We start from the raw sequence: 56,843 nt of genomic DNA on the forward strand, positions 1-56,843 counted from the left end.
GCAGGGTCAGGTATCGATCGGCACCGTAGCCGGGCCGATCGGCGAAGCGCTGGTGGCCACTGCGGCGGGCCTGGCTGCAGCCATTCCTGCGGTACTGGCTTACAACACCTTTACCCGCCTGAACCGCCTGATCAACCAGGACATGGATCACTTTACCCACGACCTGCACGCACACCTGCTGACACTGGGAGGCAAAGATGGCATTCGGTAGTTTCGACAAGGGCGCCGATGCGCCGATGTCCGAGATCAACACCACACCGCTGGTGGACGTGATGCTGGTGCTGCTGGTGGTGTTCATCATTACCGCCCCGCTGCTGACCAATGCCGTGAAGGTAGACTTGCCGCAAGCCAGCGCGGCCGCGCATCAGGAAAAGCAGGAAGCGATCCGCCTGAGCATCGACGCCAGCGGCAAGATCTACTGGAACGATGTGCCGATGGAAGAAGGCCGGCTGAAAAGCCGCTTTGCCGAAGCCGCTGCGGCCAACCCTCAGGTGGAGCTGCACCTGCGCGCCGATAAGGCCGTGCGCTACGAAGTGGTGGCCGAAGCGCTGGCCGATGCCCAGAACGCAGGCGTCAGCCGTATCGGGTTTGTGACCGAAGCCCAGCAGTAAACCTCGAGCGGCCTGCCTGACAGCAGGCCGTTTTGCCTATCGCGGCAGGCCGATAGGCAAAACGCTGGCCCGGCGCCCCACCCGTCCACGCCGTTTGTCTACCCTGCCTTACAGGAATCATCATGCTGTTGCACATTCCCGCCGTGCTCACCCCCGAAGAACTCGCCCACGCCCGCAAGCTGCTGCTGGCCGCCCCCTGGCAAGATGGCCGCACCACCGCAGGCCAGCAGGCCGTGCAGGTGAAAAACAATCTGCAGCTGCCACCAGAGAGCGATACCGCGCGCGAGTTGGCCGCATTGGTGCGTAGCGCACTGTTCCGCCACCCTCTATATATGTCGGCCGCGCTGCCGCACACGCTGATGACGCCCATGTTCAACTGCTATCAGGGCGGCATGACCTACGGCAACCACGTGGACAACGCCATCCGCCGCGACCCGCTCAGCGGGCAAAATGTACGGACAGACGTATCGTGCACCCTGTTTTTCAGCGATCCGGAAGAATACGAAGGGGGCGAGCTGATCGTAGAGGACACCTACGGGACGCATAGCGTGAGGTTGCCGGCCGGCGATGCCATCCTGTACCCGTCCACCAGCCTGCACCGTGTAGAACCGGTCAGCGCCGGCGCGCGGCTGGCTTCGTTTATGTGGACACAGAGTATGGTGCGCAGCGACACCCGCCGCGCCATGCTGTTCGATATTGATATGGCTATCCTGCAGCTGCGGCAGAAGGTAGGGGACTGCGAGGAAGTGATGTCGCTGACCGCCACCTATCACAACCTGCTGCGGGAGTGGGCGGAAGTATAAGGTTGGCCGCACGGACAAAAAAAAACCCGCCGGACGAATCCGGCGGGACACCGTGGGACAGAGCAAAACCCTGATAAATCAGGATTTGACAGCACGCGGCACGCCGCATGCTGCTCGGACAAGCACAGTATCCGACGGGTAGACCATACCCGTGACAGTCAGATACCTGCAGGCCCTACCACAGCCCGTTTCCGGGCGGGTTTGGTACTGGTGCTACGGCAAACCGTTGCACCGGAATTCATTGGCCTTGCTACCGCATTACAGTGTAGCAAGCCCTGCGTGTCATACCCAGCAAATAAACACTGCGACACCAGCATGATGATAGCGCAGGCAATGCCAGTGTTGCAGACTAAAACAGTGTTTTATTGCCACATTTTAAGCCATGCATTAAATGCATTGCTCCAAAACATTACTCTACGCAACAAATCACAACAAAAACAGTAGCAATGAAAGCTAAGCCTCTATTCTTGCACACTGTTTTACTCACACCAGCAATCAAGCTTACCCATATCAGCTTGCATTGACAAAGCATGAATGCGCATGTTTACCATGCGTAAAATTCATGGAGCAATAATAATGAAACTGCCCCCGCTCAATGCCCTGCGTGTCTTCCTGGTGGCTGCCGAACACCATTCATTTACCAAGGCAGGCGAAACCCTGCACCTGACCCAAGGGGCGGTGAGCCGCCATATCCAGACGCTGGAAGCCCACTACGGCCTGCCCTTGTTTGTACGCCAGGCCAGGGGGCTGACACTCACACCCGAAGGTGTCGCCTTGTTCCCTGCCGTGCGCGACGCCTTCTCGCGTATCGAAGCCGCCAGTGAAGCCATTTCCCGCCGCTCGCGCGAGCTGCGGGTCAAGGCCAGCCCGTCGATTGCCTCGCGCTGGGTACTGCCGCGTTTTACGCAGTTTCGTAACCGCTACCCGGACCTGATGGTCAGCCTGGTCACCGTGACCGGCTTTGACCCCAACTTCAAAAGCCGCGAATACGATATTTCCTTTCAGGCGTGCGAAACCCAGGAGCCGGGGCTGATTTACCACCGCCTGCGCGGCGCCCGCTTTGTCCCGGTGGCTTCCCCGGCACTGTTCAAAGACAAGCCGCGGCCAAGCATGGAACAGTTTCTGGACTACCCCTTGCTGCACCCGTCCCATGAAGACCAGTTCTGGTCGCAATGGTTCGCGCTGTCGGGCATGAACCCAGGTAGCAGTATCGAAGCCTACGCCTTCGATACGCTGGATCTGGCCATTACCGCCGCCTCGCGCGGCATGGGGATTACGCTGGCCGAGGAGAGCATGATTGCCGACGATCTGGCCAATGGCACCCTGGTGCAGCTGTCCGATGTCGCCCTGGTCACCAGCTGGGCTTACTACCTGATCTACCCGCAAGAGCTGGCCACCCTGCCCAGCGTGATTGCCTTCCGCGACTGGGCGCTGAGCGAATTCAGCGATACGCCGCCGCCGCAAGACACCCTATAGCGGCCGCACCCGTGCCAGGCTGCTGCCGGTAATGGTACCCGTGCCGCCGCTACCGCTGCCGCCAGCCTGGCCGCCCTGCCCGCTACTGCTACCGCTGCCGGGTGCCGTGCCATCACCACCATTGTCGATATAGCTTTGGTCCGGCGCCAGCGTACTGACATCGATCTCCAGCCCGTCATGGGTGATCTCGCTGATATCGCCATCGGCCAGCGTCTGGCCATCGCCCACCCATACCGCACCGAGTATGGTGACCCGCTGGCCGCTCACCAGAATCAGTTTGCTGATCACCACATTGCCCGCTACCGACCAGCCATTGGGGGCAAACGAGCCATTCACCACCACCGCCATATTGCCTACCGGTATGCCCTGATGCTCGCCCTGGCTATCGGTCCAGGTTTTCAGGTGGCCCGCGCCATCACATAGCTGGCTGGGGTAGGCCAGCTGGCTGCACGCGGCTGCCGTACGCGGCGTGGCACTGCCGCTGGCTGAAAAATTCGGCGCCACCAGCGAACGCAAACCGCTATTGGCCAGTGTCAGCGTGCCACCCGAGAGCAGGGTGTTATAAAGCACGCTGTTACCGGCGCTGATTTCCACACTGCCCGCGTTGGCCGCCGTGGTTTTGAACAAGACCACGCCCGGCGGCATCTCCAGGCCAGCCAGCTTACCCCAGCCCGTGGCAGCAGTTTTTTCCCACAGCCGGCAGCTGCCGCCGTTACAGCGCAGCAGCGGGATGGTGGGGGCGGCCGGGAAACTGGTCATGGCCAGCGTCGTCTGGCTCAAGTCATAGGTGCCCGACAGGTCTACCCCGCTGCTGCTACGCATATGCTGGATCTTCAGCGTAGGGCGGCCCTGATGCTGCTCGTCGAAATAGAACACGTAATTGGCCAGTGCTTCCAGCCGGTTGGCGTCCTGGTTCACCAGTGCCGTCTGGCACTGCACCGGCGGGATGGTTTGCGGAACGCGCGTGGACAGCCTGGGTATCACGTATTCGCTCCCCTCTACTACCGGCTCGGTACAGGCAAAGCGGCCATCTGCCAGGCGGCAGGTGGCCAGCTGCGCCGCCGTGTTGTAGCCGGGGATACCATACGCCTGGCCGCCGATGCTGCCGCTTTCCAGCGTGGGCAACAGCCAGGGCGACGGCGCATACAGATTGCCGCCGCCCTGCAGGCTGCGAATCTCCAGCGGGCCGGTAGCCAGAAACTGCTGGTAGCTGATGCGCTGGTAGCGCGAGGCACCACCCGGGCGCAGGCGGCCGTCTTCGGCGTTGCCACCTATCACCACGCTGCGCGCCTGCAGCGACACATCCTGTGCCGTGGCGCCGCCAAATACCCAGATATCGCCCTGCGCCAGATAGCTGCCGGTGTACGCGCCATTGCCACCGATCTTGATATTGCCGGTAGCGCAGGTGGGCGATGAGGCCGAGGTGCTGATCTTGTCGATATTGATGTCCCCATCTACCGAGACACCCCCCATCCCGCTGGCACCATTGCGCACCTGAAACAGGTTGCCACTCACATTCAGGCCGCCGTTCACCGCCAGGCCGGTTTGCAGCCGCGGGTAGGACGGGCTGGCGCTGCTCAAGCGCAGCCCTGCCGCCAGCGTCGCCGTGCTGTTAGCGCTGCGGCCAACGACGTGAAAGCAGTATTCCCCCGCCGTTACATTCGAACAGCTGGCCTGGTAATGCACCGTCGCCAGCGTCTGGCCGGCTGCATTACGTATCGCCACCTCCTGCAGCGAAGGCAGGTCGCTGGCCTGCTTGCCCTGCACATACTGGCGCAACGCTTCCACCCCGGCCCAGGCATTGATTTCGGCCTGGGTTCGCGCATGCAGGGCGTGGTTACTGTCCTGCGCCCCCTTGGTGTAATGCATCACCCCCAGGGTCAACGCAGACAGCGACATACCGGTGAGCAGCACCACCAGCAGCGCCGCCATGCCGCGCTGGGCGTGGCGACGGGCAGGGAGATGACGGCGCACAGGCCGGGCAACAGCGGGTTTGGTCATTGAAAATTCATCAGGCAAGTATGGCTATCTACGCGCTGGCCAGCGCTGTAGGCCAATGCAGAAATACGTACGGTGTATACGCCGCCACTGGCGCTACTGCCCACGCCGAATGGCTGGCAGCCACCCGCGGCACGCGATACGGCAAAGCTGGCCACCCCGGCGCTAGCTAGGCTGTCGTGCCCGCGCGGCGGTGCGCCCAGCAGCTGTTCGGCCTGCGCCCAGCCGGCCCAATCCATACTGCTGCCGTGGATGCGCCACAAACCGCCACTGGCCGGAGCGTACAGGCCGTCGTAGCGGAACACGCCGGACGCATCGCGGCTACGCCAGAGCAGCGCCTGCCCCTGCCCCGCCTGCGCCACCAGCGTGCCACTGGCCGGCGCCAGCAACAGCGCCTGGGCACTGCCGCCCAGCGTGGCGTTTTGCAGCAGCCGTAAATCGTCGGGGTAGCGTGGCACCGGTACGCTACCCGAAGCCGTCACGGCAAAATAACCCGCCTGCGCCAATAGCTTGTCTGCGGCCAACAGGCCGGTAGCCAGCTGAGCGTCCGTCTGCACACCCAGCCGGCTTAGCGCGGTGACGCGGCTGGTGGTACGCGACAGCGACAACATGGCCATGACGGCAAACATGGCCAGCAGCATGCCTATCAGCAGCTCCAGCATCGATATGCCAGCCTGATGGCGGCGGCTCATGAGCCCTGGGGGTCGATACGCACCTCCCCTTCCAGCAAGCTGCCACTGGCACGGATAGCAGGCATGGCCACCGACACCGTCTGGCTGGCCATACCGCCGGACAGCGGTACCACGCTCAGCGTGGTCACCACACTCTGGCAGCTGGCCTGCACGCTACCGCCCCCCAGGGGCAGCTCGCTACTGCGCGGCGTGGTGCTACGGCACTCGCCACGGCTCAGCGCCTCGCGCAGCTGGCTCACCGTCAGGTGCAAGCTGCTGCTGTGGCGCTGTGCCACGGCTGCCTTGGCCGCGATATAGGCCGTACCGATGCCGATAATGGACATCAGCAACAGCGTGATCAGCGCCTCGAGCAGGCTGATGCCGCGCTGCTGGCGGCTGGGTTTAGCGTAGCGTGGCAACAAGGCGATCCCCCCCTGCGGCGCTCACCGCGTAATGACGACACGCGCCTAATGGCAGGCCGTTATTGTCCAGCCGCAGCACATTGCCACAGCCTAGCGCGGCGGCTGCCGCGTCCTCTGCCAGGAAAAATGCCACCCCGTCTGCCGCTGTCACCGACCACGCCAGCGTACCGCTACTGCCTTCCCGCACCTGCACACGCTGGTTATCCAGAATCAGCAACGTCGCCGCCGGCGTGTTGCCGATACTGGCCAAGGGGTTGCGCAGCGCCAGGGCGCGGGTTTTGGCATAGGCCTGCAGCAGCTGGCTATCGGCCTGGCTGATGCGGGCATTGGCAACCCAGCTGCGTGTCAACGGCACGCTGGCTAGCAGCAACAGCAAGCCGATACTGAGCACCACCATGGTTTCCACCAGGCTAAAGCCCGCGGCGCGGCCTACCATACCGAGATCCCGCCGCAGGCCGCGCCGCCGTTTACCGCACGGATATTGCTGCTGGACAGCGTCAGCTCGCAGCCCTCGTTCACACCACCTGCCAGCCCGGTCGCCTTCAGGGTGTAACTGCTGGCGCTGGCCTGCACCACATAACGGAAACGGTCGCCCCGCGCCGGTGCCCATGGCGAAGCGCTGGTGCCGGAGGCCAGGTAGGCCAGCGTGCTGCTGGTATCTGCCGTCGGGTTACTGGCCGGCTGCGGGTACACCAGCTGGCGCTGGTACAGGTTTTCCATGGCCAGGCTCAAGGCCACCAGATCGGCCGCCGCTGTTTGCGCCCCGCTGCGCCGCACGTAGCTCTGGTAGGACGGCAAGGCCACCGATAGCAAAATGCCGAGCAGGGCCACCACGACAACCAGCTCAAGCAGCGTAAAGCCACGCAGTGCCCGTCTGGCAGGGATAGAAGAAACTGGATGCAAAACTGGAGCCTTATTGGTATTAATTTAGAAACATTGCTCTAAATGCTTGTTTTTAAATATTAAAATAGAAAACACATAGTAACTCAGCCAGGAAATATTGCCAATGTGCCTTTTTAAGCACAATTTATTACGCAATATGCAGACATATCTAGCCATTTTTCATGCCTGCATGTCGGGCAAATGCGCTTAATTGGTAGTTTTGTGGTATTACCTACACAACCTTTCATCGCACCATGGCAAAAAAACCACACTACGCCATACGCATGAAAAAGCCCGCCGGCTGCCAGGCAGCGGGCGGGTCGATAACATAAAACAGGCGGCGGTTTAGCCAGCCGCTACCTTGCGGCCAACCCTAGCGGCCAAGCCGTCAAACCACAGGTAGAGCACCGGGGTGATGTACAGCGTCACCAGCTGCGAGAACAGCAGGCCGCCCACTACCGCCACACCCAGCGGCTGGCGCAGCTCGGCGCCGGCACCCAGCGCCAGCGCAATCGGCAGCGCGCCCATCATGGCGGCCAGCGTGGTCATCAGGATGGGGCGCAAGCGTAGCAGGCAGGCGGTACGGATGGCCTGTTGCGGGCTCATGCCCTGCTCGCGCTGCGCTACCAGCGCAAAGTCGATCATCATGATGGCGTTTTTCTTCACGATACCGATCAGCATCAGGATGCCGATGCTGGCGATGATGGTCAGCTCCTGATTCAGCAGCATCAACGCGCCCAAAGCACCCATGGCCGCCGACGGCAGGCCGGCCAGGATGGTGAGCGGGTGGATGTAGCTTTCGTACAGCACGCCCAGCAACACGTAGATCACCAGCAAGGCCACCAGCAGCAGCGTGGTCTGGCTGCTTTGCGACTCGGCAAACGCCGCGGCGTCGCCGGCGTAGCTGGTAAACACGCTGGCCGGCAGGCCGATTTCCTGCTGCATGGCTTTCAGGCGCGCGTCCACCTCGCCCAGCGCCACGCCCGGCGGCAGGTTGAACGACAGCGTCACCGCCGGCAGCTGGCCCTGATGGCTGATCGATACCGGCCCCACGGTACGCTGGATGCTGGCCACGCTGGTCAGCGGCACCAGCTCGCTACCGCTGCCGCGCACGTACAGGCGGGTGAGGTCGTACTCGTTCACACGCTGGCTATCGTCCAGCTGCAGCAGCACCGAGTAGTTGTCGTTGTCGGTGTAGATGGTGGCTACCTGGCGCTGGCCAAAGGCGGTGTACAGCGCGGTGCGGATGGCCTGCATGCCCACCCCCAGCTGCGCCGCCTTGTCGCGGTCGATACGCAGCTCGGCCTGCAAGCCCTTGCGCTGCGCGTCGCTGTTCACGTCCTGGAACAGGCTGTCCTTGCGCATGGCGCGCTCCAGCTTCTCGCCCCAGTCGTACAGGCTGCTGCTGTCCACGCTCTGCAGCACGTACTGGTAGCGGCTCTTGCTGCTGCGGCCGCCCAGGCGCAGGTTCTGCACCGGGTTGATCGCCGCGCTCAGGCCGTTCACCTTGCGCAGGTCCTTGCGCAGGTCGTCCACCACCTGGTCGATCTTGCCGCGCTGGCCGCGTGGCTTCAGCGTGACGAACATGCGCCCGCCGCTGCCGCTCACCGACGACGTCACCGCTGCCACGTGCGGGCTTTGCTGCACGATGGTGGCCGCGCGCGCCTGCAGTGCGGCCAACCTGTCGTAGGACACATCCTGCGGCACCTCGGTATTGATGCTGACCTGCCCGGTGTCCTCTACCGGGAAAAAGCCCTTGGGAATGGCGTGGAACATCCACGCCGAACCGGCCACGGTGCCCAGCGCCACCAGCAATGTCAGCCGGCTGTGGCGCAGCGCGGCGTCCAGCGTGCGCTCGTAGGCCGCCAGCAGCGCATCGAAACCGCGCTCAAACGCACGGGCAATGGCGTGACCCTGGCCGGCGTCGGCGTGGTGCGGCATGTGGTCGCGGCGCAAAAAGCGCGAGGCCAGCAGCGGAATCAGCGTGAGCGACGCCACCGCCGACACCAGAATGGCCAGCGACACCACCACGGCAAATTCGTGGAACAGCAGGCCGATCACGCCATCCATGTAAAAGATGGGGATGAAGATAGCCACCAGCGACAGCGAAATGCTGACGATGGTGAACGCGATCTCGCGCGAGCCTTTCAGCGCCGCCGTCATCGCGTCGTCGCCCTCCTCCATGTAGCGCACGATGTTTTCCAGCACCACGATGGCGTCGTCCACCACCAAGCCCACCGCCAGCGTCAGGCCCAGCAGCGAGATGTTATCGATGGAATAACCCATCAGGTACATCAGGCCCAGCGTACCGATCAGCGAAATCGGCAGCGTCAGCGCCGGTATCAGCGTGGCGGCCATACGCTGCAGGAACATGAAGATCACCATGATCACCAGTGCTACCGTCAGCAGCATGGTGAGGTTCACGTCGTGCACTGCCTCGCGGATAGCATCGGAGCGGTCGGACAGTGGTGTCATACGCACCGAGCCTGGCAGCTGGCTTTCCAGCTTGGGCAGCATGGCGCGGATGGCGTCCACCACCGCCACGGTGTTGGCGTCGGACTGGCGGAACACCGCCAGCACGATGGAGCGTTCGCCGTTCACCCAGCTGCCGGTCTTCAGGTTCTCGATGCTGTCTTCCACCGTGGCCACGTCGGCCAGGCGCACCACGCTGCCATTACGATTACCCACCGCCATGGCGGCAAACTCGGCGGCGCTCTTGAGCTGGCTGTCGGACTGGATGGTGAGCACCTGCGACGGGCCTTCCAGCGTGCCCAGCGGCGTATTGCCGTTGGCCGCACGCAGGGCGGTGGCCACCTCGTCCAGCGTCAGGTTACGCGCGGCCAACCTTTGCGGGTCGGCCTTTACCCGCACCGCGTAGCGCTTCTGGCCAAAGATCTGCACCTGGGCCACGCCGTTGATGGTAGACAGCGTGGGCGACACCAGGCTGTCCACATAGTCGTTTAGCTGGGTGAGCGACAGCGCCGGCGAATTCAGCGCCAGCAGCAAAATAGGCGCGTCGGCAGGGTTCACCTTGCGGTAGGACGGCAGGCTGGTCATCTCGTCCGGCAGGCTGCGCTGCGCGCGCAGCAAGGCGGCCTGCACGTCCAGCGCGGCACCGTCCAGATTACGCCCGGGCTCGAACTCCAGCGTCACCGAGGTGCTGCCCTGGCTACTGCTGGAGCTGATTACCGCGACACCGGGAATGGTGGCGAACTGTTTTTCCAGCGGCGTCGCCACCGAGCTGGCCATGGTCTGCGGGCTGGCACCCGGCAGGCTGGCCGACACGTTGATGGTGGGCGTCTCGTAGCTGGGCAGCGCGGCGATGGGGATGCGCTGCAGCGCCAACAAACCGCCGATAATCAGCGACAGGCACAGCAGCACCGTCATCACCGGGCGGCGGATACAGAGCTCGGAAATATTCATCATTGCGCTCCGCTGGCTGCACGCTGGCGTTTGCCACCCTCGGCCCGTGGCGCGCTGGCGTCGGCACCTGCGGCCCGGGCGCCTTTATCGCCACCGGCTGCAGGACTGCACTCGGCCAGGTTCTGGCTACCCTTGCCGCCAGCGCGGCCGCCACGGCTAGCTTCTGCAGCCGCGCTGCTGGCTTCGCTGCGGCCAACCTTGGCCGCCGCCGGGGCACTGGCATCCTGCTTGCGCGGCGGCGCCAGCGTCACCAGCTCCCCTGGGCGCACGTTCTGGCCGCCATTGACCACTACCTTCAGGCCGGGGGCAATACCGCGCACAATGGCGCGCTCGTTCTGGATGGCCAGCAGCGTCAGCGGCACGCGCTGCGCTTTTTTGTCTTCGCCCACGGTGTAGGCAAACTGGCCGTCGGGGCCGGTAAGCAAAGCCGCTACCGGCAGGTTGGCCGCGCCTTCATAGCGCCCGGCCTGCAGCGCCACATTAACGAACTGGCCCGGCCACAAGGCCGTGCCGGCATTGTCGAAACGGGCTTTGAGCAGCACGTTGCCGCTGCTGCTGTCCACGGCGCTATCGATAAATGTCAGCTCGCCGCTGTGGCACTGGCCCGCGCCGTTACCGCTGCGCGCCACCACCTTCAGCGGGCCGGCCTGCTGCGCCTGGCGCACCGCCTGCAGCTGCTGCTCCGGCAGGGTAAAGCTCACCGCGACCGGCGACATGCGCGTCAGCGTGAGCATAGCCGTGGCCATGCCTGGCTGCACCAGCGTACCGGGCGACAGGCTGATGGCGCCGACACGGCCGTCTACCTGCGCGTAGATGGCCTTCTGGCGCAGGCTGACACGGGCCGATTCCACCGCTGCGCGGTCTGCGGCCAACGTAGCCTGCAGGCTGTCTACCTTGCCCTGCAGGGCGTCCAGCGCGCTTTGCGAAATGAATTGCTGGCGGAACAGGTCGCGCCCGCGTGCCAGGTCGCGCTCGGCAATCTTCAGCTGCGCCGCGTCGCTGGCCTGCTGCGCCTGCACCCGTGCCAGCGCGGCGCGCTCGGCGGCGTCATCCAGCTGCACCAGCAGCGTACCGGCCTTGACCATGCTGCCTTCCTGCACCAGCACGCGCCCCACTACGCCGGACACCTGCGGCTTTACCTCCACACGGTCCAGCGCGGTGACCGTGCCATTGGCGGTGAGTACCACCGGCAGCCGGTTGGGCTGCGCCGGTGCCAGCGCCACCACCGGCGGGCGTTTGGCCCGCGCGTTTTTATCTACCGCAGGCTGCTTGCCTGCCTGCCACCACACCGCTCCACCGGCTACCGCCAGCACCACGGTCCCTGTCAGCCATTTATTCATTGTCGCTATCGTCCAGTCTTGCCATGGCCACCAGCATAAACAATTTGTGCGACAGGCTTATGTGTTACTTCATTAATGAATATGAACACACTGTGCATAGCAAATGCTTACACCACATTCGCGACACACCCAGCGCTAAAACGCAGGCCCAACAAGCAAAACACCCCCAGGCGCAGTGCGCGTGGGGGTGTCAGCCATACCACCTGCCCGTGCGGGCAGCGTGGCGCTTACTTCTTGTCGTCGGGCACGTGGCTTTTCAGCAGTTTGCCCAGCAGCGGGTTGTCCAGTTTTTTGTCGTTCTTGGCATTGGATTCTTTGCCGAAACGGTCTGGCGAGCCGGCTTTGCGAATGCTCTCGCGTACCTTGATCGCTTCAAAACGCTGCAAGTCGAAGTGGTTGATAGGCATGGCCTGCTCCTGAATGGCAAAACACGGCAGTATGCGGCAGCACGGCGCGAAAGTCCATGCCGCGCTTGCAAAATCGTGTAGTGAAAACAAGCAGTTAAAACGACAAGCCTGGTGCTCGCACCCGCCATCGATTTATAGAAACATTTATCTGTAACAAGAAAGGGTTTAAGTTGGACACTCTTTTACCACCATACGAAAGGCACACCATGAGCATCCTCGACCAACTGGGCAGCCTGCTTGGCAATAGCGAACAAGGTGGCCTGCTGCAGGCTGCCAACACCCTGCTGAACGACAACGGCGGCGTGGCAGGCCTGGTAGAAAAATTCCAGAACGGCGGCCTGGGCGAGATCGTCTCGTCCTGGGTAGGCACCGGTGCCAACCTGTCCATCACCCCGGAACAGATCCAGAGCGTGCTGGGTAACGAGCAGATCGCCGGCCTGGCCGAAAAACTGGGCATCGACCCGGCCGTGGCCTCGCAACAGATCGCCGAGCACCTGCCCACCGTGATCGACAAGCTCACCCCCAACGGCCAGGTAGAAGGCGACAACCTGCTGGCCCAGGGCGCCAGCCTGCTGGGTGGCCTGTTCAACCGCGGCTAAGCCCGCATCCCGCACCAAAGGTTGGCCGCGTGCGGCCAACCTGCAGCAGCACCAGGCGCCAAGCCGGGCATGGCCGGCTGCAACCATCCTCCTCCACAGCTTGTCACCACGGCCTTGCTATTGCCAGGGCAATGGTTGCTTGCCTGCAAAACCACATCGTCATAATATCGACGTGCCCATTTGTCGGCCTGTCCCCCCCCACCCAAGGTCAACAGCATGAACCTGCAAACCATCCTGCAAGGGGCCAACACCGGCCTGCTGATCTTTGCCCTCACCGTGATTACCCAGCGCTTGTCCACCCCGGCCAGCCTGCTGGAGCCTGCCAGCTACGTGCTGATCGGCATCATCGTACAGCTGGCCTTTAGCCGGATCAGCCAGCGGCGAGCCCGCTAAACCAGTAGCAAGGGCATCCGGATACACATCATGCTTTTCCCCCTCATCCATAGTTTGAGAAGGTACCTTGCTGGCCGAGGGGTCTGCTTTTTCGTCTTGATGCTGTTCTTATCCAAAGCCGTCCTTGCCACGGTTTTTGCCTTTTTCTCTATCAGCAGCAGCGAGCAGTCATTAGCATTCACACCGTTCTTCTGGATCAAGATCGTCTTCATCAAACCCCTGCTGGAAACTTACTTCCTGCAAAAGCTGCCACTGGATTTCTTTTCCCGTCATCACACCAGTACCACGGCGATCATGATTTCAGCCACGCTTTTTGCCTTCATGCACTATGACGGCATGGCCGATGTGATAGTGGTCTTTCCCTGCGGAATATTGCTTGCCATCGCGTACCTCGATAGCCCAAATCGCCGCCGCGGCTTTTTATTCACCTTTACCATCCACGCGCTTCATAACGCTGCGGTAATGGCGTTGACGCTGCTTGGCCGGGTTTGGTGACATAAGGCATGTGCCGTAAACACAAGCGAATACGTTGCAAAGCTTGGACTTTTTAATAACACCATAGCGCGTACCGCAACACACTGCCCCACACTGCCGTCAGCGGCACCGTTCAGACACACCATTACGTTGCGGCCAACCTTACGGCAAGACAAAGCCCCGGCGTACCGGGGCTGTTGCTGTACCACCTCCACTGCGTACCAATCAGGGCGCGATGCGGATCTGCTCCACGATGCTATCCAGCACCCAGCGGCGGTCTGGCGCGTCGGCTGGCGGGTTGGCCACCTTGATCTCGCGGATGCGCAGGCGGTAGGCAGTGCCGGCTTCGGCGGTGAAGCCTTCGATCTCGCCATAATGGTGTTGCCACGGCTGTTGCTGGCTCTCGCGTACCTGCAGGCACTGCATCGGGGCCACGCCCACGCAGGTGCGGCGCTCGGGGGCCACGTAGATCAGGCGTGTGGTGCTTGGCTCGGCTGCCGCCGCAGGTTTGGCCGGTTTGGCAGGCGCTGCCGGCTGGGCTGCTGCGGCCACCGGCTGCCATACCTGCTGCTGGGCCACTTCGCCGATCAGCAGTTTGTCGCCGTCCAGGCGTACTTGCGGGCGGCTGCGCAGCAGGGCGGCCAGGGCTTGCTCGCGCTGCATGGCTTCCGGCGCGCAGGCCATCAAGGTACTGGCCAGCGTACCCACCACCAGGCGGCCTTGTTCGATGCGGGCGGGGCCGAACATCTGGTTGCAGCCGGCGTTGGCCGATAGCTGGCCGTCTGTCAGCTGCAGGGTTTGCAGTGGCTTGCCATCGGGTCCGCTTTGCTGCCATTTGCCTTGCTGCGGCACGGTGCTGCTGGCGCAAGCCCCCAATAGCAGCGACATCATGGCGATAGTGACGCCTTTCATGTGCATCTCGTGCTCCTTTATTCAGTCAGTTGGGCAGCTTATGCCACGGCCTGGCACGGGTCAATGCCAACGCCTTAACAAATGTAAACGCGGTCACACACGGTCACACCCGCACAGCAAAAAGCCCGTTACCGGCAAAGCGGTAGCGGGCTTTCTCGCCGCCAGGCCTGGCGGTACGGCTTATTGTTTTTCCAGCTGCAGGATGGCGTCCAGCTCTTTGTCCACTTCGCGCATGCGGGCGTACAGGCTCTCGGTCTGCGCCAGCATGCTGTCTACGCGCTGTTTACTGTCCTGCGAGGTGCTGGCCAGCTGGTGCAGCTTGCCCACGACCTGCGCCATCTCGCCGGCAAAGCCGCTGACCTGGCTGCCCATGCCGCGCACATCGCCGCCCACGTCGCGTACGCCGTTCATCACGTTGTCCACCGCACCGCCGGTGGCGTCCAGATTGGATTGCGTGGTGTTGGCCAGCTTGCGTACTTCGTCGGCGACCACGGCAAAGCCGCGCCCGGCCTCGCCTGCTCGTGCGGCTTCGATGGCGGCGTTCAGTGCCAGCAGGTTGGTTTGCTCGGCGATCTTCTTGATCATCTGCATCACGTCGCCGATCTGCTGCGCGTCTTTTTCCAGCGCGCCGATGCGGCCGGTTACGTTGCTGGCGGTTTGCGCGCCTTGGTCTACTTCCTTACCGAAGCGGCTGATGTCCTGTTCGATGCTGCCCAGGTGTTCTACCAGCTGGGCGGTGGTATCGCGGAACAGCGGCAGGCTTTCCATCAGCTGGCCCGCAAAGGCTTTGTAGCCGTTGAGTTCTTCGATGACGCGGCTCTTCATCTGCCCGGTCATGCGCGCGCGTTGCAGCTCGCGGCGGTAGAAGTAGTTCTTGAAGTTGGCGTAGTGCACCGGGAAGCGGTCGACAAAGTCGTCGCGGAAGGTGTCACTGGCCGGGTAGAAGAAGATGGCCGTCAGCGTCTGGTTGATGTTCACACCCAGCAGCTCGCCAAAGGTAGAAAAGCCGGCGGTGGGAATATCGCCGTACACATTGGCGCGGGCCAGCGCGCTGGCGTTATTGAGGCGGCGCAGGATGCAGTCGTTAAGGATACCTCCCACCGGCTGCGGCTTGCTACGGCTGAACTGCTCAAAATCGCGCGCGGTACGCTCGGCCAGGTCGACACTGCGCAGCAGGAACAGCTGCTCGCCAAACGCGAGGTCGCAGGCAAACTGCAGATAGCCTTCCTGCTCGTTGATAGCCAGTACCGAGCGCACAAACAGTTCGTCCTGGATCTTGATGCCAAAGCTGTGGCTTTGCAGCTTGGCGCCCAGCTCGCTGCGCTGGCAGCGGAAATGCTGGCACAGCGCGTCCAGCACGTTGCGGATCTCGCCGCTCTTGCTATCGATCACCGAATGCACGCGGCGCAGCTCGGTATTGGCCTGGGCAATGGTGAAGCTGGTACCGGTGTCTTCAAAGTTCTGGCTCTTGAAGATGCCGTAGCGGTAGGCGGGCGCCAGCTTGATGAAGGCGAACACGGCGTGGCCGTCGCGCACCTGCTGGCCGTCGTAGATCCGCGTCATGCTGAAATCCAGCGGGCCGCCGGCCGAGCCGCCCACAAACAGATAGGGCAGCTTGCCGGACTCGTACAGCGCCTCCATCAGGTAGCTCTCGCTGTTGGACAGGCCGTCCACCAGCGTCAGCACAAAGCCCTCGTCGTGGCGCATGGCAAACGGCAGGTTGATGCGGCCAACGTTGTCTTTCAGCTTGGCCAGGCGGTTTTCATGGCTCAGGCTGGGCTGGCCGGCCTTGATGTCTTCACACGCCAGCGGCACGGCCGTGACGTGCACATCGGACACCAGCGCGGCGTCAAACAGCTGGAACACCATGGTTTGCCACTGGCCGTTGGCAGGCAGATACAGGGTGTCCTGGCGGCTGGCACTGCACAGCTCGCCGGCGGTGGTGGTCAGTACGACTTTGGCTTGCGGAAAATGGCGCGCCACGCTGCGGCCAACTTGCTCCAGGTTGGCCGCAGGGTTCACATAACCCAGCACCAGCTTGATGCTGCCGCTGGCTTTGGCCTGCAAGGCTTGCTCGTAACCCTGGTTGTCGGTACGCACGATGTGCAGCAGCGCTGCCGCTGCGGCAGTACTGGCGTTGTCGGGGACAGAAGAACGTTTCTTGTTGAAGAAAAACATGCGTGCTCCAGCGGTTGTCGTTGTGTACAGCCCGGGCCAGGCCGAGCCATGATTTTTATTTTTATAGATTATCCTGCCATGCAGGTAATCATCTCCATAAAAAATGCCACCTGTGTTGAGAAACATCAGGTGGCAGCCAAACTGCCCGCCGCGAGCGACCACGACAAACAGGGGAGGAAGACGAATCACTGCGTAGACTGGCGGGCATCACCACGATGGCCCGCCAGCACGGTAAAGCGGGTGACCACCCCGGCTGCAGCACCCGCGAGCCAGGGCAGTGCAAGCCAAACCGTTTAGAAGAAGCCCAGTTTGTCCTCGCTGTAGCTCACCAGCAGGTTTTTGGTCTGCTGGTAGTGGTCCAGCATCATCTTGTGGGTTTCGCGGCCGATACCGGACTGCTTGTAGCCACCAAAAGCGGCGTGCGCCGGGTAGGCGTGGTAGCAGTTGGTCCACACGCGGCCCGCCTCGATACTGCGGCCCATATGGAAGGCGGTGTTCATATTGCGCGTCCACACGCCGGCACCCAGGCCAAACAGGGTGTCGTTGGCGATATGCAATGCCTCGTCGATATCCTTGAACGGGGTCACCGACAGCACCGGGCCAAAGATTTCTTCCTGGAAGATGCGCATCTGGTTATGGCCCTGGAACACGGTAGGCTGGATATAGAAGCCGTTTTCCAGCCCGCCGCCCAGGTGGGCACGGTCGCCGCCCGCCAGTACGGTAGCGCCTTCGTCCTTGCCCAGCTGCAGGTAGCCCTGGATCTTGTCCATCTGCTCTTGCGACGACTGCGCACCGATCATGGTGGACGGGTCCAGCGGGTTGCCTTGCTTGATTTCGGCCACACGCTTGAGCGCGCGCTCCATGAAGCGGTCGTAGATGGACTCGTGTACCAGCGAGCGGCTAGGGCAGGTGCACACTTCGCCCTGGTTCAGCGCAAACATCACGAAGCCTTCGATGGCCTTGTCGAAGAAGGCGTCGTCCTTGGCGGCCACGTCGTCAAAGAAGATATTCGGCGATTTGCCACCCAGCTCCAGCGTGACCGGAATCAGGTTTTCGCTGGCGTAGTTCATGATCAGGCGGCCCACCGGGGTAGAGCCGGTAAAGGCGATCTTGGCGATGCGCTTGCTGGTGGCCAGTGCCTTGCCTGCCTCGGTACCAAAGCCGTTCACGATGTTCAGCACGCCCGGCGGCAGCAGGTCGCCCACCAGCTCGGCAAACACCAGGATGGACAGCGGGGTCTGCTCGGCAGGTTTCAGCACGATGCAGTTACCGGCCGCCAGCGCCGGGGCAATCTTCCAGGCGGCCATCAGCAGCGGGAAGTTCCACGGAATGATCTGGCCCACCACGCCCAGCGGCTCGTGGAAGTGATACGCCACGGTGGTGGCGTCGATCTCGCCGATGCTGCCTTCCTGTGCGCGGATGCAGCCGGCAAAGTAGCGGAAATGGTCGATAGCCAGCGGCAGGTCGGCCGCCGTGGTTTCACGAATAGGCTTGCCGTTGTCGAAGGTTTCTACCGTGGCCAGGGTGGCCAGGTGCTGCTCCATGCGGTCGGCAATACGGTGCAGGATGAGCGCGCGCTGGGCCACGCTGGTTTTGCCCCAGGCCCCTTTGGCGGCGTGGGCGGCGTCCAGTGCCAGCTCGATATCGGCCGCATCGGAGCGCGGGATCTCGCACAATACCTGGCCGGTCACCGGGGTGATGTTCTCGAAATAGCGGCCATTGACCGGTGGCTGCCACTGGCCATTGATGAAGTTGGCGTAACGGGTTTTCAGGTTCAGGCCGTATTGTGCCGGGGTAATCGCGCTCATCTGTGTCTCCTTTGTGTTGGTGTCACCTCGCCGGGTGTAAACACCACACTGCACCTACCGTGCCAGCTTGTAGCCATGCTGCAGTGCAGCTCTTCTGCACCGCCCGCCTGTGCTGCAATCCGGTGCATGCATGTTGCATTGCAATAAATAAAGGATTTCTGGCTGGCAGCTTCGCCATGCCGCCAGCCCCACGCTCAGCCCTGCAGCCGGCGGCTAGCTGTGCCAGACTGACACAACTGTCGCAACAGCGTGACACAGTACGGAGAACACCATGTCTACCCTGCCCCTGGCCGAAATCCGCCGCCGTTTTTTTGACGGTGACGAGCTACCGGAAAACAGCGTACCGCAGCCTATCCTGCATTCCTGGCGGCGTTGCCTGGGTCTGGGCTTGTCGGCCGCACGGCTGCGCCCGCCCGAGCGGCTGGACAACCAGCGCCTGGCGCACCGCCAGCAAGACAATGCCGACTGGCTACAGCTGGCCAGGCCGGCGATCGATGCGCTATTCGACAGCGTGGTGGACGAAGGCCATGTGGTGATTGTGGCCGACCGCGACGGCGTGATCCTGAACCAGATGGGCCACCCGGCGTTTCTGGACCGCGCCGAACGCGTGGCGCTGCTACCCGGCATGGACTGGCGCGAAGACGTGCGCGGCACCAATGCCATCGGCACCGCACTGGTCACCGGCGCGGCCGTACGTGTGCGCGGCAGCGAGCACTATCTGGAGCGCAACCGCCAGCTATCCTGCACCGCCAGTACCATCGTCGACCCGCAGGGGCAGATGCTGGGCGTACTGGACGTTTCCGGCCTGCCGCGCAAGCTGGGCGAGGCGCAGCAGCTGCAAGTGGTTACCGCGGTACGCCATATCGAACAACGCCTGTTCGACGAACATACCCGCAGCCTGCACGAGCTGCGCTTTGCCCCCGACCCGGCCACGCTGGCCACCCCGCGCTGCGCGCGGCTGGCTTTTGACGACGATGGCGTGCTGCGTGCGGCCAACCGTGCGGCGCTTAGCCTGCTGGGGCTGGACTGGCACTGCCTGGGCCAGACCCGCTTTGCCGGCCTATCGGGCCTGAGCATGGAGCACTGGCTTAGCCGCCACGGCAGCGGCGTGGCCTCGCTACGCCACGGCGGGCAGCTGTACTCGGCCAGCCTGCTGCCCCCCAGACAAGCGGTGGCCCATCACGGCAGCGTCTTGCTGCATAGCGCGCCACCAGCTGCCAGCCCGCGCCGGCCTGCCGCAGGCGGGCAACACGAGCGGGCAAGCGACAAGGTTGGCCGCAAGCAGGACCTGGCTTTGCCACCGGGCATGCTGGACACCGCGCGCCGCCTGCTGGAGGCGGATATTCCGGTACTGGTGCTGGGTGAAACCGGCGCCGGCAAGGAGCGCTTTGTGCAGGCACTGCACGCGGCCAGCAGCCGCGCCGCTGCGCCGCTGGTAGCGGTAAACTGCGCCGCCATCCCGGAAGGGCTGATCGAGTCGGAACTGTTTGGCTATGAGGAAGGCGCGTTTACAGGCGCCCGTCGCCAGGGCGCGAAAGGGCGTCTGCGCGAGGCCGACGGCGGCATACTGTTTCTGGATGAAATCGGCGACATGCCGATGAGCCTGCAGGCCAGGCTGCTGCGCGTACTGCAAGAGCGCCTGGTGGTGCCGCTAGGCGGGGGCCCCGGGCAAAAAGTGGACGTGCGCATTGTGGCGGCCACCCACCGCCAGCTGGAACAGGAGGTCGCCGCCGGGCGCTTCCGTGCCGACCTCTACTACCGGCTGTGCCACTACCCGCTAACGCTGCCACCGCTGCGCGAACGCGGCGACGTGGCGCAGATTGCGGCCAACCTGCTGCTGCAACACGGCAGCGCCGGGCGCGGCATTACCCTGTCGCCGGCGCTGGCCGACTTTATCCGCCGCTACCCGTGGCCGGGTAACCTGCGCCAGCTGGATAACCTGCTGCGCACCCTGCTGGCGCTGGCCGACGATGGCACGGTGCTGACCCCGGCACACCTGCCCGCCAGCCTGCGCGGCCAGGAAGATACCCCGCGCCACACTGCCAACACACTGCACAGCCTGCTACAGCAGCACGGCGGTAATGCCAGCGCCGCCGCACGGGCACTGGGTATCAGCCGCAGCACGTTTTACCGGCGGCTACGCGAAGCCGGGCCGGCATGAGGCGGCTGGTTACCAGCCCATCTGTCTGGCAATCTCCGCCTTGAGCGCCACGCCCCAGCGCATCTGGCTGGCGATAAAGGCACGGGTAGGTTTGTCCAGCGAAGCCAGATCGCTGGCCTGCCCTGCCGGCAGCGCAACGGTACGCGTGTAGAAATATTCCAGGTAGTCGCCATCGCGGCTTTCCATCACGCTGGTGGTCAACACCAGCTGGGTCTCGCCATTGGCTTTATCCACCGCCTTGCGCCCGCTTACCTTCACGCAGCTTTGGCGGTCGGTTTTCTTGCTGTCCAGCTGCTGCTGGTAAACCACCACGTCGTCTTTAGCCTGGCTGGCATCGCGGCAGCTGTCGCTGAGCGACGATAGCCAGATACGGTTGGACGGTGGCGAAATCAGGGTTTGCAGATAGATCTGGTCGCCACTTTGCGGGTCTTGCAGATCCAGCGCCGCGTCCGCCGTAGCGCCGTCTACGTCACCACTGCCGACCTGGGTAACATCCGGTGCAAAGGTATTGACCTCGCTAATCACCCAGCTACCGGCAGGCAGGGTGACCAGCTTCTTGCCGACGGCAAATTGCTGCAGGGTATCGCCTATCAGAAAGTGCTTCTCAAACTTCTGGCGGCGTGCTTGGCCGCTTTCCAGCCAGCCAAAGGTCAAGGGCTCGGCCAGCGCGTGGCCGCACAATACCAGCAGCAAGCTGGCCATCAGCGTTGTTTTTTTCATGGTGATCTCTATGCAATCCGTGGCCGCATGATAAACAGCTATGCTATTTATGCATAGAGCAACCGTGTGCTACAGGATTTCTTCCACGCTGCGTGCCGCGCGCTTGGCGTCCAGGAAGATCAGGCCCAGCTTGGCTTCCTTGCGTGCAATCACGGTCAGCACCGCGTCGCGGCCGGCATAGCTCATCAGGATATAGCCGGCGTCGCCTTTTACCATCACCTGTTCGAGCTCGCCGCGTGCCAGCTCGCGCGCGGTACGCTCGCCCAGCGACAGCATGGCGGCGGCCATGGCACCGACACGGTCTTCGTCGACGCCTTGTGGCAGCAACGCCGCCATGGTGAGGCCATCGGCCGAGATGATGGCGGAGGCTTCGATATCAGCCGAGGCGCCATTAAGGTCGCTAAGAATGGATTTGAGCAGTTGTTCGCGCATGGTGGTGGTTTCCGGTAATCGTTCAGGCGTAACGGCGGCACAGCGCCTCGGTCATGGCAACAAAGGCGTTATCGCCCAGTCGGGGTTGGCCGCCAATCACCAGTACAAACGACTGGCGGCCCAGATACAGCGGGTGAAAACTCAGCTCGGCATGACCGGCAGGGTCGATCAGTGCCCAGGCCTGGGCACCCAGCCCCAGGTTCTGGTTCAGCAAGCGGGCGTGGCGGCGGCCCAGGCTGACGATGTCACCGGCCAGCGCGGCGATCTGCTCGGCGGCCTCGTGGCGGAAACCGGCCGTGGCGTAGTACAGGCCATTGTCGTCGGCCAGCAGCGCACGGCCTTCGCCGGACAAGGCGGCCAACAAGGCCGGCAAGCGGCTTTCCAGGCTACCGGCCGGCTCGCTGCGCCCGGTCAGGCTACCGCTGACAAAGCCCAGGCGCTGCAAACGGTACAGCACGGCCAGCGCTTGCGCCGGGCTGTCTGTCGCACTCCACTCCTGCAACCTGGCCTCGGTCAGCGCCAGCTCGCCACCGTGTTGCAGCAGCTGCAGCAACAGCTGCCGGTCGCTACCTTCGTCGCGCGTGCTCACCGCGTACCAGGCCCCCGCAGGGGTAAGCCCGGCGTAGAGTGCGCCATTCAGGCTGAGCGTGCTGTCCATTGCCCTAGCCCTCCAGCCCCGGGTCGATGGAATACAGCAGCGCGCACACCAGCGTCTTGATGTCTTCGCGGTTGCGCGCGTCTACCTCGAAAATCGGCGGGCGCAGGCCCAGCGTTTCCAGAATATCGGCGTAATGCGCGGTGGTCGGCGAGCCGGCCAGGTCGGTTTTGGTAATGCCCACCACCAGCGGCGCATCCTGCAGCAGTTTGTCGAAAGCCTTCAGGAAAAACTGCAGGTCGCGTATGGGGTGCGGCCGGGTGTTATCCAGCAGCAGGATCAGCCCGATACCGCCCTGGCTGAGGATGTCCCACATGAAATCGAAACGCTCCTGCCCCGGGGTGCCGTACAGGTGCACCTTGGTATCGTCGTCCAGCATCAGCACACCGTAATCCAGCGCTACCGTGGTGTGGCCTTTGCGGTCCAGCGTCATGTCCGAGGCGGTGGCGTCGGTGGTCACCGGCGGGATATCGGACAGGCTGGCGATGGCCGTGGTCTTGCCAGCGCCTACCGGGCCGGCAAACAGGATTTTGTTGTCACTGGGTCGCATGCAAAGCACCTACAGGTTCTTGATCCGCCCCAGCAGGCGCGACAGCAAACTCTGCCGTGCCGGGGGCAAGGGGGCGGGAGCCGGCGTCGCCGGCCGGGTAGCGGCAGAGGCCGCCTCGTTTGCCTTGCCTACTTGTTCCAGCAGGCCCAGCGCATGGCTGGCAGCAATGAAATTACACAGCGGGCCAGGCTCCATCTTGAGCAGGCTCACCGCCACACGCAGGCTGGTAGGCGTGCGCGACCACAGGCCGGCAATACGCAGCGCGCCGGGCAAGGGTGCCAGGCGGGTCAGGTTGGGCCACTGGCGCAGGCGTAGCGGGGTATCCGGGTCGATACCGGCCAGCAAGCGGCCACGGCAGCTCCATAGCGCCACCTGCCATAGCAAGGTAGACAAGGGCAGGCGCAGCATGGGCTCTTCCGCAGGCTGGGTAGCCAGCACCTCGGCGCCCAGGCGCAGGCCGTTCAGCTCGCACAGCTGCTGCACGCTGGACAGCGTGGTGTACAGCGCCACCTGGCCCTGCACCGGGTCTACCGTGGCAAACAGCCGCTGCTCGCAGTGCAGCTGCTGCGGCTGTTTCTGGCGCGCCGCCGCCACCAGCAGGCCGTAGATGGTGCCGGCAGGGTGAAAACGCTGCAGGGTACGGCGCTGGCTACTGCGCACTACCGGGGGCGCAGCGCCCGGCATGGCCAGCGAAGGCGGAACGGCCTGGGCCGGCGCGGGTTGCGGCGGCGGGCTGGCTACCGGCGGTGCGACAGGGGCGGCCACAGCCACGGCAGGCGCCGCAGGCGGGGCAACCACGCTGGCGTCTTGGCTAGGTGCGGCCAACAGCTGGCGCAGTAGCGGAAACAGCTTCTCCATGCGCACCGGCTTCACCATCTGCAAGGCCGGGGCATTGTCGCTGGGGTAGGCCGTGACAATCAGCGCGGGCAATGCCGGGTACTGCTGGCGGTACTGCTGCCAGACCTGCCAGCCGCTGGCGCTATCCACGTCCACAATGGCCACCTGCGGCGTGGCCGGATGGTCGCTGGCCAGGCGGTAGCGGTGCAGGGAATGCAGGCGGAACGCCATGCGAAAGAGCGCCAGTTTGCGCTCGTCCATACCGGCGGTGAGTACGGTAATCGGCTCAGCCGGCGTGCTGACAGACATCGTCGTCCTCCAGATGGGTGCCCAGCGGGTCATCCAGTTTCAGTAATTGGCGCAGCTGCCCCAGGCGGCCAGCGATCTCGCGCGGCGGCCGGCCCAGCGTCTGGCGCAGGTGCTGCAACAGCGCACGCAAATGGTCGGCCGCCTCCAGCCGCTGGTACAGGTCCAGCAGCAGCGGGTAGAGGCGCACGTCGGACGGGTTGGCAAACACGGCCTGCTCCAGCACCGCCAGTGCCTGCTCGGTCTGGCCGTAATCCAGGTAGGCGTCGGCCTCGGCCAGCGCATCGTGCCGGGTCTCGGTAGCCGGTGCGGCAGACTGCACCGTCACCAGCGGCAAGCCGTCCGCCATACCTGGGCTGGCCGGCACAAAGCCCCACTCGCGCCCCAACGCTTCCAGGCGCGCCGCGTCGGCACCACTGGCCAGCACGTCCAGTACCGGGTGGCGGCCCAGGGCAAAACCCATGCGCAGCAAGCGTTCGCGCAGGGCGGCGCCATGCTCGCCCAACAGTACAAAGCTTTGCCACAGGCGGCGGGTAAAGCCGGCCAGGTCGGCCTGGCGGTAATACAGATGCAGAATGTCCATCAGCGGCGTCAGCGGGTGGCGCGTCTGCGCCAGCAGGGCTTCCAGCGTGCCGATGGCGGTAGCGGTTTCACCTTGCTGCTGCAGAATACGTACGCCCTGACGGGCGGGCATCAGGTGGCAAATGGCCAGGCGCTCGTAGGCGTTCAGGGCTGCCAGCGGCTGGCTGCCGCACACCAGCGGCACGCTGCCATCCCCCGCCGTCACGGCCTGGCCAGCAGGCTGCGCCACCAACGGGGAAGCACCGACCGGCCGGCGCAGGCCGATACGGCGGCTGACGGTAGCGATATCCCAGCCCAGGGTATCTTCGGCAAACACGCGTAGCGCCAGGTTATCCGGGTCGATACGCAGGCCCTCTACCACGGCCTGCGCGGTGTCGGCCTCGGTCATGATGCCCAGTGCGGCCAACCTTTGCAGTATCTCGGTAAAGTCGTCGATGGCGTGCAGGCGCAGGTACAGGCCCAGCAGGCGCGCCAGCTCGCGGCTGGCGGGCGGGTTCTGGTCTACGTAGCTGCGCAGCAGCGCGGCGGCACGGTCCAGGTAGCCGAACTGCAGGTAAACGTCGGCCTCGGTCAGCAAGTCGGTATCGGCCACCCCGATTTCCAGTTGCAGCTCGTCGGCACTTGCGGTTTCACTGGCCGTGGCGGGCGTCAGTGGGGGCGCACTGTCACTGACCGCTGGCGTAGCCAGCGGTGCGTCAGGGTTGGCCGCAGGCTGCGGGCGCAGGATTTTCAGCGGCGGCAGCTGGCTGGCTGGGGGTGGGCTGGCCCGACGCTGACGCAACGCCAGCAGCACACCCAGCAAGACAGCGGGGCTGGCGGCCAGCAGCAGCGTGAAATCGTCCGGCAGTAACATGGCTCAGCGGCGCGGCGGGAAGTCGGCTTCGGACAGCAAGTCGGTGCCACACTCCAGCTTTTCGAACCAGTCGAGGAAGCGCTTCACCATGTCCTTGCCTTTGTACGAGGCGCCGTGCTGCGGCACGATCCACTCCACGTCCATCTGGCGCACCATGTTCACCCACAGGCGGGCGGCGCGGTTATTGCTCATGTAACGGCGGTGGAAGCCGGACATATGGTGGTCTACCAGGTGGCGGTCGAAATCTTCTACCGGCTGCGCGGCGCTTATGCCGTCCATCAGCGAGGCGCCGATGTCACCGGAAAACAGGATCTTGCTGATCGGGTCGTATACCTGGAAAAAACCCACGGTGTGCAGGTAGTGCGCGGGGACGATTTCCAGCCGCGTGCGGCCCAGCGGCAGCGTCATGCCACGCGCCGGAATCGGGATCAGCCGCCCTTCGGTGGCGCCTTTTACGCAAAAATGCGGGATAAAGCGCGTCCATTCCTGCGCAATCACGATCTGCGCGTCGGTAATCAGCAGCCAGCCGTTGGCCGAGGCTATGATGTCCGGGTCCTGGTGCGAGGCGAAAATATAGCGGGTATGCGAGGGCAGAAAGTGCTCGGCCATCTCGGCCAGCAGGTGCTTGTAGGTGAGGTTGCCGCCCGGGTCCAGCAGCATGCCGTCGCCATCGTGCACAATGGCAAACTGATTGGACTGGATGCCCTCACCCTGTACCAGGTCGGTAAAGGCGATGCATTTATGGTTGCCGTCGTTGTAGAGAACCTGTGCCATAACGCTTGCGAGCCACCTGCTCGGTGCAGACCGGATAGACCCGAAAGATTAGCCAGCCTAATACAAGCGGGTATTGACTCGGGTCAAACAGCAGGCAATGGCCGTAACGGTGCGGGTAACAGCATAGAACCGGTTAAGGCTATTTGTGCTGGGGCGATTCTTGGCAGGCGGCGGTAATGCGCGAAAACCGGGCGCCCTGGCCGCACGGTTTGACAAAGCCTTGCCCCAGAAAGACAGGCTTTAGTCCGGTATGCAAAAACGCCCCGCCGTGCCAGGCACGAACGGGGCGCGATAGCGGCAAGGTTGGCCGCAGCTTAGTGCGACACCGCCTTCAGCATGTCTTCTACTACTTTCTTGGCGTCGCCAAACACCATCATGGTCTTGTCCATGTAGAACAGCTCGTTGTCGAGGCCGGCGTAGCCCACGCTCATCGAGCGCTTCACCACGATGACGGTACGCGCCTTGTGCGCTTCCAGAATCGGCATGCCGTAGATCGGGCTTTGCTTGTCTTTCTGCGCGGCCGGGTTCACCACGTCGTTGGCGCCAATCACCAGTACCACGTCGGTGTTGGAGAAGTCGGAGTTGATCTCTTCCATCTCCTGCACCTGCTCGTACGGCACTTCGGCTTCGGCCAGCAGCACGTTCATGTGGCCTGGCATACGGCCCGCCACCGGGTGGATGGCGTAGCGCACGTTGACGCCCTTCTGGTGCAGCAGCTCGGCAAACTCTTGCAGGGCGTGCTGGGCGCGCGACACGGCCAGACCGTAACCCGGCACGATGATCACGCTGTCGGCGTTGCTCATCAGGAAGGTGGCGTCTTCGGCCGAACCGGACTTGTAGTTCTTCGGGCCGCTGTCGGCGCTGCCACCGCTGCCGGCTTCGGCACCAAAACCACCCAGCAGCACGCTGACGATGGAGCGGTTCATGGCCTTGCACATGATGTAGGACAGGATGGCACCGGAAGAGCCCACGCACGCGCCGGCAATGATCAGCACCGGGTTGTTCAGCGTAAAGCCGATACCCGCTGCCGCCCAGCCGGAGTAGCTGTTCAGCATGGATACCACTACCGGCATGTCGGCACCGCCGATCGGGATGATCAGCGTCACGCCCAGTACCAGCGCAATGGCCACCATCATCAGGAAGGCGCCGTGGCTATCGGTAAGGAAGTACGCCACGCCAAAGCCCACCATGGCCAGCGCCAGCACCAGGTTCAGCAAATGTTGGCCGCTGAAGTTCACGGCCTTGGCGCCAAACCTGCCGGACAGCTTGCCGTAGGCCACCACCGAGGCGGTGAAGGTAATGGCACCGATAAAGGCACCGATGAACAGCTCCACCTTCTGCACGCCGGTGTGCTCGACACCGGTATGGAAGATGGCGGCCACGGCGATCAGCACCGCGGACAAGCCCACCAGCGAGTGCATGGCGGCTACCAGCTCGGGCATGCCGGTCATCTCGACGGTTTTGGCCTTGTACGCGCCAATGGCGCCACCAGCCACGATGGCACCGACAATCAGCGCCAGCACCGGCTTGTCCATGATCATGAAGGTGGTGGCCACGGCAATCAGCATGCCGATAATGCCGTAGCGGTTACCCTGGATCGCCGTGGTAGGCGAGGACAGGCCTTTCAGTGCCAGGATGAACAGCACGGCTGCCACCAGGTACAGTACTGCGGATACGTTCTCCATCTGTTATGCCCCCTGTTTTTTCTTCTTCTTGAACATGTCGAGCATGCGCTGGGTGACCATGAAGCCACCGAAGATGTTGATACTGGCCAGGAAGATACCGATGGTGCCCAGCACCGATGTCACGGTGATCTGGCTGCCATTGATGTCCACCACCTGCAGCATGGCGCCCACGATGATGATGCCGGAAATGGCATTGGTTACCGCCATCAGCGGGGTATGCAGGGCCGGGGTAACGTTCCACACCACGTGGTAGCCCACGAACACGGCCAGAACGAAGATGGTGAAGCTGGAGATAAACGGGTCAACCATGATGGCACCTCCTAGTTGGCCGCAGGAAAGCGCACCTGGCCGTCGTGCGTCACCAGGGTGGCCGCCAGCAGGTCGTCTTCCAGATTAAGGGTGAAGCCTTCCTTGCTGAGCATCAGCGACAGGAAGGTGAGCAGGTTTTTGGCGTACAGGCTGGAGGCATCGGCCGCCAGCTGGCCCGGCAGGTTGTACAGGCCCACCACGGTCACGCCGTTATCGGTGCGGTGCACTTCGCCCGGCACGGTCAGCTCACAGTTGCCGCCCGCTTCGGCTGCGATATCGATGATCACGCTGCCCGGCTTCATGGCGGCCACGATATCGCGGCTGATCAGCGTCGGCGCCTTCTTGCCCGGAATCAGCGCGGTGGTGATGATGATGTCGGCCTGGCGCGCGTGCTTGGCCACCAGCTCGGCCTGACGACGCTTGTAGTCGTCCGACATTTCCTTGGCGTACACACCGTCGTTGGCTTTCTTCTCTTCCTCGCTCATCGGTACTTCAATGAACTTGCCACCCAGGCTTTCCACCTGTTCTTTGGTAGACGGGCGCACGTCGGTTGCCTCTACCACCGCCCCCAGGCGCTTGGCCGTGGCAATAGCCTGCAAACCGGCTACCCCCACCCCCATGATCAGCACACGGGCCGGCTTCACGGTACCGGCGGCGGTCATCAGCATGGGCATGAAGCGCGGGTAGTAGTGCGTCGCCAGCAGCACCGCACGGTAGCCGGCAATGTTGTTCTGGCTGGACAGCACGTCCATGCTCTGCGCCCGCGTGGTACGCGGCAGCAGTTCCATGGCAAAAGCCGACACCTTGCGCGCAGCCAGCTGCGGGAAGGTGGTGTTCTGGAACGGGGCCAGCTGGCCGATCAGCACCGCGCCCTCTTTCAGCTCGGCAATGGCGTCTTCCGGCAGCGGGCGCACGGTCAGCACAATGTCGCCCTGCGCCAGTACGGCGGCGCGCGACGCGGCCAGGGTGGCACCGGCTTCGGCATACGCCGCATCCGGCACGGCGGCCATATTGCCCGCCCCCGCCTCTACCACCACGGCATGACCCATGGCGACGAGCTTTTTAACCGTTTCCGGTGTCGCGGCCACGCGGCTTTCACCTGCCAGCCTTTCGGCTGGAATAGCGATTTGCATGGTCTTCCTTTCTGCAAATGGATGAATGACAAATAAAAAATCTAAAGATAGCGAACGCCCGTGCGAGGCTTGATTTCGAACGAGCGTTTGAATTCTTACTACATCACGACTTTTGATTTGGCGCAATGCTTTTACAAAAAAGCGACATGCCAAACGGGCTGCCACTGCACCAATGTCGTGCCATTGCTGTCATGAATACTGTCAGACAACAACTTAATCAACTGATTTGAAACGACCTTTTAGCATTTGTTGCATATGGCGCGGCCAACTGTGGCGTGCATTGCACGTTGCTGCGCTGCGACATTGCCATGGCCAGGGGGAGAACACACGCACCAGCATGGCGAAAAGACACAGCGAATCAGCATATTGCGCCGCAACATATGCACTACAGTAGACAATCTTGTCCGACACTTTGTAAAGAAGGGTTTACGCTTAAGGGGTAATCCCTGTATCAAATGCAGCTAATTACTTACCGTATCAGGCAATTTCTGCATTATGACGACAGTTTTGTAACGCACTCCGTTACGCTTTTTTCATGAAATGGAGCAAAGCATGCACTGGCCATATCCACTAGGCTTTGCCCACCGCCTGGGGGGCGCGCTGGCACCGGAAAACACACTGGCGGGGCTGCTGCTGGCGCACCGGCTGGGTGTCAGCGGGGTGGAATGTGATGTACAGCTCAGCGCCGATGGCAAGGCCGTGATCGTGCACGACCACGCCCTGGAGCGCACCACCACCGGCAGTGGCGATGTGGCGGGGCAAACCATCGCCCAGCTGCAAACGCTGGATGCCGGGCGTTACCACCACCTGGCCTTTGCCGGCGAGCCCTTGCCCACCCTGGCAGCCTTGGCCAGCAAAAGCCGCAAGCTGGGCATGGCGGTCAACCTGGAGCTGAAACCAGCACGCGAGCCCGCCGCCATGGCACGCGTCTGCATGGCCGAAATCCAGGCCCTATGGCAAGGCGCGGCGCTGCCGCCGCTGCTATCGTCGTTCGATACGGCCGCGCTCGCCGCCGCACAGTTGGCCGCACCGCAGCTACCCCGTGCCCTGCTGCTGGAAACCCTATCAGAAGACAGCGTAGCGCAGGCCCGGGCACTGGGTTGTAGCGCCATACACGTGCATTACCGGGCGCTGGACGAAGCCAGTGTGCAGGCCCTGCACCAGGCCGGGTTGGCGGTGATGGCGTGGACGGTGAACCAGCTGGAAGACATGCAAAGGCTGCGCCACTGGGGGGTGAACATGCTGTGCACCGACCGGCCAGACCGGCTGGACCCCAGCTGGCTATAAACCGGACATCAGCACAGCCGCAGGCGCCTCACCGCCCTGCTGCTGACAAAAAAGCCTGCTTGCGTGGCAAACAGGCTTGGTCATCCGTCAGGGCGGGTAATCGGCGCGCCCTATGGCCGCAAGGCCCCGGCATCGTAGGCACAGCCCGGGGTACGCCAGCCTGGCGTGGCGCGCTCGCAACGGCGGCTACGCGACATCTGCCGGGTAGGGTCCAGCTGGCCGATGGCGCGCATACGCATAATCGCCATGGCCACATTCGCACGGTAAGGCCCCCATGGCGACAGCCGGGAAAAAGCAATAAATCCACCGTAGGATTTGGCCTGCAAAGGCATCTGTCGCACGCGCTGCGCCAGTGACTCGGCCGCCAGCACGCTACGGCCGTGCAACACCGGCGCAATCACCACATCTACCCGCCCGGCCACCAGCTTGCGCATGGACTCGGCCGTGTGCAGCGCCACGTCCTTTTGCAGCGAGGTATCGCTGTCGAAACGGGCAAAATAGCGCCGCTCGTGCGTCACCCCCACGCGCAAGCCAGCCAGGTCTTCGTAGCGTGCCAGCGGGCGACGGTCGTTGCTGCGCATGAAAAAGGCAATGCGCGAATCCTCTTCCAGCCCCGGCGAGATAAAGTCGATATACGCCACCCGCTCCGGCGTAGCTGCCATGCCCAGCGCCACGTCGGCCTCTCCCCTTTGCATCAGCTGCAGGCAGCGGCTCAGCGAACACTCGATGAAATGCGGTGTGGCGTCCAGCTGCTCGGCCAGCAGCCGCAAGATGTGCGCGTAGGGTCCCTGCGCCTCGCCATTGGCATCGATCGTTTTCCAGGGCGGCATCACGCTAAAGGCAATATTCAGCACGCCAGGCTGCGCTGCCTGCACGGGCATGGCACAGGCTGCGGCCAACATCAGGGCCAGTAATCGGTAGCGCAGCTTCACGGTAACGGCCTTATCGCCATCTCGGCGTCGGCCTTGGCCAGCAAGCGGCGGATCGTGCCGTCCTTCACCATGCCGGCCAACTGCTGCGACAGCACACCTTTCAGCTGCTGTGCCACTACAGAACGGCGAGAGATAGCGATGCGACGTGGCTCGCCAAACTCGAATGACACACGGGCCTGACGGTACAGCCCGCGATAGCGCGACTCGCGCAGCTCGCCCTGCACTTGCAAGGCATTGATCAGCAGCACATCAAAACGCTTGGCCTGCAGTTTGCGCAGCGCCATGTCTATTGTGGGGGCTGCATCGCGGCGGATACGGTTATCGGCGTCAAACTGCGGAAAGTAGTGCACCCCCTCGACCACCCCCACGCGCAGGGGCAGCAGATCTTCATAGCGCTGCAGCACACGCGGGTCGTTACTGCGCTGCAAGACCACGGTACGGCTGCTGGGGGCAAATGGCGGGTCGAGAAACGCCAGGTAAGCATCACGATCCGGGCCGCCCTTCACCCCGATGGTGATATCGGCGCTGCCGGTTTCCATCATGGCCAGGACGCGTTTGAGCGGCACCTGTTCGATTTCCAGCACCAGCTGGCTACGGCGGGCCAGCTCACGAATGATATCCACGTAAGCTCCGGCGGGCCTGCCGGCGGCATCCAGCATTTTGTAGGGTTCTGCTGTATTGAAGGCAAACACCAGGCGCTGGGCATGGGCTGGCCACAAGGCCAGGCACAAGCACGCTACCCCTATGGACTTGCACCACTGCATCAGCGGGCTGCCATCAGGGTGCAAGCCGGGTAAAAAGCAGACATCAGACACAACATGGCTGGCCCCTTATTGGCAAGCGGAATCACTTTATAAGTTTAGCATTGCCCCATCGATAGCATGGATAATCATTTAAAATCTTGTGATACTGCATCGGATACTTGGCGATACAGCCAATCGCTTAGCAGCACCGGTTGCGCAAACTGCAGCTGGCCACCCTGCTCGCGTAGCGGGCGCAGCGGGTTGTCTTGCCACAATAGCTTACCCAATAAGTAATGCTCTCCTTCACGCCACTGCGGGTTGTCCACCCGGTAGCCCAGCCGGGCGGCCAACCATACGGCAGCTTCGTAATGGCTAATGTGGGACTGCGTTGCCAGGGCATCTACGCTACCGGCCGCAGCCTGTCGTGCCAGCAACAACATAGGCACGTCGGCCACCTCTGGCTGCAAGTCGTTGTGCCCCCAACGCCCGCCCTCTCCCAAAAGCTGGCCGTGGTCGCCAGTAATCAGCAGATAGCGCTCGCCGGACAAAGCCTCGAACTGGCGGATGATCTCGCCCAGCACATCGTCGGCATACAGCACGGCGTTATCGTAGGCATTGGACTTGCGGGTGGCGTAAAGCAAGGCATCGTCGGTAGGCCAGCGCTCAAAGCGATCGCCACGGTGGCGGTAGTTGTCCTGATACGGGCTGTGTGCGCTGCGCAGGTTCAGCATCACAAAACTGCGGTCGCCCAGCGTTTGCTGGGCCAATAGCTGCGGTAAAGCGTGGTCGTGATGCTGGCTAAACAACAGCGGGTGATCTTCACGGCTGATGCGCACATCCATAAACGTGCTGCCCAGATTAGCCAGCAACCTGGACTCCTGAGAAGACAGCCACAAAGTATGAAAACCCTGCTGGCGCGCCAGACGAAACAGATTGTACGGCTGCCGGCGTAACAGATGGTGCTGCCCCGGGTGGCTCACCAGGTTCACAAAGCTGGGCAAAGACACCGCCGTTGCTACGCCGGACGCAATACCCGGCCGCGCCAGCAGGCCGGGCGTGGCCGCCAGCTGCGGCGTGGTAGCGCGCGGGTAGCCCAGCACCCCAAGCCGGCTGCCACGCAGCGAATCCACCACCACCACCCATACGTGCTTCGCCTGGCTGGGCAGCGGCTGCAACTGGTACGGTTGCGGCGGCGGCAACGGTAACGCGGCCTGGTCGCGCCCGGCCAAGCGTACGGCGTAATAGGCAAAAGCGTTCAGGCTGTTGTGCAGGCTGCTGCGTGTCGGCCCGGGCATGAAGGCGTCCATGTCGCGGTAGGTGGCGCGGTAGGGTTTGGCCAGCAACACCGCCAGCACCAGCACCACGCCTAGCACACGCCAGCCCAGCGCTGGCGGCGGCAAGCGCCCCAGTAGCCAGGCCAGCAGCCCGTACGGCAGGCCTACAGCCAGCCATACCGGCCAGTGGTCTTGCCAATGGTGGCGGGCGCTCTGCCACACCTCGCCGGGCTGGCCAAACAGGCTGACCAGCTCTGCCGGCGCCAGTGGCTCGCCGGCAAACGAAATATTGCCCAGCTGTACCAGTTGCATGGCGGCCAACAGCGCCAGCAGCGGCCAAACCAGCCAGCGGCGACCCAACAGGGTCATACCCAGGGCAAACAGCCACAGCACGGCCACGTAGCGCAGCTCGAACTCGGCCTGGTTCGCCCCCGTGAACTGCTGCTGGATCACGTCATCCAGTAGCAACAAGGCGGTTGCCAAGGTGGCCCAGACGGGCCGGAGCCCCAAACGGTCGACGCGCATTGCCATGCTTGCCCTGTGATACAAAGCCGGTTCAGACCGCCGGCCCGGCAGCAGGTTCAGGCGGGCTTACTTACCGATGCAGAAACGGCTGAAAATCACGCCTAGCAGGTCGTCCGGGGTGAACTTGCCGGTAATTTCCGACAGGCTGTTCTGCGCCATGCGCAGCTCTTCGGCAAAGATTTCCACCATCTGCCAATCGGCCTCGGCCAGGCCCAGGTGGTCGGCGGCGCGGGCGATGGCGTCCAGGTGGCGTTCGCGCGCCAGGAACACGCCTTCGCTGTCGCCGCTGTAGCCGATCATTTCCAGCAGCAGCGCGCGCAGGTCGTCTACGCCAGCGTGGGTACGCGCTGACAGGTGCACTACCGGGTGGCCGTCTTGCTCGCTGCGGCCAACCTGGCCGCCGGACAGGTCTACCTTGTTGAACACGTGTACGCGCGGCAAGCGCGGTGGCAGCTTGGCCAGAATGGCGTGCACCTCGGGCACCAGGCCATCGCGGCTATCGGCCAGCACCAGCACCACGTCGGCGCGCTCCACCGCCTGCCAGGTGCGCTCGATGCCGATCTTTTCCACCACGTCGTTGGTATCACGCAGGCCGGCGGTATCGATGATGTGCACCGGCACGCCGTCGATCACGATTTCCTCGCGCACGGTGTCGCGGGTGGTGCCGGCAATGTCGGTGACGATGGCGATGTCGTCGCCAGCCAGCGCGTTCATCAGGCTGGATTTGCCCACGTTAGGCTGGCCTACCAGCACCACGTGCATGCCCTCGCGCAGCAGCGCGCCCTGCTTGGCGGTGGCCTGCACTTTTTGCAGTTGGCCGCGCAGGCGGCGCAGGCGCCCTACCGCGTCGGCCTTTTCCAGAAAATCGATGTCTTCTTCCGGGAAGTCCAGCGTGGCTTCCACCAGCATGCGCAGGTTGATCAGCTCGTCCACCAGGGTATGAATCTCGTGCGAGAACGCGCCCTTCAGCGATTTGAGCGCGCTCTTGGCCGCGCTTTCGCTGGCGGCGTCGATCAGGTCTGCCACGCTCTCGGCCTGCGCCAGGTCCAGCTTGTCGTTCAGGAAGGCGCGCTTGGTGAACTCGCCCGGCTCGGCCAGGCGCGCGCCCAGCTGCAGGCAGCGGCTCACCAGCATCTTCATCACCACCGGGCCACCGTGGCCCTGCAGCTCGATCACGTCTTCGCCGGTAAAGCTATTAGGGCCGGGGAAGTACAACAGCAGGCCATTGTCGATGGCGCTGCCATCGGCATCGTAAAAATCGGTGTAGGTGGCGTAGCGCGGCTTGGGCGTTTTACCGCCACTGATGGCCTGGGCAAAGGGCAACAGGTCGCGGCCGGAGACGCGCACCACCCCCACGCCGCCACGGCCGGGGGCAGTGGCAATAGCGCAGATGGTGCTGGGGGTGTAGCTGAGGCTCATGGGGTTTCCTTAGATTCTGGGGCCACGAAAACCACGAAAAGACACCCAAAACGGCGAGTCAGGCAACTCCTGACAAACGGCTTTCGTATTCTTTCGTGGGGTTCGTGGCAATAAGCATGTTAGTCCGGTTTGTGACACAGGAAGCAAAAAGCCCGGCCAAAAGGCCGGGCTGTGATTCTACCGTACAAGGTTGGCCGCAGATCAGGACTGCAGGGCCGCCTTGCGGGCTTTTTCGATGCTCTGGTTCACGTACCACTGCTGCGCGATGGACAGCAGGTTGTTCACTACCCAGTACAGCACCAGGCCGGCCGGGAAGAAGAAGAACATCACCGAGAAGGCAATCGGCATGATCTTCATCATCTTGGCCTGCATCGGGTCGGCCGGTGGCGGGTTCAGGAAGGTCTGGGCAAACATGGTAATGGCCATGATCAGCGGCAGCGCGTAGAACGGGTCCGGGCGCGCCAGATCGTGGATGTACAGCCATTCAGCCTGACGCAGCTCTACCGACGCCAGCAGCGCCCAGTATAGGCCGATGAACACCGGAATCTGCACCAGCATAGGCAGGCAGCCGCCCAGCGGGTTCACTTTCTCGGTTTTGTACATTTCCATTACAGCTTGCTGGAACTTCATGCGGTCGTCGCCGTACTGCTGCTTCAGGTTTTCCAGACGCGGTGCCAGCACCTTCATCTTGGCCATGGAGCGGTAGGAGGCGGCGGTCAGCGGGTAGAACACAGCCTTCACGGTAAGGGTGAGCAGTACGATCGCCCAGCCCCAGTTGTTCACCAGTGCGTGCAGCTTGGTAAGCAGCCAGAACAGCGGCGAGGCAAAGATATGCACCATGCCGTAGTCTTTGGCCAGGTCCAGGCCTTCGGCGACTTTGGTCACGGTATTGTATTCCAGCGGGCCGGCGTACAGCGGCACGGTCAGCGAGGTGCTTTGGCCAGCGGCTACGGTCGGCACAGTCACCAGCGCGGCAGCCGAGTAGGCACCGTTTTTAGGCTCCAGCAGGAACTGGCAGCTTTGCGCGTTGGCACATACCGGCTTGCCTTCCAGCGGTTTCAGGATCCAGGCGCTACCGAAGTAGTGCTGCACCATGCCTACCCAGCCGTTGTCGGCGTTCTTGGCGTATTCGCCCTTGCCTTTGTCCAGATCGTCAAACTTCACCTTCTGGAACTTGGCATCGTGGGTATACACCGCCGGGCCGGTAAAGGTTTGTGCCATGCGGCCTTCGCCTTCCGGAGCCTTGCCGTCACGCAGCAGGCGGAAATAAGCGGTAGTGGACAGCGGGGTGGTACCACCGTTGACGATGTCGTAACGCACGTCGATCAGGTAGCTACCCTTCTTGAAGGTGTACACCTTGCTTACCTGCACACCGTTGGCCGCAGGGGCGGTCAGTTTCACTTCTACCTTGTCGCCAGCCAGCTGGTACTCGGCTTTTTCGGCGGCAAACACGGTTTTGTGGGTAGGCAGGGCAGCGTTGCCGGCAGCGATCAGGCCGGTTTGTGCCACGTACAGGCGCTCACCCTTATCGGTGAACAGCTCGAAGCGCTTGGAGGCATCTACCGCGCCGTCGTGCTTCAGCAGCTGCAGGCTGCGCAGGTCGCCACCATTGGTGTCGATCTCGGCGCGCAGCACGTCGGTATTCACTACCACGCGCTGGCCTTTGACTGGCTTGGCACTGTCTGCCAGCTGGGCAGACGGTACGTCGGAATGGGGGGCTGCAGTGGCGGCAGCTTGTTGCTGCACAGCAGGCTTGGCGGGCGGCTTCGGCGCAAAGTATTCCTGCCACAGCAGCAGGATGCCGAAAGACAGCACGATAAAGATGATCAGTCGTTTGGAGTCCATCTCTCTTACCGGAAAGGTCAGGGAACCGGGTCATAACCGCTGCCGCCCCAAGGGTGGCAACGGCATATCCGTCGTGTCGCTAGCAGGCCGCCCTTGATGGCGCCGTGCTTTCTCAATGCTTCGATGGCGTAAGCCGAACAGGTGGGCTGATAACGGCAACGCGGTGGCAGCCAGGGGCTGATCGCCAGCTGGTAAAAGCGCACCAGAAGAATCAAGAATTTCGACATCGGGCTAGTTTAGCAAAGAGCGCAGCCAAAGCTGTGATTGCTTCGTGATATTCGTCGCGGTAATACGCCTGCCGGGAGCGGACAACAAAATCCATCGGTGGCAAAGCATGCTTGTTCAGGCGGAACCACTCGCGCACAGTGCGCTTGATGTAGTTACGGCGATTGGCACGCTTGGCTACCTTCTTGCCTACCACCAGGCCCAGGCGCGCATGCGCCAGGCCGTTGGGCCGGGCATACACCTGGAACAGGTTATTACTGCGCGCGTTCCGCAAATGAAAAACGGATGAGAACTCATCCGTTTTTAAAAGCCGGTGCGCACGGCGAAATGTGTTGTCCAAGCGATTAAACGGCCAGACGCTTGCGACCTTTAGCGCGACGGGCGGCCAGAACGGCACGACCACCACGGGTCTTGGAGCGAACGAGGAAGCCGTGAGTACGCTTGCGGCGGGTAGTAGAAGGCTGGTAAGTACGTTTCATGATGAAGTTTTCCTGTTTCGAAACGGAAATAAACGCGTGATTACACAGATAAATCCATGTTTTGTCAACCTTTGCCGCCCGGAAGCACCGTAATAGCCTACAGGCAGCGCGGGAAAGCACACATTATAGAGACACAACAGCCCGCCCATGGTGGGTAAAGCGCTGTACAAATTTTTTGCAGCGCTGTGGATAACTTTGCGCAAAAGCCGTAGAATAGCCAGCTGAAAACCTGCCTGTTGCCGTGCCCAATAAAAGCGAATCCCCAGCACGGCTACCTGATACAGGCAAGGCTAGCCAGCCCAACCCAACAATGACTGCCGGTGCCGCTTGCCGTCAGCCACTCCCGCCGCCCCCTGACCAGCTGTCCGTTTGCGGCGGGATTTTGTTTTTAATGACTTTGATGACTGAACCGGAACACTTCTGGGCCACGTGCCTGACGCGTCTGGAGGAAGAACTTTCCTCGCAGCAATTCAATACCTGGATCCGCCCTCTGGCCGCCGAGCCGACAGAGGAGGCACTGGTATTGTACGCACCCAACCGTTTCATCCTGCAGTTCATCAAAGACCGCTTCCTGGCGCGTATTGAAGAGCTGGCCATCGAGCTGCTGGGCGAAACGCCGGTAGAGCTGCGCATCGGCGCGCCCGCTGGTGCCACCCCGGCCCCGGTCACCCCGCCCAAAGCCACCCCGCGTGGCCAGGGCAACGCACCTGCGGCCAACCCTGCCGCCAGCGACAGCAAAACCGACAGCCGCCCGGCCAGCAACCCCAGCATCGCCGCCAGCCCCAAGCAAACCGCGCTGAAAGCCATTGGCGGTGGCCACGAAAGTACCCGCCTGAACCCGGCGTTTACCTTTGACACCCTGGTAACCGGTAAAGGTAACCAGCTGGCGCGCGCCGCCGCGCTGCAAATTGCCGAAAACCCGGGCGACCCGGCCTACAACCCGCTGTTTGTGTACGGTGGCGTGGGCCTGGGTAAGACCCACTTGATACAAGCCATCGGCAACCACGTTTATCAGAAAAACCCGCAGGCCAAGATTCGTTACATCCACGCCGAACGCTACGTAGCCGACATCATGCGCGCCTACCAGCACAAGGCCTTTGACGAGTTCAAGCGCTACTACCACAGCCTGGACCTGCTGCTGATCGACGACATCCAGTTTTTTGCCGGCAAAAACCGCACGCAAGAAGAATTCTTCTATGCCTTTAACGCGCTGATCGAGGGCGGCAAGCAGGTGATCATGACCTGCGACAGCTACCCCAAGCAGATAGAAGGCATGGAAGAGCGCCTGATTTCGCGCTTTAGCTGGGGCCTGACGGTAGAAATCCAGCCGCCGGAGCTGGAAATGCGCGTGGCCATTCTGATGAAAAAGGCCGAAGCCGATAACACCAAGCTGGACCACAACGTGGCCTTCTTCATTGCCCAGAACGTGCGCAGCAACGTGCGCGAGCTGGAAGGTGCCCTGAAGCGCGTGGTGGCCTATGCCCGCTTTACCAGCCAGCCCATTACCATGGAGCTGGTGAAAGAAGCGCTGAAAGACATTCTGGCCGCCGGTAACCGCCAGGTCACCGTGGACGCCATCCAGAAAACGGTGGCCGAGTACTACAAGATCAAGCTGTCCGACATGCACAGCAAAAAGCGCAGCCGCGATATCGCGCGCCCGCGCCAGGTCGCCATGGCGCTAGCCAAAGAGCTGACCTCGCTGAGCCTGCCGAACATTGGCGACGCCTTTGGCGGCCGCGACCACACCACCGTGCTGCACGCCTGCAAAACCATTGCAGAAATGCGCGGTAGTGACGCGGACATCGCCCACGATTACGATACGCTGCTATCCATGCTGCGTAACTGAACCTTTTCATAACGACCTGTAACCCCGGGAGTCCGCACATGCTGATTCTGCAAGCCGAACGCGATGCACTGCTCAAACCCCTGCTGGCTGTGACCGGCATCGTAGAGCGTCGCCACACCCTGCCTATCCTCTCCAACGTACTGATCGAGAAAAAGGCAGACGCGGTAAGCTTTCTGGCCACCGACCTGGAAATCCAGATCACCACGGCCAGCCCCGACGACATCGCCGGCGAAGCCTTCCGCCTGACTACCTCGGCCAAAAAGCTGCAGGACATCCTGCGCGCGATCCCCGACAAAACCACCGTTACGCTGGAACAGCAAGACGGCCGCCTGATGCTGAAAGCCGGCAAAAGCCGCTTCAACCTGCAAACCCTGCCGGCGGACGACTTTCCGCTGCTGTCGGCCGCCAGCGCCGCCGAAGCCAGCTTCAGCCTGGCCCAGCGCGACCTGAAGCGCCTGATCGCCCAGGTACAGTACGCCATGGCCGTGCAGGACATCCGCTACTACCTGAACGGCCTGCTGCTGCAAACCGAAGGCAACCAGGTACGCCTGATCGCCACCGACGGCCACCGCCTGGCTTTTGCCAGCGCCGAGATTGCGGCCAACCTGGCCAAGAGCGAAGTGATCCTGCCGCGCAAAACCATCGTAGAGCTGTACAAGCTGCTGCAGGATAGCGACGAGCAGATCAACGTGGAGCTGCTGTCCAACCAGGTGCGCTTCAGCTTTGGCAGCACCGTGATCATCAGCAAAATCGTGGACGGCAAGTTCCCCGACTACAACCGCGTGATCCCGCTGGACAACAACAACATCTTCCTGCTGGAACGCGTTACCTTCCTGCAGGCCCTGCAACGCGCAGCCATCCTGGCCAACGAGAAATTCCGCGGCGTACGGCTGGTACTGCGCCCGGGCACCATGTCCATCCTGTGTACCAACAGCGAGCAGGAAGAAGCCGAAGAAGAGCTGGAAATCGCCTACCAGGGCGCCGAGCTGGAAATCGGTTTCAACATCAACTACCTGCTGGACGTGCTGACCAACCTGCCGGCTGAAACCGTGCAGCTCGCCTTTGGCGACGCCGTACGCGCCGTGCTGGTAACCATCCCGGACAACGCAACCTTCAAATACGTTGTGATGCCAATGCGCATCTGACACCCGCCTGCCCTGCCCCGTGCAGGGCCAGCGGCGGCGGCCACCAGCCTAAGGTTGGCCGCCAGCATGGGGGCAGCTGCCCCGAACGAACAGAAACAAGAGTGGGTTTATGAGCGAACAGGAATACGGCGCGGACAGCATCAAGGTACTAAAAGGTCTGGACGCAGTGCGCAAGCGCCCCGGCATGTACATTGGCGACACGCAGGACGGCACCGGCCTGCACCACATGGTGTTCGAAGTACTGGACAACGCCATTGACGAGGCGCTGGCCGGCCACGCCGACACCATCAAAGTCACCATCCACCCGGATCAATCCATCTCGGTGGAAGACAACGGCCGCGGTATCCCTACCGACATACACCCGGAAGAAGGCCGCTCGGCAGCCGAGGTCATCATGACCATCCTGCACGCCGGCGGTAAGTTCGACAGCAACAGCTACAAGATCTCCGGCGGCCTGCACGGCGTGGGCGTATCGGTAGTGAACGCGCTGTCCGACTGGCTCAAGCTCAAAATCTGGCGTAACGGCCAGGTGCACGAAATGGAATTCCGCCGTGGCGAAGCCGTGGCCCCGCTGACCATGACCGGGCACACCACCCACCGTGGTACCGAGGTCACCTTCCGCGCCAGCGAAGAAACCTTCGGCCACGTAGAGTTCCACTTCGACATTCTGGCCAAGCGCATCCGCGAGCTGTCGTTCCTGAACGACGGCGTGGCCATTACCCTGATCGACAAGCGCAACGGCAAAGAAGAAAACTTTGCCTTTAGCGGCGGCGTAGCCGGCTTCGTGCAATACATGAACCGCAACAAAAACGCCCTGCACCCCAAGGTGTTCTACGGCATTGGCGAAAAAGAAGGCATGACCGTAGAAGTAGCCATGCAGTGGAACGACAGCTACCAGGAAAACGTGCAGTGCTTCACCAACAACATCCCGCAGCGCGACGGTGGTAGCCACCTTACCGCCCTGCGCCAGGTGATGACCCGCACCCTGAACGGCTACATCGAACAAAGCGAAGTGGCCAAAAAAGCCAAGGTAGACACCACCGGCGACGACATGCGCGAAGGCCTGACCTGCGTGCTGTCCGTAAAACTGCCCGACCCCAAATTCAGCAGCCAGACCAAAGACAAACTGGTCTCCAGCGAAATCGGCCCCGTGGTAAACGAAGTCATCAGCGAAGCCCTGAAAAACTTCCTGATGGAAAACCCCAACGAAGCCAAAATCATTACCGGCAAGATTGTGGAAGCCGCCCGCGCCCGCGAAGCCGCCCGCAAAGCCCGCGAAATCACCCGCCGCAAAGGCGTGATGGACGGCCTGGGCCTGCCCGGCAAGCTGGCCGACTGCCAGGAAAAAGACCCGGCCATGTCCGAACTTTACCTGGTCGAGGGTGACTCCGCCGGCGGCTCCGCCAAGCAAGGCCGCGACCGCAAGTTCCAGGCCATCCTGCCGCTAAAAGGCAAGATCCTGAACGTGGAACGCGCCCGCTTCGACAAAATGCTGCAAAGCCAGGAAGTAGCCACGCTGATTACCGCCCTGGGCTGCGGCATTGGCAAAGACGAATACAACCCGGACAAGCTGCGCTACCACCGCATCATCATCATGACCGATGCCGACGTGGACGGCGCGCACATCCGCACCCTGCTGCTGACCTTCTTCTACCGCCAGACCCCCGAGCTGGTAGAGCGTGGCCACATCTACATCGCCCAGCCGCCGCTGTACAAAGCCAAGCACGGCAAGCAGGAACGCTACCTGAAAGACGATTTCGAGCTGAACCAGTACCTGCTGCAGCTGGCGCTGGACAAAGCCGAGCTCACCCCCGCCGCCGGCGAAGCCCCGCTTAGCGGCGACGCCCTGGGTGAAATCGCCCGCCAGTACCTGCAAGCCCGCGCCGCCATCGACCGCGAAAGCCGCGTAGTAGACCCGCTGGTACTGCACGCCCTGATGAAGGTTGGCCGCATCAGCCTGGATAGCGAAAGCGCCGCCGCCGCCGCCGTACAGCGCCTGGCCGCCGTACTGCCAGCCGAGCTCATCAAGCTGGACGCCCTGCGCGACGAGAAAAACGACGCCTGGCTCATCAAGATCACCCGCATGCTGCACGGCAACGTGCTGGTTACCGTGCTGGACCAGGACTTTTTGGCCACCGCCGACTACGACGTACTGGCCAAAACCGGCGACATGCTGCACGGCCTGCTGCGCGACGGCGCCCAGGTAAAACGCGGCGAAACGGTAAAACCGGTAAGCGAATTTGGCGACGCGCTAGACTGGCTGCTGGGCGAAACCCGCAAGGGCCTGTCCATCCAGCGCTACAAAGGCCTGGGCGAAATGAACCCCGGCCAGCTGTGGGAAACCACCATGGACCCGACAGTACGCCGCCTGCTGAAAGTAAAAATCGAAGACGCCATGGCCGCCGACGACGTGTTTACCACCCTGATGGGCGACAACGTCGAACCACGCCGCGCGTTTATCGAGAGCAATGCGTTGATTGCGCGGAATATTGATGTTTGATTTTGTAGGATCCCATGAATATCTAGATATTTCCCACTTTTCTAGATTTTTGGGATACAGCTCACTGTACTCAGCTTAGCAAATGGCCTCCAGGTTTGGAGGCCATTTTTCATTTCTAGGAACAAATGATATTTGCAGTTATGGGGACTGTGAGCTTGTTTGTTGTGCTTAGCAATCTGCCCACCTCTCTCAATTACCTGCACCAGACGTCGGTTTTCTGCCTTCAGAAAGATGTAAACACACTTCATTTCAGCGGTATAGATTAAGATTTTTCTCCAACGATAGGTGTCAGAATACGCTGGTCTCCCAGTGATGAGGTTTGCCTGAGAGTTGCTGATAAGCATAGACACAGTCATAACGTTTGCTTGATTGGAGTCTGCGACATGGCTACAGCTTGTCAAATTATTAGAAATTATGATATTAGGGTGTTGAGTGTTTTTCTGTAGTAGCGTTACCCAACGGTCTTGAATACCCTGATAAACACAGTCAGCTTCTGCCGCCCTATTGGAACCTCATCGAGAGCAAGATGCCCATCTTCATTAGCTACTCACATAAAGACAAAGAGTTCGTCGACAAGCTCACTATGCAACTCGTACAGCGTAACGTCAATGTTTGGCTAGATCGCTGGGAGCTAGCAGTCGGTGATTCAATCATTGATCGCGTGCAAGAAGCCGTCGACGGCGCTAGCGCATTGTTGGTAATTCTTTCGAAAGCATCTACTGGGTCAGAGTGGTGCAAAAAGGAACTTTCCGCAGGTCTTCTTCGGGAGCTGGAGGAGAGGCGCGTCGTTGTGATGCCGGTAATGCTAGAAGACTGCGATGTACCAGTGTTCGCACGCGGGAAAATGTTTGCTGACTTTCGTACAGACTTCGATGATGGACTTCGCAGTATTTCTGAAGGCGTTGCAAAAGTTACAAACTCTGCGATGGCCAGAGCTAAGGAACCTGACTTCAACACTGATTGGTCAATCGATTGGGGGTTTCGTGCTGGACAGCTCTCAATGATGATTACTTATTTACAAATTCCATCTAACTACCCTTACTCGTGTTTAACTACTGTAGAGATAGTTGGTAGTAAAACTGCAAGCGAGATTTTTCAGAAAATCAGTAAGGAAAGCCATCCTGACTTTGCTAAGCTACATGTTGTGAAGCTTATCGTCTCTTTCTTTGATAAATTCGGCGAAATGAAAGCATTGCTCTCTGATGAAAAGTCGAAAATTAAATTACTTGAAATCAAGGGACCAGAGCTACGGGAAAGCTATAATCTTCGCATAATGACTCGGCGACTAGGCGAAGATACGGGGCGAGATGTACTAATTCATGTAAGCTCTCTCGTTCGATATACTCTGCAACATATGGCCTCAGTTCTTCGTGGAAAATAATATTGGCCTAACAACATAATAAACTATTGCGGATATTTCTGCATTCGAGAGAAATTAATATTTCTCTGAGATGCAAAATTATTATTTTAAAATAAAGCCAGTTCGCTTTATTGCGAATCAGCTTATATTTACAATTTTGCATATTATTATGAATCTAAAATTAGGAGCTTGGGGATGACCGAAAATAAAATAAATGCACGTCCGACCAAAGAATTTTTTATTCACATGTTGACACGTGACATTGCAACAGATAGAGCGATACTAGATTTAATTGATAATAGCATTGATGCCGGAAACTCAAATTCAATTGAAAATCCAAGTATTGCGATAGTCGCAAATAGGGATGTGTTTTCAATTCATGACAATTGCGGGGGGCTTGATTTAGAAACAGCTAAGACGTATGCATTTAGATTTGGCCGATCAGCAAGTAACCCTCAAACCCCTAACTCTGTTGGGCAGTTTGGGGTCGGCATGAAAAGAACTCTTTTCAAAATTGCTGATGAATTTTACGTAGAATCGATGTGCAACAATATTGCATATCGTGTATCTGTTAATGTAAATGAATGGTTAGAAGAAGAAGGTGAATGGGAGTTTTCGTTCAACCTTCTCGATAAGCACGACCTTACCGAAGGCCAGACAACTATTGTTGTAACGCACATTAAACCAGAAGCCGTTGATCTACTTGATGATCCGTCATTTCTTAATAGACTGGAAAATGAAATTTCTGAAGCTTATTTCAAACAACTTCATGACGGGCTAGAGATAAAAATTAATGACCGTCAAATAAAATCTAATGATATTTTTATCAAAAAATCGGATGATTTAGGGTATATAAAAACAAGCTTTTTACTTCATGATGTAAATGTAACTATAACTTGCGGCATTGCAGATCGAGATAAAGAAGATGGTGGCTGGTATGTTGTTTGCAACGGACGACTTGTTGCTGCCGCGAATCAAACATCTGCTACCGGGTGGGGACAAAATGGAGTGCCTAAGTATCATGCCGACTATGCATTCTTTCGTGGATTAATTGAATTTTCAAGCGCTGACTCTTCTAAACTTCCGTGGACAACCACGAAAACAGGTGTTGACCAAGATAGCAAAATCTATAAAGCCGCTCTACATCATATGAGCACGCACATGAAGACTGTTATTGCATTTTTACGCGAAAGAGCTCAAGAAACAAACTTTCTCACCGAAGGGAAGATTTCAAATGCACCTCTTCAAAATGCAATCGAACAGGCTCATGTGATTCGAATTTATGACGCTGTAAATACAGACGTATTCATTAGACCGGAAAGGCTTCTACCTGCCGGTGAAGATCGAACTACATCATCAATTCAATATTCTGTTCCAGTTAAAAAATTAGATATAGCAAAAGAAAAGTTAGGAGTAACGACAGCGCGCGAAGTGGGCGAAATGACTTTTAATTACTATTTTTCTTATGAGTGCGAAGATGAGTAACTCAGGACGAAAAATCAATTATTCAATTAGGCCCGCAAAAAATATTGAACGAAAAATGATGCGGGATATGTTCTTAAGACTCAGGGAGTTTAATCGCCTTGAAGACTATTCCTACGTTGGGTTCGGATCGAAATATTTTACCGATTTTATTGTTTTTCATAAAATACTAAATATTTCCAAGATGATCAGTATAGAGTCTGACGTTAACAATAGAAAAAGATATGAATTTAATAAACCATATTCATGCATTACCATGCAATGGGGAAAATCAACAGAAGTAATACCGAAAATAATATCGGAAAATAAAAAATCAATATACTGGCTGGATTACGATGATGTTTTTCAGAGCTATATGCTTAGTGATGCAGCCATACTTTCTGAGCAATTGGAATCAGGAAGTTTTTTTTGCGCCAGTTTTAATTGCGAACCATTTGTTCCACAAGATGCGAGCGAAGATGAAATTAGAAACAAGCTTGTGGATATGGTCGGAAAAGACTACGTCGGGAGCTCAATTGAAACTAGAGGATGGCAAAAATCTACAAGAATTGCTGTTTTTTTGAAAAATTGCTTAAAGCAGAAAATTGAACATGTGCTAAAAAACAGAAATTTATCTCTTGGAGATAATGAAAAACTGCAAATTTCGCAGGAACTATTTTTCATTTATGCAGATGGCGCCAACATGGCAACTGTCGGCTTCTTTTTTTACACAAAAGAAGATGAAAATAAATATCAAAACTGTGGATTTTCTGATTTTTACTTCAATAAAAATGGTGATGAACCATTTTTAATAAAAACACCAAATTTTACTATCAAGGAGATAAGGCACTTAATGGAGAAAAGACCTGATCTTTCAGGGATAAATTATCAAGTATTTACTCAAAAAGATGTGGAAGAACTTTGGGAGAATTACAGATACTTCCCCGGATTTTCTGAGGTAGAGTCGTTCTGAATATTTTCTCATTAGATTGGCTTTGTTGCATAATCCCATAGCTGGATGAGCTTTCTCCACCCCTGGGTGAGAGTTCCATGCCATGTGTCTATTGGTATGGGTTTGTGCAACAAAGGGCTTTGTTGCACAAATCAGTGCTTGCGTCCGTCCGGTAGAATGACCGCATGAGCAAGCCCCTTCCTCCCAAGTACCAAACCATCAACTGGCAGTCATACAACCAGTCCCTCAAGCAACGAGGGCAGCTCCTTCTCTGGCTCGACAAAGGCATGAACTGGTTGGCACCGGCTACCGGCAGGCGGGGACGGCAGCTAACTTTTTCTGATGCTGCCATCCAGTTCTGTCTCACCATCAAATGCCTCTTTGGCCTGGCGCTACGGCAAGCCACAGGTATGGTCGAAAGTATGTTGCGCCTGGCTGGCCTTGACTGGGCCGTCCCCGACTTCAGCACGCTTTCCCGCCGCCAGAAAGACCTGCAAGTCCGCATCCCGGTACAGAAAAAGCAAGGTTGTCTGCATCTCTTGGTGGATAGCACCGGCATCAAGATGATGGGTGAAGGCGAGTGGAAGGTGAAAAAGCATGGCGCTGATTACCGCCGCCAATGGCGCAAGCTGCATCTGGGCATAGATGCGCAAACGCTGGAAATCCGGGCAATGGAAGTGACCGACAATCGCACTGGAGATGCCACGATGCTGCCAGAGCTGCTATCGCAAATTCCGGCGGGAGAGGGACTGGTAACCGTCACCACGGATGGGGCGTACGACACACGCCTATGTTACGCAGCGATTGCAGAGCGTGGGGCGGCAGCCATCATTCCCCCACGTCGAAATGGCCAATTCTGGAAAGGGAATTTACGGGGCAATCAGGCTCGCAATGAGTCGCTACGAGCGGTGAAGTATCTGGGGCCCGCGCTCTGGAAAAAGTGGAGTGGCTACCATCGCCGCAGCTTGGTCGAAACGAAGATGCACTGTTTCAAATTGCTGGCAGATCGGGTTAAGTCACGGGACTTTGACCGGCAAGTAGCGGAGCTTCAAATCTGTGCAGCGATTCTGAATCGCTTCACAGCACTGGGCACGCCGCAAACGGTCCGTATGGGATAAATCCGTCTGGGGATTGGGGTAGTTCGACCTACGGCTGATTTGTGCAACAAAGCCGCAACAAAGCCAACAAAGCCAACAAAGCCAACAAAGCCAACAAAGCCAACAAAGCCAACAAAGCCAACAAAGCCAACAAAGCCAACAAAGCCAACAAAGCCAACAAAGCCAACAAAAATTATAACAACCTGCTTATGCAAAGCGTGCTTAGATATTGTGTTAACAAGTAAAATTTAATTTTTTGTTTAATTCGTTCTCACTCATGCTAGACATAAATGATAACCCTCGATGGATATGACTATTCAAAAACTGTCTAGCAACAATATCGCTCCTTTCTAAGCGTTCTTGGTCCAGCCACAAGAACAAGAGGTTGAGATATAGGGCTTCATAACCTCCTGTAAACGTTCTCCAATCTATATCAATTCCACCATCAAAGTTAAATTTTTCAATAGGTAATTTTCCCGTACTACCTATGGAAATACAAAATGCATATCGGCAAAAAGTATTGTAGTGATTGATGCCTGTTTTGCGCTTCAAAGTGATCAGCTGATTCTTAGCAACTGCGGTTAATCTGATTCGATCAATCTGTATCATTTAAATCTCCGTAGCGACAACAGAGGTGCTACGTCGCACTTCGTCAAACTCCAGGCCCATAGCCGCCGCCATAAAAGGCTGTAGCGCTATATAGGCTGGGCCATGCACTTCTTCATCAGTGGAAAGCACAAGCACCTGATGGGAGACTTTTCCGAAGAAATTATTGATCAGTGACTCACGATGCTTCTGATCCAGACGAGCCAATGGCGTATCTACCACCACAGGAAAGCGCCCCTTCCTCTCTTGAATTAGTGCACTAAGCACGGAAATAGCCAGAATCTGCCGCTCGCCAGCCGACAAGCGTTCCATCGGCAACGCATGGCCAGCGGTATCGATAATGGAAACCGTGTAAGTATCTGGGTCAACATTGACTCTTCCTACCAGCCGCTTCTTGCGCAGCAGTTGCTGGAAGGATTGCGTAATCATGTTAGATAGCCAGGTGGCTTTGCTGGCAAGCAACCGCTCCCGGAAAACCAGCAACGCTTTTTTCGCCCGTCCAGCTGCTTGCAAGCCGTGCTGCTCCAAAGCTTTATCCTTGAACTCTTCCTGCAAACGCTTGTGTGCAGCATTCAGGCGTGTTTCTGTATGAGTCCGATATGTCTGTAGCTCAGATAGCTTAGTCGTCAACACTAGCAAGTCTGACTCGGTCTTCGCAACCGCATGCGCACGCTGCTGCAAGCCACCCAAAACACCGGCAAGCTGCTCCTCTGCAGGTATTTTCCCAACCGCACGTTCAGCCTTCGATAGGGTGGATTCGGTTTGTTCAACCTGTGCCACACATTTCTGTAGCGATGAGACTGCCTGCTCCAGCCGTGGCTGAATTTCATGCGGATTACCACCTGCTTGTAATACAGGTTGGCGTACATTTTCTGCTTTGAATCTAAGCAAGTCTACCTGTAACAACTCGGCCAAGCGCTGCTTCTCTGTGGAGGGCAAAGGCAACTGTTGTAGTAAGCGGCGATCGCGCTTTTCAAATTCACTGGCAAGCAAAGTAGCATTTTGTGCCTGCTGATCGATATCCCATTGGGCCTTGTATCTATCCCAAAGAGGGCCAAGCCAAGTGAGAGGAAGTAGTGGATCTTCTATTGCATCGATCAATTCTGCCTGCGCTTGCTCATTTCGCTTTCGAGCGATATCAACTTCCGCCTTTAACTCTGCAGCTTTTTCATAGGCAGTTAAGCCTTTGCGCTGGGCATCCAGCTTGTAGTGTTCCAATTCTGACTTGGCTACATCCAGCGTATTTTGCAGGCTAGCTCTTTGCTGCTGCAGAACAGTGATGGATTGTTCTGTTACCTCAAGCTGTTGAGCAAACTTCTCGGCATCTTCACGCAGCTTGGCATGCTCGCCACTGCTTTCCTTGTTACGCAGATTGGCTCGCCGTTCTACTGCCTTCAGATCAGTCGCCAATGAGTCGATTCCACCCAGACCCAAGAACACTTCTGTAGCACGGCGCAACAAATCGGGTAAACGGTCTGGGCTGGCCAGAGCCTCAATTTTTTCCCCATCAAACAGGAAAAGCTGGACTAGCTCGGCAGGCAAGATGCCATTGATGAATTCGTCCCAACTTTCAGTAAAAGCCATGTCTATCATTCCATGGCTACTTACTGTCATGTTTTCTTGCAGGTTGCCAGCGGATGTTCTCCATTCGCGCCGAATGGCAACAGGCTGCTGTCTGCCCCCCGCCTCCACAAGCAGATTAACTTCAACAGCCGCATTACCCACTGCATCTTGTCTTAACAGGCTCTGGATAAGCTGATCGTATTCTGACTTTCGAGCCAGATTAATTGCCTTGTAGCCATAAAGTGCAATCTGGATGGCCGTGAGTAAGGTTGTCTTACCACTGCCATTCAGCGCTTTGATTAAAATAACCGGTTTGCCATCACGTACGGAAAGCGGCAGGGTTTGGCGCTCGCGAAAGGGCCCCAGGTTTTCAATCGAAATATCGGTAAATGTTATTTTTGCCATGTTATTGCTCAGGCCAATATTGTCGAAGCGTCATTACTATCTCCATCGCTCGCTTCGTCAATCTGCTCTGCGTTGCTTTCCTGTTTCTGTGTACTCATGGCAAATTCCAGTGCCTCTTCTTCCGTCCGAAATGCATTGTTCTGCAAAATAGATTCAAGGCGATCCAGATGTTGAGAACGCTTCAGAGTCTGCTGTGCTTGAAACTGCTCTGCCAATAGGCTACGTGTTAGGCGGTACAGTGTTTCGGCAGCCTCTGGGTCTATCTCATCTGCCACGGCCTTGAGCAGCGCAAAGTCACTACCATCCAACGGGACGGACTCTATTTCTTTACCCGGATAGGGCTGCTGGTAGACCGACTCATAAATGTCAGGTAGCAAATCTTCTATTTCGCCTTTTTCTTCTACCCAGATTCGGCGAATTTCTTCTAGCTCTTCTAGAGAAATTAATTCTACATTGTGATAACCAACTTTTTCGCCTGCTTCTTTTACCAGCTTTTGGGTTACCAGTAGTTCTTTCAGCAACGCTTCCCGCTTTGTTTGCAGGTATGGGCCATGAATAAGTGCATCATTCAGTACCTTTAGCTGGCCATTCATTCTTCTAAAATCACGCGTTTCTCTATCATCGGTAGTGAGATGTGTATTTCTAAAGTCTAGAATGGGCTGCATCCATGCTTTTTGCTCATCATTCTGAACCATAGCTTGCATGGATTTATCTTGAGATACCATGGTACAAACATAGCAGCCAAAGCGGCTATCGCCACAGCTGGGGGTAGACGTATCTACTACAATTGGGCACTCAGCATCTGCAGTGGCACCACGGTATATATGAAAGAGCTCTTGGTTACTTACACCCCAAGGGTTGTCTTCCGTAATGAGGTATTCCCATACATCATCGCTAGTCCACGTTTCTACTGGCAAATACACCCATACTCGAGAAAGCTTAGGGTCTTTATTACGACTTAGGCGGTCGCGGGTGCTGCCATGGTAGGTATCCATTACTTTATCACGCGCCTGGCTTTCACCACGGCGTTGGCCTAGCACAAGGATAGCTTCGCCATTAGCCTCAGATAGTTCTTGAATAAACTTGGTCGATGCACTGATTTTTAGCCTATCCGTGCACCACCGAAAACGGTTGCGGGGCGCAGGGTAGCCCTTACCAATTAGGCTTACCCAAAAACGGTTTTCTAATGTGGGTGTGAGGCGGTGCGCTCTGACGGGCATGTTTTGTTGCTGAGCAGCAGAACGCATAAGCTCTAGTGAGCTAGCGACCCATGCTGCAATAACCGGGTTTTCTACCAGCGTATCAGTGCTAATAACGTGAATAAGCTTTGTACGCTTGCTAAGCGGCAGTTGTTCAATAGCTCGCCAAACAAGCTGCAGCGATGCTGTAGAGTCTTTACCGCCGCTATAGCCAATAATCCAGGGCATACTATCTGATAGATAGATTTTCTGGATTTCTTGGATGATAGTTTCAACAGGTGTTGTCATACGCGACCTCGTTAAGCTTTGCGAACAGCACGTACCGCGAGGAACGCGTTCTCAACATTCTGTTCTTCCAGCGTTAGGTCTAAGCCTAACGCTTGCTTGATAGCATTACTGGTTAAAGTGATATTTTGACTATTTTTGGCTAAACGGCCGCCTATCATGGCCCGGCCTTCCCATAGTGCGCTGTTGCGTCGCGACCAATCTATGGTTTCCAGCTTCTTAAGCAATGTTTGCCAGCTACCCGGCTGCTGTTTAAGTAGCACCCGCCCCATTCGCCCTAATGCTTGCAGCACAATTGCATGCGAATGGATAAAGTCTTGCCGTACTTCCCCTGCCGTCATCCGGCCTTCTCTAACATATCGCCACTCTGGTATGGCTTCGCCTACTGCATCCCAAAATGCACCGCTTACCTGTGTAGCTTGCGTAAAGTCATGCAGCGCCTTTTCCGACAACAGCTCCGCGGTGGCGAAGTGTAGCGCACTCAAAGTAAACAGCTTACGTGACCTAGCGGCTAGTGATGAACGCTCGCCTTCGATCAGGTTATGGAACACTTTAGAGGTAAGCGACAGGTGGCGGGCCACGTTGGCCGCAGCACTTCGGTGGTCGTAAAGCACACCTAGAGAGGGCGAGGGCTTAACGGCATGGCGGTTTAGGTCAGCAAACATTTGCTGGCACCTTGCTAAGCCACGATCTATGAAAAACACCACGGCGATTGTTTCATCTGCCAGCGCTGGTGACTCTTTCAACGCCTCTTCAATAGCTGCACGACGGTGTTGACCATCATTCACGATGAAGCGAGCGTGCATGTCTACCCGCAGCGTCCCCATACGGAAGCTGGTTGCATCCGTGCTGGATACAGGCTCAAACGTAACGGCACCATCTATCGATGCCGTAATCGCTGAGAAAGTGTAGTCATCTTTATTGGAAACGATATAGCGGGCAATGTCTGGCACGCGGGCACGGTTTAGCGTGCGCTGAGCGCGCAACTCGGGCAGTAGCTCCTCGTTATCAAACTCAAAGAGCTTGGCCAACAAGCGCAGAGGGCACATGGATACATAGTATTCACGCCCAGCTTGGATGCCTCGGATAGCAGGAAAGGTATAGGAAAACGCGTTAGCCATAGGACTATGGATGGTAGCATGTATGTCTTTATATAGACATACATTTGGCTAGATCCAAAGCTATGTTCGCGGAAAATTTTCCATTCAAAACAAATATTTATTGCATTGCATGGTTACTTGCTAGCTTGTCGCAGCTCTTGCAGCTGGTGCGTACATACCGCGGCAGACTCGCCAAAATGCACCTCGCGGTGACAATTTGCACACAACGCAGCCATATGGTCTGGGTGGTCTAAACCGCCGTCAGACAGGCGGTTGATATGGTGGGGCTCCAGATATGGGCTGCCATCTTTTTTGCGAAATGGTGCAGGTTGCTTGCACAGCTCACAATGCCCGTTAGCCCTAGCCAAGACATAGCGCTTTACTTGTTCGCTACGTTTGTAAACTTGCCGCCGTGCTGTGGATTTGTTGCCATCTGCAACTTGGGGCTTACACGCAGCGATAGCTCTCTGTCTGAGCTCTTCAATTGATAACTGCGTCTCTTCGCTCTCTTCTTCGACCACCAACAGGTCCTGGTCAACGGTCATCTCTGATTGCACTGGCATCAAATGGAATTGAATGATCTCCCGGTCTTCTCTTTCAGAGTCTGGCCCACGGGTTAGAACGTGCGAAACATAAGCAAACTCGCCTTTGTACTCACATACGCCCCTACCATGGTTAAGAAATACATGTAATGCACGGCCATCCTCTGCATGGGTTGCAATGGCAAGGTTACTACCAGTGAGCTTCATGTCGCCGCGTCGGCCAGCGCCGGTATACGTCAGCCACCCCCTGTCATCAAAGCTATCGCTGTAACCATAGTGCTCCCCCGACTCTGCCATGAACACAAAAATAGCAGGGCTTGTCCTGGACTGCGCAATACCACTTTGCCCATTGCCACCATAGCGCCCGGTAATCTCTTTTCTACGGATGTAGTGCTTACCCAGCACAAAGCTAGGCAGGTGTTTTAGTTCGGTTGGGGAACTCATGCTGGCTATAAATTTGATTTCAATAATATTGAATTCAGCTTATGGCATGGTTTCTATGGATGCAATATGTATATCGATAAAGGTTGGCCGTAACCAAGCGGGGCCTAGTGCGCGGTGATACAGCCACGCGGTACAGCCTAGTACCCCGCTGTTTAGCCGGGGGCTAGACCTGCGGCCAACCTTTCAGCGCTACGCCGCAAGCTTGCCGGCGGCCAGTAGCAGCAGGCTGCCGGCGCTGGCTTCCGCCAGGCGGCGTTTGGCATCGCTGATGCCGCCGCGGCGGGCCATGCTGGCGGCGCTGTAGCCTATCAGGCCGTATACCACGGCGCAGCTACCGATAAAGATGGCGGACAGCAGCAGCGCCTGCAAGGCCACGGCTTCGCCGGGCTGGATGAAGTTGGGCAGGATGGACAGGTAGATCAGCAGGCCTTTGGGGTTGAGCAAGCTGGTGACAAAGCCGCGGGCAAACTGCCGCTGCGTGGGGCTGCCGTTTAACGCCAGCACGCCGGGCTGCATGGCGGAGCGGAACATCTGCACCGCCAGGTACAGCAGGTAGGCCAGCCCGGCCCAGCGGATGGCGTGAAACAGTGGCGGCCAGGCGGTAATGAGCGCGGCAATGCCGAATGCGGCCAACAGCGCGTGCACGCAGTAGCCGGTAAGGATGCCGGCGTTGGCACGGGTGGCGGCGGCGCGCCCGCCGGTCAGCCCCTGCGAGGCCACAAACAGGATGTCGGGCCCCGGGGTGCACACCAGCGGGAAAACAGTAATGCCGAATAGCAGCAGGGTGTGGCTGGTCATGGTGTTTCTCCCTAGTGGTGCCTGCCGCCGCCAGCGCAGCAGCCGGGGGAAACGGCGGTGCCGCAGTGGCCGGGGCAGGCAGACACAGTGTAGGGAAAGGCGGCCAGAATAGGCTTGCGTAGTGCGCGGCATTTCTTGCCATAATGCAATCCGGTTTCACAAAACAGGCAGGTGTTGCAATTGGATGCCGTAAAACTGGATAAGCTCGACCGCCGCATTCTGCAGGCGCTGCAGCGCGATGGCCGCATACAAAACGCTACCCTGGCGCAGCAGGTGGGGCTGTCGCCGTCCAGCTGCCTGCGCCGCGTGCGCCAGCTGGAAGATGCGGGGGTGATAAGCCGCTACGTGGCGGTGCTGGATGGCAGCAAGGTGGGCGCGGGGCTCACGCTGTTTGCGCGGGTATGGCTCAAGGCGCAAGACGCGGACACCACCAACCACTTTATCCAGGCGGTGCGCGATATGCCGCAGGTGGTGGAATGCCACGTGATGGCGGGCGAGTGCGACATGCTGCTGCGCATTGTCACTACCGATCTGGCGTCGTACCGGCAGTTTCACGCGCACGAGCTCACGCGCATTGCCAGCGTGCAAAGCGTGAAAACCGAAGTGCCAATGGAAACCGCCAAGCTCACCCACGCGCTGCCCTTGTAAGGTTGGCCGCAGGGGCGGCTTGCCCCCTACCAGATAGTGCAAACAGCCCGCCCTAGGCTGGGGCGGGCTGGCACGGCGGCTTGCTACCCGCCCGTGTGTTTTATGTCTGCTGGCGAGCCTGGCGGCGGGCGCGCTCGGCGTAGGCTTGCATGGCCATGGCGGTGGCAAAACCGGCTGCGTACACCAGGCCAAAGGCGCGCAAATACAGCATAGGGTTATAAGGCATGATCAGGCTCCGGCCAGCGCGGTACCGCAGTCGCGGCAAAAGCGCGCGCTACGCGGGTTGTCGGTTTCGCATGCCGGACAGTCTTGGTTTAGCGCGGCGTGCAGTGCTTTCTGGCGCATATAGGCCAGCTGTACCACGCACGGAATGGTCACGCGGGAAGCAGGGCTGGCCAGGTCTGCCAGTGTCCATATCCCCGTTACTGCCATGCCTACCGGCCCCAGCAGCACACTCATGGTTCGCATCAGTGTTTGGTTCGCAACCAGGGTCAGGCCACGGCCCAGCAGCGTTTTGGCGATGGCGTTGGCCACAACCAGCGCAAGCCGGTAAGTGGCAAAACCACCAGCCCGGCCTGCCATCAATACGGCGGCTGTCACTGTGCCACCCAGCGTGATGTCGCTACCCAGCTCATGCTGCAGCTGCGCCCGCTCTTCGCTGCTCATCTGGTCGTAGGCCTGGGTAAATACCTTCAGCAGGATAGCCAGCTCGATATTGCTTACCTTGTCACTGGGGTCCACGACGGCTTTCAGGCTCTTGGCCACGTCG

55 protein-coding genes and 1 pseudogene (2 of these 56 cut by a window edge) are annotated in these 56,843 nt (G+C 59.4%); 18 read left to right on the forward strand and 38 right to left on the reverse strand.

Features of this window, described 5'->3' with window-relative positions; all coding sequences use genetic code 11:
* The 4 genes from LCH97_RS12050 to LCH97_RS12065 form a co-directional block, all read left to right on the forward strand.
* Positions 1-211: the end of a MotA/TolQ/ExbB proton channel family protein gene (locus LCH97_RS12050; RefSeq protein ID WP_227301899.1), read on the forward strand. Its footprint begins 464 nt before the window's first position; 211 of the gene's 675 nt are visible here — the last part of the coding sequence; the start codon falls outside the window, past its left edge; its stop codon occupies positions 209-211.
* Entirely contained in the window at positions 198-611 is a 414-nt protein-coding gene (locus tag LCH97_RS12055; protein WP_227301900.1) for a biopolymer transporter ExbD, read from the forward strand. Before LCH97_RS12050 ends, LCH97_RS12055 begins: the two co-directional genes overlap by 14 nt.
* 122 nt (positions 612-733) lie before the next feature.
* Positions 734-1,414 (forward strand): Fe2+-dependent dioxygenase, encoded by a 681-nt coding sequence (locus LCH97_RS12060; protein ID WP_227301901.1) that lies wholly within the window; start codon positions 734-736, stop codon positions 1,412-1,414.
* 576 nt (positions 1,415-1,990) lie between these two features.
* Complete coding sequence (locus LCH97_RS12065; protein ID WP_227301902.1) at positions 1,991-2,890, forward strand: LysR substrate-binding domain-containing protein; 900 nt, start codon at positions 1,991-1,993, stop codon at positions 2,888-2,890.
* Here the strand turns inward: LCH97_RS12065 and LCH97_RS12070 are convergent.
* The 8 genes from LCH97_RS12070 to LCH97_RS12105 all read right to left on the reverse strand — a co-directional run bounded on the left by LCH97_RS12070 (position 2,885) and on the right by LCH97_RS12105 (position 12,033).
* Positions 2,885-4,891: a hypothetical protein gene (locus tag LCH97_RS12070; protein ID WP_227301903.1), complete on the reverse strand. Its 2,007-nt coding sequence runs from the start codon at positions 4,889-4,891 to the stop codon at positions 2,885-2,887. The genes LCH97_RS12065 and LCH97_RS12070 overlap by 6 nt on opposite strands.
* Positions 4,888-5,580 carry a PilW family protein gene (locus LCH97_RS12075; protein ID WP_227301904.1) on the reverse strand — a complete coding sequence of 231 codons (693 nt, stop codon included), beginning with the start codon at positions 5,578-5,580 and terminating at the stop codon, positions 4,888-4,890. The genes LCH97_RS12070 and LCH97_RS12075 overlap by 4 nt, the downstream gene beginning before the upstream one ends.
* Positions 5,577-5,981: a prepilin-type N-terminal cleavage/methylation domain-containing protein gene (locus tag LCH97_RS12080; protein WP_227301905.1), complete on the reverse strand. Its 405-nt coding sequence runs from the start codon at positions 5,979-5,981 to the stop codon at positions 5,577-5,579. The genes LCH97_RS12075 and LCH97_RS12080 overlap by 4 nt, the downstream gene beginning before the upstream one ends.
* Positions 5,962-6,417, reverse strand: coding sequence for a Tfp pilus assembly protein FimT/FimU (locus tag LCH97_RS12085; RefSeq protein ID WP_227301906.1), 456 nt, complete (start codon positions 6,415-6,417; stop codon positions 5,962-5,964). The genes LCH97_RS12080 and LCH97_RS12085 overlap by 20 nt, the downstream gene beginning before the upstream one ends.
* The gene (locus LCH97_RS12090) at positions 6,411-6,884 is read right to left on the reverse strand and encodes a type IV pilin protein (RefSeq protein ID WP_227301907.1); all 474 of its coding nucleotides are present in this window, start codon (positions 6,882-6,884) and stop codon (positions 6,411-6,413) included. Before LCH97_RS12090 ends, LCH97_RS12085 begins: the two co-directional genes overlap by 7 nt.
* A gap of 324 nt (positions 6,885-7,208) precedes the next feature.
* The gene (locus LCH97_RS12095; RefSeq protein WP_227301908.1) at positions 7,209-10,289 is read right to left on the reverse strand and encodes an efflux RND transporter permease subunit; all 3,081 of its coding nucleotides are present in this window, start codon (positions 10,287-10,289) and stop codon (positions 7,209-7,211) included.
* Positions 10,286-11,626, reverse strand: a complete 1,341-nt coding sequence (locus tag LCH97_RS12100; RefSeq protein WP_227301909.1) for an efflux RND transporter periplasmic adaptor subunit — start codon at positions 11,624-11,626, stop codon at positions 10,286-10,288. The genes LCH97_RS12095 and LCH97_RS12100 overlap by 4 nt, the downstream gene beginning before the upstream one ends.
* Before the next feature lie 227 nt (positions 11,627-11,853).
* Positions 11,854-12,033: a hypothetical protein gene (locus LCH97_RS12105; protein ID WP_147695315.1), complete on the reverse strand. Its 180-nt coding sequence runs from the start codon at positions 12,031-12,033 to the stop codon at positions 11,854-11,856.
* A 206-nt stretch (positions 12,034-12,239) separates the two neighbouring features.
* Between LCH97_RS12105 and LCH97_RS12110 the strand changes: the two genes are divergently transcribed.
* The 3 genes from LCH97_RS12110 to LCH97_RS12120 all read left to right on the forward strand — a co-directional run bounded on the left by LCH97_RS12110 (position 12,240) and on the right by LCH97_RS12120 (position 13,520).
* Positions 12,240-12,632, forward strand: coding sequence for a YidB family protein (locus tag LCH97_RS12110; protein WP_227301910.1), 393 nt, complete (start codon positions 12,240-12,242; stop codon positions 12,630-12,632).
* Positions 12,633-12,848: 216 nt separating this feature from the next.
* Positions 12,849-13,025: a hypothetical protein gene (locus tag LCH97_RS12115; RefSeq protein WP_227301911.1), complete on the forward strand. Its 177-nt coding sequence runs from the start codon at positions 12,849-12,851 to the stop codon at positions 13,023-13,025.
* Between the two features lie 30 nt (positions 13,026-13,055).
* A complete protein-coding gene (locus tag LCH97_RS12120; RefSeq protein WP_227301912.1) occupies positions 13,056-13,520 on the forward strand; it encodes a CPBP family intramembrane glutamic endopeptidase in 465 nt (154 codons plus the stop codon).
* Between the two features lie 204 nt (positions 13,521-13,724).
* Here LCH97_RS12120 and LCH97_RS12125 read toward each other — a convergent pair whose 3' ends face one another.
* From LCH97_RS12125 to adh, 4 genes and pseudogenes are all read right to left on the reverse strand, one after another.
* Complete coding sequence (locus tag LCH97_RS12125; protein ID WP_227301913.1) at positions 13,725-14,411, reverse strand: META and DUF4377 domain-containing protein; 687 nt, start codon at positions 14,409-14,411, stop codon at positions 13,725-13,727.
* A gap of 180 nt (positions 14,412-14,591) precedes the next feature.
* Entirely contained in the window at positions 14,592-15,248 is a 657-nt protein-coding gene (locus LCH97_RS18865) for a methyl-accepting chemotaxis protein (RefSeq protein ID WP_370630733.1), read from the reverse strand.
* A 207-nt stretch (positions 15,249-15,455) separates the two neighbouring features.
* Positions 15,456-16,715, reverse strand: a pseudogene (locus LCH97_RS18870) (FIST signal transduction protein); the annotation flags it as partial.
* Positions 16,716-16,882: 167 nt separating this feature from the next.
* Positions 16,883-18,397: an aldehyde dehydrogenase gene (gene adh / locus LCH97_RS12140; RefSeq protein WP_017510156.1), complete on the reverse strand. Its 1,515-nt coding sequence runs from the start codon at positions 18,395-18,397 to the stop codon at positions 16,883-16,885.
* A gap of 271 nt (positions 18,398-18,668) precedes the next feature.
* Here adh and LCH97_RS12145 point away from each other — a divergent pair, with 271 nt between their 5' ends.
* Positions 18,669-20,558, forward strand: coding sequence for a sigma-54-dependent Fis family transcriptional regulator (locus tag LCH97_RS12145; RefSeq protein ID WP_227301914.1), 1,890 nt, complete (start codon positions 18,669-18,671; stop codon positions 20,556-20,558).
* A 9-nt stretch (positions 20,559-20,567) separates the two neighbouring features.
* Here the strand turns inward: LCH97_RS12145 and LCH97_RS12150 are convergent, their stop codons facing one another.
* The 10 genes from LCH97_RS12150 to LCH97_RS12195 all read right to left on the reverse strand — a co-directional run bounded on the left by LCH97_RS12150 (position 20,568) and on the right by LCH97_RS12195 (position 29,394).
* The gene (locus tag LCH97_RS12150; RefSeq protein WP_227301915.1) at positions 20,568-21,278 is read right to left on the reverse strand and encodes a hypothetical protein; all 711 of its coding nucleotides are present in this window, start codon (positions 21,276-21,278) and stop codon (positions 20,568-20,570) included.
* Positions 21,279-21,347: 69 nt separating this feature from the next.
* On the reverse strand, positions 21,348-21,710 hold the full coding sequence (locus tag LCH97_RS12155; RefSeq protein ID WP_017510159.1) for a roadblock/LC7 domain-containing protein: 363 nt from the start codon (positions 21,708-21,710) through the stop codon (positions 21,348-21,350).
* Between the two features lie 22 nt (positions 21,711-21,732).
* Entirely contained in the window at positions 21,733-22,368 is a 636-nt protein-coding gene (locus LCH97_RS12160) for a roadblock/LC7 domain-containing protein (RefSeq protein WP_227301916.1), read from the reverse strand.
* A 4-nt stretch (positions 22,369-22,372) separates the two neighbouring features.
* Positions 22,373-22,915, reverse strand: coding sequence for an ATP/GTP-binding protein (locus LCH97_RS12165; protein WP_227301917.1), 543 nt, complete (start codon positions 22,913-22,915; stop codon positions 22,373-22,375).
* A gap of 9 nt (positions 22,916-22,924) precedes the next feature.
* A complete protein-coding gene (locus tag LCH97_RS12170; protein WP_227301918.1) occupies positions 22,925-24,061 on the reverse strand; it encodes a hypothetical protein in 1,137 nt (378 codons plus the stop codon).
* Entirely contained in the window at positions 24,039-25,493 is a 1,455-nt protein-coding gene (locus tag LCH97_RS12175; protein WP_227301919.1) for a hypothetical protein, read from the reverse strand. The genes LCH97_RS12170 and LCH97_RS12175 overlap by 23 nt, the downstream gene beginning before the upstream one ends.
* 3 nt (positions 25,494-25,496) lie before the next feature.
* Positions 25,497-26,267: an MBL fold metallo-hydrolase gene (locus LCH97_RS12180; protein WP_017510164.1), complete on the reverse strand. Its 771-nt coding sequence runs from the start codon at positions 26,265-26,267 to the stop codon at positions 25,497-25,499.
* Between the two features lie 314 nt (positions 26,268-26,581).
* Entirely contained in the window at positions 26,582-27,952 is a 1,371-nt protein-coding gene (locus tag LCH97_RS12185; protein ID WP_227301920.1) for an NAD(P)(+) transhydrogenase (Re/Si-specific) subunit beta, read from the reverse strand.
* A 3-nt stretch (positions 27,953-27,955) separates the two neighbouring features.
* A complete protein-coding gene (locus LCH97_RS12190) occupies positions 27,956-28,261 on the reverse strand; it encodes a proton-translocating transhydrogenase family protein (RefSeq protein WP_227301921.1) in 306 nt (101 codons plus the stop codon).
* A gap of 11 nt (positions 28,262-28,272) precedes the next feature.
* A complete protein-coding gene (locus LCH97_RS12195; RefSeq protein ID WP_227301922.1) occupies positions 28,273-29,394 on the reverse strand; it encodes a Re/Si-specific NAD(P)(+) transhydrogenase subunit alpha in 1,122 nt (373 codons plus the stop codon).
* A 552-nt stretch (positions 29,395-29,946) separates the two neighbouring features.
* Between LCH97_RS12195 and ugpQ the strand changes: the two genes are divergently transcribed.
* Positions 29,947-30,681 carry a glycerophosphodiester phosphodiesterase gene (ugpQ, locus tag LCH97_RS12200; protein ID WP_227301923.1) on the forward strand — a complete coding sequence of 245 codons (735 nt, stop codon included), beginning with the start codon at positions 29,947-29,949 and terminating at the stop codon, positions 30,679-30,681.
* Between the two features lie 110 nt (positions 30,682-30,791).
* On the opposite strand, the gene LCH97_RS12205 is transcribed toward ugpQ, so the two are convergent.
* The 8 genes from LCH97_RS12205 to rpmH all read right to left on the reverse strand — a co-directional run bounded on the left by LCH97_RS12205 (position 30,792) and on the right by rpmH (position 38,123).
* Complete coding sequence (locus LCH97_RS12205; RefSeq protein ID WP_227301924.1) at positions 30,792-31,613, reverse strand: ABC transporter substrate-binding protein; 822 nt, start codon at positions 31,611-31,613, stop codon at positions 30,792-30,794.
* Positions 31,610-32,236: a substrate-binding periplasmic protein gene (locus LCH97_RS12210; RefSeq protein ID WP_370630692.1), complete on the reverse strand. Its 627-nt coding sequence runs from the start codon at positions 32,234-32,236 to the stop codon at positions 31,610-31,612. Before LCH97_RS12210 ends, LCH97_RS12205 begins: the two co-directional genes overlap by 4 nt.
* A 266-nt stretch (positions 32,237-32,502) precedes the next feature.
* Positions 32,503-34,101, reverse strand: coding sequence for a sulfatase-like hydrolase/transferase (locus LCH97_RS12215; RefSeq protein ID WP_227301925.1), 1,599 nt, complete (start codon positions 34,099-34,101; stop codon positions 32,503-32,505).
* A 120-nt stretch (positions 34,102-34,221) separates the two neighbouring features.
* Entirely contained in the window at positions 34,222-35,574 is a 1,353-nt protein-coding gene (gene mnmE, locus LCH97_RS12220; protein ID WP_227301926.1) for a tRNA uridine-5-carboxymethylaminomethyl(34) synthesis GTPase MnmE, read from the reverse strand.
* Positions 35,575-35,775: 201 nt separating this feature from the next.
* On the reverse strand, positions 35,776-37,419 hold the full coding sequence (gene yidC / locus LCH97_RS12225) for a membrane protein insertase YidC (RefSeq protein ID WP_227301927.1): 1,644 nt from the start codon (positions 37,417-37,419) through the stop codon (positions 35,776-35,778).
* 17 nt (positions 37,420-37,436) lie between these two features.
* Positions 37,437-37,646 (reverse strand): membrane protein insertion efficiency factor YidD, encoded by a 210-nt coding sequence (gene yidD, locus LCH97_RS12230; RefSeq protein WP_081600700.1) that lies wholly within the window; start codon positions 37,644-37,646, stop codon positions 37,437-37,439.
* Entirely contained in the window at positions 37,631-37,984 is a 354-nt protein-coding gene (rnpA, locus tag LCH97_RS12235; RefSeq protein ID WP_227301928.1) for a ribonuclease P protein component, read from the reverse strand. The genes yidD and rnpA overlap by 16 nt, the downstream gene beginning before the upstream one ends.
* A 4-nt stretch (positions 37,985-37,988) precedes the next feature.
* Positions 37,989-38,123, reverse strand: coding sequence for a 50S ribosomal protein L34 (gene rpmH / locus LCH97_RS12240; RefSeq protein WP_008955801.1), 135 nt, complete (start codon positions 38,121-38,123; stop codon positions 37,989-37,991).
* Positions 38,124-38,523: 400 nt separating this feature from the next.
* On the opposite strand from rpmH, the gene dnaA reads away from it, so the two are divergent.
* The 8 genes from dnaA (at position 38,524) to LCH97_RS12280 (ending at position 48,729) form a co-directional block, all read left to right on the forward strand.
* Positions 38,524-39,969, forward strand: a complete 1,446-nt coding sequence (dnaA, locus tag LCH97_RS12245; RefSeq protein WP_227301929.1) for a chromosomal replication initiator protein DnaA — start codon at positions 38,524-38,526, stop codon at positions 39,967-39,969.
* Positions 39,970-40,007: 38 nt separating this feature from the next.
* Positions 40,008-41,114 (forward strand): DNA polymerase III subunit beta, encoded by a 1,107-nt coding sequence (gene dnaN / locus LCH97_RS12250; RefSeq protein ID WP_017510175.1) that lies wholly within the window; start codon positions 40,008-40,010, stop codon positions 41,112-41,114.
* 109 nt (positions 41,115-41,223) lie between these two features.
* The gene (gene gyrB, locus LCH97_RS12255) at positions 41,224-43,614 is read left to right on the forward strand and encodes a DNA topoisomerase (ATP-hydrolyzing) subunit B (RefSeq protein ID WP_227301930.1); all 2,391 of its coding nucleotides are present in this window, start codon (positions 41,224-41,226) and stop codon (positions 43,612-43,614) included.
* Between the two features lie 526 nt (positions 43,615-44,140).
* Entirely contained in the window at positions 44,141-44,995 is an 855-nt protein-coding gene (locus LCH97_RS12260) for a toll/interleukin-1 receptor domain-containing protein (RefSeq protein ID WP_227301931.1), read from the forward strand.
* A gap of 174 nt (positions 44,996-45,169) precedes the next feature.
* The gene (locus LCH97_RS12265) at positions 45,170-46,459 is read left to right on the forward strand and encodes an ATP-binding protein (protein ID WP_227301932.1); all 1,290 of its coding nucleotides are present in this window, start codon (positions 45,170-45,172) and stop codon (positions 46,457-46,459) included.
* Positions 46,452-47,408: an O-methyltransferase gene (locus LCH97_RS12270; protein WP_227301933.1), complete on the forward strand. Its 957-nt coding sequence runs from the start codon at positions 46,452-46,454 to the stop codon at positions 47,406-47,408. The genes LCH97_RS12265 and LCH97_RS12270 overlap by 8 nt, the downstream gene beginning before the upstream one ends.
* A 164-nt stretch (positions 47,409-47,572) precedes the next feature.
* Positions 47,573-48,505 carry an IS5 family transposase gene (locus LCH97_RS12275; protein ID WP_227301934.1) on the forward strand — a complete coding sequence of 311 codons (933 nt, stop codon included), beginning with the start codon at positions 47,573-47,575 and terminating at the stop codon, positions 48,503-48,505.
* Positions 48,506-48,546: 41 nt separating this feature from the next.
* Positions 48,547-48,729 carry a hypothetical protein gene (locus LCH97_RS12280; RefSeq protein WP_227301935.1) on the forward strand — a complete coding sequence of 61 codons (183 nt, stop codon included), beginning with the start codon at positions 48,547-48,549 and terminating at the stop codon, positions 48,727-48,729.
* Here the strand turns inward: LCH97_RS12280 and dndE are convergent.
* From dndE to LCH97_RS12310, 6 genes are all read right to left on the reverse strand, one after another.
* Complete coding sequence (gene dndE / locus LCH97_RS12285) at positions 48,719-49,093, reverse strand: DNA sulfur modification protein DndE (protein ID WP_227301936.1); 375 nt, start codon at positions 49,091-49,093, stop codon at positions 48,719-48,721. The two genes, LCH97_RS12280 and dndE, sit on opposite strands and share 11 nt — an antisense overlap.
* Entirely contained in the window at positions 49,094-51,058 is a 1,965-nt protein-coding gene (gene dndD / locus LCH97_RS12290; protein WP_227301937.1) for a DNA sulfur modification protein DndD, read from the reverse strand.
* 8 nt (positions 51,059-51,066) lie between these two features.
* A complete protein-coding gene (gene dndC / locus LCH97_RS12295) occupies positions 51,067-52,545 on the reverse strand; it encodes a DNA phosphorothioation system sulfurtransferase DndC (protein WP_227301938.1) in 1,479 nt (492 codons plus the stop codon).
* Between the two features lie 11 nt (positions 52,546-52,556).
* On the reverse strand, positions 52,557-53,663 hold the full coding sequence (gene dndB, locus LCH97_RS12300; protein WP_227301939.1) for a DNA sulfur modification protein DndB: 1,107 nt from the start codon (positions 53,661-53,663) through the stop codon (positions 52,557-52,559).
* 113 nt (positions 53,664-53,776) lie between these two features.
* Positions 53,777-54,628, reverse strand: coding sequence for an HNH endonuclease (locus LCH97_RS12305; protein WP_227301940.1), 852 nt, complete (start codon positions 54,626-54,628; stop codon positions 53,777-53,779).
* Positions 54,629-54,817: 189 nt separating this feature from the next.
* Positions 54,818-55,426: a LysE family translocator gene (locus LCH97_RS12310; RefSeq protein ID WP_227301941.1), complete on the reverse strand. Its 609-nt coding sequence runs from the start codon at positions 55,424-55,426 to the stop codon at positions 54,818-54,820.
* 171 nt (positions 55,427-55,597) lie between these two features.
* On the opposite strand from LCH97_RS12310, the gene LCH97_RS12315 reads away from it, so the two are divergent.
* Positions 55,598-56,074, forward strand: a complete 477-nt coding sequence (locus tag LCH97_RS12315) for an Lrp/AsnC family transcriptional regulator (protein WP_227301942.1) — start codon at positions 55,598-55,600, stop codon at positions 56,072-56,074.
* 100 nt (positions 56,075-56,174) lie between these two features.
* Here LCH97_RS12315 and LCH97_RS18730 read toward each other — a convergent pair whose 3' ends face one another.
* Complete coding sequence (locus LCH97_RS18730) at positions 56,175-56,300, reverse strand: hypothetical protein (protein WP_255619210.1); 126 nt, start codon at positions 56,298-56,300, stop codon at positions 56,175-56,177.
* Positions 56,301-56,302: 2 nt separating this feature from the next.
* Positions 56,303-56,843, reverse strand: partial view of a ubiquinol-cytochrome C chaperone family protein gene (locus tag LCH97_RS12320; RefSeq protein WP_227301943.1) — the 3' portion only. The gene runs 332 nt beyond the window's last position; the window shows 541 of its 873 coding nt (coding positions 333-873); its start codon lies beyond the right edge, outside the window; the stop codon is at positions 56,303-56,305.

The organism is Vogesella sp. XCS3, from assembly GCF_020616155.1.
In the GTDB taxonomy this organism is placed as follows: Bacteria; Pseudomonadota; Gammaproteobacteria; order Burkholderiales; family Chromobacteriaceae; genus Vogesella.

Coding starts and splice junctions, on each gene's coding strand:
- LCH97_RS12055 (WP_227301900.1), top strand. CDS start 198: ATGGCATTCGGTAGTTTCGACAAGGGCGCCGATGCGCCGATGTCCGAG.
- LCH97_RS12060 (WP_227301901.1), top strand. CDS start 734: ATGCTGTTGCACATTCCCGCCGTGCTCACCCCCGAAGAACTCGCCCAC.
- LCH97_RS12065 (WP_227301902.1), top strand. CDS start 1,991: ATGAAACTGCCCCCGCTCAATGCCCTGCGTGTCTTCCTGGTGGCTGCC.
- LCH97_RS12070 (WP_227301903.1), bottom strand. CDS start 4,891: ATGACCAAACCCGCTGTTGCCCGGCCTGTGCGCCGTCATCTCCCTGCC.
- LCH97_RS12075 (WP_227301904.1), bottom strand. CDS start 5,580: ATGAGCCGCCGCCATCAGGCTGGCATATCGATGCTGGAGCTGCTGATA.
- LCH97_RS12085 (WP_227301906.1), bottom strand. CDS start 6,417: ATGGTAGGCCGCGCCGCGGGCTTTAGCCTGGTGGAAACCATGGTGGTG.
- LCH97_RS12095 (WP_227301908.1), bottom strand. CDS start 10,289: ATGATGAATATTTCCGAGCTCTGTATCCGCCGCCCGGTGATGACGGTG.
- LCH97_RS12100 (WP_227301909.1), bottom strand. CDS start 11,626: ATGAATAAATGGCTGACAGGGACCGTGGTGCTGGCGGTAGCCGGTGGA.
- LCH97_RS12105 (WP_147695315.1), bottom strand. CDS start 12,033: ATGCCTATCAACCACTTCGACTTGCAGCGTTTTGAAGCGATCAAGGTA.
- LCH97_RS12110 (WP_227301910.1), top strand. CDS start 12,240: ATGAGCATCCTCGACCAACTGGGCAGCCTGCTTGGCAATAGCGAACAA.
- LCH97_RS12115 (WP_227301911.1), top strand. CDS start 12,849: ATGAACCTGCAAACCATCCTGCAAGGGGCCAACACCGGCCTGCTGATC.
- LCH97_RS12120 (WP_227301912.1), top strand. CDS start 13,056: ATGCTTTTCCCCCTCATCCATAGTTTGAGAAGGTACCTTGCTGGCCGA.
- LCH97_RS12125 (WP_227301913.1), bottom strand. CDS start 14,411: ATGAAAGGCGTCACTATCGCCATGATGTCGCTGCTATTGGGGGCTTGC.
- LCH97_RS18865 (WP_370630733.1), bottom strand. CDS start 15,248: ATGACCGGGCAGATGAAGAGCCGCGTCATCGAAGAACTCAACGGCTAC.
- adh (WP_017510156.1), bottom strand. CDS start 18,397: ATGAGCGCGATTACCCCGGCACAATACGGCCTGAACCTGAAAACCCGT.
- LCH97_RS12145 (WP_227301914.1), top strand. CDS start 18,669: ATGTCTACCCTGCCCCTGGCCGAAATCCGCCGCCGTTTTTTTGACGGT.
- LCH97_RS12150 (WP_227301915.1), bottom strand. CDS start 21,278: ATGAAAAAAACAACGCTGATGGCCAGCTTGCTGCTGGTATTGTGCGGC.
- LCH97_RS12155 (WP_017510159.1), bottom strand. CDS start 21,710: ATGCGCGAACAACTGCTCAAATCCATTCTTAGCGACCTTAATGGCGCC.
- LCH97_RS12160 (WP_227301916.1), bottom strand. CDS start 22,368: ATGGACAGCACGCTCAGCCTGAATGGCGCACTCTACGCCGGGCTTACC.
- LCH97_RS12165 (WP_227301917.1), bottom strand. CDS start 22,915: ATGCGACCCAGTGACAACAAAATCCTGTTTGCCGGCCCGGTAGGCGCT.
- LCH97_RS12170 (WP_227301918.1), bottom strand. CDS start 24,061: ATGTCTGTCAGCACGCCGGCTGAGCCGATTACCGTACTCACCGCCGGT.
- LCH97_RS12175 (WP_227301919.1), bottom strand. CDS start 25,493: ATGTTACTGCCGGACGATTTCACGCTGCTGCTGGCCGCCAGCCCCGCT.
- LCH97_RS12180 (WP_017510164.1), bottom strand. CDS start 26,267: ATGGCACAGGTTCTCTACAACGACGGCAACCATAAATGCATCGCCTTT.
- LCH97_RS12185 (WP_227301920.1), bottom strand. CDS start 27,952: ATGGAGAACGTATCCGCAGTACTGTACCTGGTGGCAGCCGTGCTGTTC.
- LCH97_RS12190 (WP_227301921.1), bottom strand. CDS start 28,261: ATGGTTGACCCGTTTATCTCCAGCTTCACCATCTTCGTTCTGGCCGTG.
- LCH97_RS12195 (WP_227301922.1), bottom strand. CDS start 29,394: ATGCAAATCGCTATTCCAGCCGAAAGGCTGGCAGGTGAAAGCCGCGTG.
- ugpQ (WP_227301923.1), top strand. CDS start 29,947: ATGCACTGGCCATATCCACTAGGCTTTGCCCACCGCCTGGGGGGCGCG.
- mnmE (WP_227301926.1), bottom strand. CDS start 35,574: ATGAGCCTCAGCTACACCCCCAGCACCATCTGCGCTATTGCCACTGCC.
- yidC (WP_227301927.1), bottom strand. CDS start 37,419: ATGGACTCCAAACGACTGATCATCTTTATCGTGCTGTCTTTCGGCATC.
- yidD (WP_081600700.1), bottom strand. CDS start 37,646: ATGTCGAAATTCTTGATTCTTCTGGTGCGCTTTTACCAGCTGGCGATC.
- rpmH (WP_008955801.1), bottom strand. CDS start 38,123: ATGAAACGTACTTACCAGCCTTCTACTACCCGCCGCAAGCGTACTCAC.
- dnaA (WP_227301929.1), top strand. CDS start 38,524: ATGACTGAACCGGAACACTTCTGGGCCACGTGCCTGACGCGTCTGGAG.
- dnaN (WP_017510175.1), top strand. CDS start 40,008: ATGCTGATTCTGCAAGCCGAACGCGATGCACTGCTCAAACCCCTGCTG.
- gyrB (WP_227301930.1), top strand. CDS start 41,224: ATGAGCGAACAGGAATACGGCGCGGACAGCATCAAGGTACTAAAAGGT.
- LCH97_RS12260 (WP_227301931.1), top strand. CDS start 44,141: ATGCCCATCTTCATTAGCTACTCACATAAAGACAAAGAGTTCGTCGAC.
- LCH97_RS12265 (WP_227301932.1), top strand. CDS start 45,170: ATGACCGAAAATAAAATAAATGCACGTCCGACCAAAGAATTTTTTATT.
- LCH97_RS12270 (WP_227301933.1), top strand. CDS start 46,452: ATGAGTAACTCAGGACGAAAAATCAATTATTCAATTAGGCCCGCAAAA.
- LCH97_RS12275 (WP_227301934.1), top strand. CDS start 47,573: ATGAGCAAGCCCCTTCCTCCCAAGTACCAAACCATCAACTGGCAGTCA.
- dndE (WP_227301936.1), bottom strand. CDS start 49,093: ATGATACAGATTGATCGAATCAGATTAACCGCAGTTGCTAAGAATCAG.
- dndD (WP_227301937.1), bottom strand. CDS start 51,058: ATGGCAAAAATAACATTTACCGATATTTCGATTGAAAACCTGGGGCCC.
- dndC (WP_227301938.1), bottom strand. CDS start 52,545: ATGACAACACCTGTTGAAACTATCATCCAAGAAATCCAGAAAATCTAT.
- dndB (WP_227301939.1), bottom strand. CDS start 53,663: ATGGCTAACGCGTTTTCCTATACCTTTCCTGCTATCCGAGGCATCCAA.
- LCH97_RS12305 (WP_227301940.1), bottom strand. CDS start 54,628: ATGAGTTCCCCAACCGAACTAAAACACCTGCCTAGCTTTGTGCTGGGT.
- LCH97_RS12310 (WP_227301941.1), bottom strand. CDS start 55,426: ATGACCAGCCACACCCTGCTGCTATTCGGCATTACTGTTTTCCCGCTG.
- LCH97_RS18730 (WP_255619210.1), bottom strand. CDS start 56,300: ATGCCTTATAACCCTATGCTGTATTTGCGCGCCTTTGGCCTGGTGTAC.